The 57,671-nt window shown below is 55.2% G+C and carries 57 protein-coding genes, 3 pseudogenes and 1 other annotated feature (2 of these 61 running past the window's edge); of the genes and pseudogenes, 52 read left to right on the forward strand and 8 right to left on the reverse strand.

The features are described 5' to 3' along the window. Positions 1 to 1,369, forward strand: the final stretch of a protein-coding gene (locus CD000_RS02110; protein ID WP_096224772.1) for a VWA domain-containing protein. It extends 1,856 nt beyond the left edge of the window; only the last 1,369 of its 3,225 coding nucleotides appear in the window; its start codon lies beyond the left edge, outside the window; its stop codon occupies positions 1,367 to 1,369. A 94-nt stretch (positions 1,370 to 1,463) separates the two neighbouring features. On the opposite strand, the gene CD000_RS02115 is transcribed toward CD000_RS02110, so the two are convergent. Genes CD000_RS02115 through CD000_RS02125 form a run of 3 tightly spaced genes read right to left on the reverse strand, consistent with a single transcriptional unit; the run spans position 1,464 to position 4,410 of the window. Further along, complete coding sequence (locus CD000_RS02115) at positions 1,464 to 3,185, reverse strand: hypothetical protein (protein ID WP_096224773.1); 1,722 nt, start codon at positions 3,183 to 3,185, stop codon at positions 1,464 to 1,466. Between the two features lie 42 nt (positions 3,186 to 3,227). Beyond that, positions 3,228 to 3,806: a PilW family protein gene (locus CD000_RS02120; protein WP_096224774.1), complete on the reverse strand. Its 579-nt coding sequence runs from the start codon at positions 3,804 to 3,806 to the stop codon at positions 3,228 to 3,230. Continuing rightward, entirely contained in the window at positions 3,790 to 4,410 is a 621-nt protein-coding gene (locus CD000_RS02125) for a type IV pilus modification PilV family protein (RefSeq protein WP_014196440.1), read from the reverse strand. The genes CD000_RS02120 and CD000_RS02125 overlap by 17 nt, the downstream gene beginning before the upstream one ends. 143 nt (positions 4,411 to 4,553) lie before the next feature. Here CD000_RS02125 and CD000_RS02130 point away from each other — a divergent pair, with 143 nt between their 5' ends. From CD000_RS02130 to CD000_RS02155, 6 genes are read left to right on the forward strand one after another with little or no spacing between them, the layout of a single operon-like run. Then, on the forward strand, positions 4,554 to 6,170 hold the full coding sequence (locus tag CD000_RS02130) for a hypothetical protein (RefSeq protein ID WP_096224775.1): 1,617 nt from the start codon (positions 4,554 to 4,556) through the stop codon (positions 6,168 to 6,170). After that, complete coding sequence (locus CD000_RS02135; protein WP_015375514.1) at positions 6,160 to 6,939, forward strand: PRC-barrel domain-containing protein; 780 nt, start codon at positions 6,160 to 6,162, stop codon at positions 6,937 to 6,939. Before CD000_RS02130 ends, CD000_RS02135 begins: the two co-directional genes overlap by 11 nt. Positions 6,940 to 6,955: 16 nt before the next feature. After that, positions 6,956 to 8,326 (forward strand): G5 domain-containing protein, encoded by a 1,371-nt coding sequence (locus tag CD000_RS02140; RefSeq protein WP_096224776.1) that lies wholly within the window; start codon positions 6,956 to 6,958, stop codon positions 8,324 to 8,326. Next, positions 8,323 to 9,987, forward strand: a complete 1,665-nt coding sequence (locus CD000_RS02145) for a GspE/PulE family protein (protein WP_096224777.1) — start codon at positions 8,323 to 8,325, stop codon at positions 9,985 to 9,987. The genes CD000_RS02140 and CD000_RS02145 overlap by 4 nt, the downstream gene beginning before the upstream one ends. Positions 9,988 to 9,999: 12 nt before the next feature. Continuing rightward, positions 10,000 to 11,055, forward strand: coding sequence for a type IV pilus twitching motility protein PilT (locus tag CD000_RS02150; RefSeq protein ID WP_096224778.1), 1,056 nt, complete (start codon positions 10,000 to 10,002; stop codon positions 11,053 to 11,055). Next, entirely contained in the window at positions 11,042 to 12,253 is a 1,212-nt protein-coding gene (locus tag CD000_RS02155) for a type II secretion system F family protein (protein WP_096224779.1), read from the forward strand. The genes CD000_RS02150 and CD000_RS02155 overlap by 14 nt, the downstream gene beginning before the upstream one ends. Before the next feature lie 223 nt (positions 12,254 to 12,476). Here the strand turns inward: CD000_RS02155 and CD000_RS02160 are convergent. Then, positions 12,477 to 13,840 (reverse strand): annotated as a pseudogene (locus CD000_RS02160) (ISLre2 family transposase). Between the two features lie 477 nt (positions 13,841 to 14,317). Here CD000_RS02160 and CD000_RS19520 point away from each other — a divergent pair. The 25 genes and pseudogenes from CD000_RS19520 to pheA all read left to right on the forward strand — a co-directional run. Further along, positions 14,318 to 14,485, forward strand: a pseudogene (locus CD000_RS19520) (IS21 family transposase); the annotation flags it as partial. Next, positions 14,448 to 15,071 (forward strand): annotated as a pseudogene (gene istB, locus CD000_RS02170) (IS21-like element helper ATPase IstB); the annotation flags it as partial. The pseudogenes CD000_RS19520 and istB, both read left to right, overlap by 38 nt. Positions 15,072 to 15,166: 95 nt before the next feature. Then, complete coding sequence (locus CD000_RS02175; RefSeq protein ID WP_096224781.1) at positions 15,167 to 15,577, forward strand: type II secretion system protein; 411 nt, start codon at positions 15,167 to 15,169, stop codon at positions 15,575 to 15,577. Between the two features lie 37 nt (positions 15,578 to 15,614). Then, complete coding sequence (locus CD000_RS02180) at positions 15,615 to 16,361, forward strand: prepilin peptidase (RefSeq protein ID WP_096224782.1); 747 nt, start codon at positions 15,615 to 15,617, stop codon at positions 16,359 to 16,361. Between the two features lie 21 nt (positions 16,362 to 16,382). After that, positions 16,383 to 17,321 (forward strand): type IV pilus biogenesis protein PilM, encoded by a 939-nt coding sequence (pilM, locus tag CD000_RS02185; RefSeq protein WP_014196431.1) that lies wholly within the window; start codon positions 16,383 to 16,385, stop codon positions 17,319 to 17,321. Next, a complete protein-coding gene (locus CD000_RS02190; RefSeq protein WP_013144607.1) occupies positions 17,311 to 17,886 on the forward strand; it encodes a fimbrial protein in 576 nt (191 codons plus the stop codon). Before pilM ends, CD000_RS02190 begins: the two co-directional genes overlap by 11 nt. Next, positions 17,883 to 18,602: a hypothetical protein gene (locus CD000_RS02195; protein ID WP_014196429.1), complete on the forward strand. Its 720-nt coding sequence runs from the start codon at positions 17,883 to 17,885 to the stop codon at positions 18,600 to 18,602. The genes CD000_RS02190 and CD000_RS02195 overlap by 4 nt, the downstream gene beginning before the upstream one ends. 21 nt (positions 18,603 to 18,623) lie before the next feature. Further along, the gene (locus CD000_RS02200) at positions 18,624 to 19,085 is read left to right on the forward strand and encodes a type II secretion system protein (RefSeq protein WP_096224783.1); all 462 of its coding nucleotides are present in this window, start codon (positions 18,624 to 18,626) and stop codon (positions 19,083 to 19,085) included. A gap of 116 nt (positions 19,086 to 19,201) precedes the next feature. Beyond that, entirely contained in the window at positions 19,202 to 20,317 is a 1,116-nt protein-coding gene (locus CD000_RS02205; protein ID WP_096224784.1) for a stage II sporulation protein D, read from the forward strand. A gap of 334 nt (positions 20,318 to 20,651) precedes the next feature. Continuing rightward, entirely contained in the window at positions 20,652 to 21,227 is a 576-nt protein-coding gene (locus CD000_RS02210) for a Maf family protein (RefSeq protein WP_096224785.1), read from the forward strand. A 134-nt stretch (positions 21,228 to 21,361) separates the two neighbouring features. After that, positions 21,362 to 22,042: a RadC family protein gene (radC, locus tag CD000_RS02215; RefSeq protein ID WP_015375501.1), complete on the forward strand. Its 681-nt coding sequence runs from the start codon at positions 21,362 to 21,364 to the stop codon at positions 22,040 to 22,042. A 157-nt stretch (positions 22,043 to 22,199) separates the two neighbouring features. Further along, on the forward strand, positions 22,200 to 23,222 hold the full coding sequence (locus tag CD000_RS02220; protein ID WP_096224786.1) for a rod shape-determining protein: 1,023 nt from the start codon (positions 22,200 to 22,202) through the stop codon (positions 23,220 to 23,222). A 19-nt stretch (positions 23,223 to 23,241) separates the two neighbouring features. After that, positions 23,242 to 24,108, forward strand: a complete 867-nt coding sequence (gene mreC / locus CD000_RS02225) for a rod shape-determining protein MreC (protein ID WP_096224787.1) — start codon at positions 23,242 to 23,244, stop codon at positions 24,106 to 24,108. Beyond that, positions 24,105 to 24,623, forward strand: a complete 519-nt coding sequence (gene mreD, locus CD000_RS02230; protein WP_096224788.1) for a rod shape-determining protein MreD — start codon at positions 24,105 to 24,107, stop codon at positions 24,621 to 24,623. Before mreC ends, mreD begins: the two co-directional genes overlap by 4 nt. Before the next feature lie 40 nt (positions 24,624 to 24,663). Then, a complete protein-coding gene (gene minC / locus CD000_RS02235; protein WP_096224789.1) occupies positions 24,664 to 25,356 on the forward strand; it encodes a septum site-determining protein MinC in 693 nt (230 codons plus the stop codon). Between the two features lie 2 nt (positions 25,357 to 25,358). After that, positions 25,359 to 26,162 (forward strand): septum site-determining protein MinD, encoded by an 804-nt coding sequence (minD, locus tag CD000_RS02240; RefSeq protein WP_011232089.1) that lies wholly within the window; start codon positions 25,359 to 25,361, stop codon positions 26,160 to 26,162. A gap of 266 nt (positions 26,163 to 26,428) precedes the next feature. Further along, positions 26,429 to 27,196, forward strand: coding sequence for a M23 family metallopeptidase (locus tag CD000_RS02250; RefSeq protein ID WP_096224790.1), 768 nt, complete (start codon positions 26,429 to 26,431; stop codon positions 27,194 to 27,196). Continuing rightward, positions 27,189 to 28,049 (forward strand): site-2 protease family protein, encoded by an 861-nt coding sequence (locus CD000_RS02255; protein WP_096224791.1) that lies wholly within the window; start codon positions 27,189 to 27,191, stop codon positions 28,047 to 28,049. The genes CD000_RS02250 and CD000_RS02255 overlap by 8 nt, the downstream gene beginning before the upstream one ends. A 383-nt stretch (positions 28,050 to 28,432) precedes the next feature. After that, positions 28,433 to 28,512 (forward strand) — a sequence feature (ribosomal protein L21 leader region). A gap of 14 nt (positions 28,513 to 28,526) precedes the next feature. Beyond that, the gene (gene rplU / locus CD000_RS02260; RefSeq protein WP_011232086.1) at positions 28,527 to 28,835 is read left to right on the forward strand and encodes a 50S ribosomal protein L21; all 309 of its coding nucleotides are present in this window, start codon (positions 28,527 to 28,529) and stop codon (positions 28,833 to 28,835) included. 2 nt (positions 28,836 to 28,837) lie between these two features. Then, the gene (locus CD000_RS02265; RefSeq protein WP_011232085.1) at positions 28,838 to 29,167 is read left to right on the forward strand and encodes a ribosomal-processing cysteine protease Prp; all 330 of its coding nucleotides are present in this window, start codon (positions 28,838 to 28,840) and stop codon (positions 29,165 to 29,167) included. Between the two features lie 15 nt (positions 29,168 to 29,182). Further along, a complete protein-coding gene (gene rpmA / locus CD000_RS02270) occupies positions 29,183 to 29,473 on the forward strand; it encodes a 50S ribosomal protein L27 (protein ID WP_011232084.1) in 291 nt (96 codons plus the stop codon). Between the two features lie 171 nt (positions 29,474 to 29,644). After that, positions 29,645 to 30,193 carry a sporulation initiation phosphotransferase B gene (locus CD000_RS02275; protein WP_096224792.1) on the forward strand — a complete coding sequence of 183 codons (549 nt, stop codon included), beginning with the start codon at positions 29,645 to 29,647 and terminating at the stop codon, positions 30,191 to 30,193. A gap of 223 nt (positions 30,194 to 30,416) precedes the next feature. Beyond that, positions 30,417 to 31,715, forward strand: coding sequence for a GTPase ObgE (gene obgE / locus CD000_RS02280; protein ID WP_011232082.1), 1,299 nt, complete (start codon positions 30,417 to 30,419; stop codon positions 31,713 to 31,715). 16 nt (positions 31,716 to 31,731) lie between these two features. Continuing rightward, entirely contained in the window at positions 31,732 to 32,175 is a 444-nt protein-coding gene (locus CD000_RS02285) for an ACT domain-containing protein (protein ID WP_011232081.1), read from the forward strand. A gap of 21 nt (positions 32,176 to 32,196) precedes the next feature. Next, on the forward strand, positions 32,197 to 33,045 hold the full coding sequence (pheA, locus tag CD000_RS02290) for a prephenate dehydratase (protein ID WP_011232080.1): 849 nt from the start codon (positions 32,197 to 32,199) through the stop codon (positions 33,043 to 33,045). A 113-nt stretch (positions 33,046 to 33,158) separates the two neighbouring features. Here pheA and CD000_RS02295 read toward each other — a convergent pair whose 3' ends face one another. After that, positions 33,159 to 33,698 (reverse strand): transcription repressor NadR, encoded by a 540-nt coding sequence (locus CD000_RS02295; RefSeq protein WP_014196418.1) that lies wholly within the window; start codon positions 33,696 to 33,698, stop codon positions 33,159 to 33,161. 15 nt (positions 33,699 to 33,713) lie between these two features. Further along, complete coding sequence (locus CD000_RS02300; protein ID WP_096226217.1) at positions 33,714 to 34,838, reverse strand: IscS subfamily cysteine desulfurase; 1,125 nt, start codon at positions 34,836 to 34,838, stop codon at positions 33,714 to 33,716. A 69-nt stretch (positions 34,839 to 34,907) separates the two neighbouring features. Between CD000_RS02300 and nadB the strand changes: the two genes are divergently transcribed. The 15 genes from nadB (at position 34,908) to yajC (ending at position 49,150) form a co-directional block, all read left to right on the forward strand. Then, positions 34,908 to 36,500, forward strand: coding sequence for an L-aspartate oxidase (gene nadB, locus CD000_RS02305; RefSeq protein WP_198962475.1), 1,593 nt, complete (start codon positions 34,908 to 34,910; stop codon positions 36,498 to 36,500). Between the two features lie 28 nt (positions 36,501 to 36,528). Continuing rightward, positions 36,529 to 37,359 (forward strand): carboxylating nicotinate-nucleotide diphosphorylase, encoded by an 831-nt coding sequence (gene nadC, locus CD000_RS02310; RefSeq protein ID WP_096224794.1) that lies wholly within the window; start codon positions 36,529 to 36,531, stop codon positions 37,357 to 37,359. Positions 37,360 to 37,373: 14 nt separating this feature from the next. Further along, on the forward strand, positions 37,374 to 38,477 hold the full coding sequence (gene nadA / locus CD000_RS02315; RefSeq protein WP_011232075.1) for a quinolinate synthase NadA: 1,104 nt from the start codon (positions 37,374 to 37,376) through the stop codon (positions 38,475 to 38,477). A gap of 158 nt (positions 38,478 to 38,635) precedes the next feature. Beyond that, the gene (safA, locus tag CD000_RS02320) at positions 38,636 to 40,192 is read left to right on the forward strand and encodes a SafA/ExsA family spore coat assembly protein (protein ID WP_011232074.1); all 1,557 of its coding nucleotides are present in this window, start codon (positions 38,636 to 38,638) and stop codon (positions 40,190 to 40,192) included. Continuing rightward, complete coding sequence (locus CD000_RS02325; RefSeq protein ID WP_055357867.1) at positions 40,176 to 41,120, forward strand: phosphotransferase; 945 nt, start codon at positions 40,176 to 40,178, stop codon at positions 41,118 to 41,120. Before safA ends, CD000_RS02325 begins: the two co-directional genes overlap by 17 nt. A 34-nt stretch (positions 41,121 to 41,154) precedes the next feature. Next, the gene (gene nadE, locus CD000_RS02330) at positions 41,155 to 41,895 is read left to right on the forward strand and encodes an NAD(+) synthase (RefSeq protein WP_033014805.1); all 741 of its coding nucleotides are present in this window, start codon (positions 41,155 to 41,157) and stop codon (positions 41,893 to 41,895) included. 115 nt (positions 41,896 to 42,010) lie between these two features. Beyond that, positions 42,011 to 42,745 carry a YhcN/YlaJ family sporulation lipoprotein gene (locus tag CD000_RS02335; RefSeq protein WP_096224795.1) on the forward strand — a complete coding sequence of 245 codons (735 nt, stop codon included), beginning with the start codon at positions 42,011 to 42,013 and terminating at the stop codon, positions 42,743 to 42,745. Between the two features lie 138 nt (positions 42,746 to 42,883). After that, positions 42,884 to 43,624: a YebC/PmpR family DNA-binding transcriptional regulator gene (locus CD000_RS02340; RefSeq protein WP_096224796.1), complete on the forward strand. Its 741-nt coding sequence runs from the start codon at positions 42,884 to 42,886 to the stop codon at positions 43,622 to 43,624. Between the two features lie 227 nt (positions 43,625 to 43,851). Beyond that, positions 43,852 to 44,328, forward strand: a complete 477-nt coding sequence (locus tag CD000_RS02345; protein ID WP_011232069.1) for an intercompartmental signaling factor BofC — start codon at positions 43,852 to 43,854, stop codon at positions 44,326 to 44,328. Positions 44,329 to 44,431: 103 nt separating this feature from the next. After that, on the forward strand, positions 44,432 to 45,016 hold the full coding sequence (gene ruvA / locus CD000_RS02350; protein ID WP_011232068.1) for a Holliday junction branch migration protein RuvA: 585 nt from the start codon (positions 44,432 to 44,434) through the stop codon (positions 45,014 to 45,016). 25 nt (positions 45,017 to 45,041) lie between these two features. Further along, positions 45,042 to 46,043: a Holliday junction branch migration DNA helicase RuvB gene (gene ruvB / locus CD000_RS02355; protein ID WP_096224797.1), complete on the forward strand. Its 1,002-nt coding sequence runs from the start codon at positions 45,042 to 45,044 to the stop codon at positions 46,041 to 46,043. Continuing rightward, a complete protein-coding gene (locus CD000_RS02360) occupies positions 46,040 to 46,246 on the forward strand; it encodes a DUF2905 domain-containing protein (RefSeq protein WP_013524224.1) in 207 nt (68 codons plus the stop codon). The genes ruvB and CD000_RS02360 overlap by 4 nt, the downstream gene beginning before the upstream one ends. 419 nt (positions 46,247 to 46,665) lie before the next feature. Next, entirely contained in the window at positions 46,666 to 47,694 is a 1,029-nt protein-coding gene (gene queA / locus CD000_RS02370) for a tRNA preQ1(34) S-adenosylmethionine ribosyltransferase-isomerase QueA (RefSeq protein WP_023633730.1), read from the forward strand. 17 nt (positions 47,695 to 47,711) lie between these two features. Further along, positions 47,712 to 48,854, forward strand: coding sequence for a tRNA guanosine(34) transglycosylase Tgt (gene tgt / locus CD000_RS02375; protein ID WP_096224798.1), 1,143 nt, complete (start codon positions 47,712 to 47,714; stop codon positions 48,852 to 48,854). A gap of 23 nt (positions 48,855 to 48,877) precedes the next feature. Continuing rightward, entirely contained in the window at positions 48,878 to 49,150 is a 273-nt protein-coding gene (gene yajC, locus CD000_RS02380) for a preprotein translocase subunit YajC (protein ID WP_011232063.1), read from the forward strand. Between the two features lie 163 nt (positions 49,151 to 49,313). On the opposite strand, the gene CD000_RS02385 is transcribed toward yajC, so the two are convergent. Both CD000_RS02385 and spoVB read right to left on the reverse strand, forming a co-directional pair. Continuing rightward, entirely contained in the window at positions 49,314 to 49,697 is a 384-nt protein-coding gene (locus CD000_RS02385; RefSeq protein WP_011232062.1) for a TIGR04086 family membrane protein, read from the reverse strand. 66 nt (positions 49,698 to 49,763) lie between these two features. After that, the gene (spoVB, locus tag CD000_RS02390) at positions 49,764 to 51,326 is read right to left on the reverse strand and encodes a stage V sporulation protein B (RefSeq protein WP_096224799.1); all 1,563 of its coding nucleotides are present in this window, start codon (positions 51,324 to 51,326) and stop codon (positions 49,764 to 49,766) included. 111 nt (positions 51,327 to 51,437) lie between these two features. On the opposite strand from spoVB, the gene CD000_RS02395 reads away from it, so the two are divergent. The 5 genes from CD000_RS02395 to CD000_RS02415 form a co-directional block, all read left to right on the forward strand. Further along, positions 51,438 to 51,725, forward strand: a complete 288-nt coding sequence (locus tag CD000_RS02395) for a post-transcriptional regulator (protein WP_013524218.1) — start codon at positions 51,438 to 51,440, stop codon at positions 51,723 to 51,725. 112 nt (positions 51,726 to 51,837) lie between these two features. Then, positions 51,838 to 54,090: a protein translocase subunit SecDF gene (secDF, locus tag CD000_RS02400; RefSeq protein WP_011232059.1), complete on the forward strand. Its 2,253-nt coding sequence runs from the start codon at positions 51,838 to 51,840 to the stop codon at positions 54,088 to 54,090. A gap of 136 nt (positions 54,091 to 54,226) precedes the next feature. Then, positions 54,227 to 55,135, forward strand: coding sequence for a cation diffusion facilitator family transporter (locus CD000_RS02405; RefSeq protein ID WP_014196411.1), 909 nt, complete (start codon positions 54,227 to 54,229; stop codon positions 55,133 to 55,135). Positions 55,136 to 55,192: 57 nt separating this feature from the next. Then, positions 55,193 to 57,559: a single-stranded-DNA-specific exonuclease RecJ gene (gene recJ / locus CD000_RS02410; protein ID WP_031205949.1), complete on the forward strand. Its 2,367-nt coding sequence runs from the start codon at positions 55,193 to 55,195 to the stop codon at positions 57,557 to 57,559. After that, a protein-coding gene (locus CD000_RS02415) for an adenine phosphoribosyltransferase (RefSeq protein ID WP_013144641.1) crosses the window boundary here: on the forward strand, positions 57,550 to 57,671 show its 5' portion. The gene runs 391 nt beyond the window's last position; the window shows 122 of its 513 coding nt (coding positions 1–122); the start codon lies at positions 57,550 to 57,552; the stop codon falls past the right edge of the window. The genes recJ and CD000_RS02415 overlap by 10 nt, the downstream gene beginning before the upstream one ends.

Raw genomic sequence — 57,671 nt, forward strand, 5'->3', positions numbered from 1 at the left:
CATTATCCAAGAACTGCCCGACGGCATTTCTGTCGTTCCTGATGGGAAAGTCACAGTCTACACAGATCAGGGCAGGCGTTATGCCAAATGGACATTTGCCAATCAAACGTTCGACTACAGCCAGCTCAACAAACTGACGCTTTCGGAGCAATGGGTGATGCAGGCCGATTTTGCGATGAACAATGTCTCGCTGCCGCCAGCGGTTGTGACGTTTACGGACAGCCGCTATGGCGCGCAAACCTCGACGCTTGCGCCGCCGAGGGAACGAATCGGCATGACGGTTCGTCTCCATGATTTTCCGAATTTTTACTATGAAGGAAACGCGAACGGCGCGATCCGCAAATATCAAGTTTCCGCCGCTTCGCAAGACGAGGTCGGAAGCGCGGAGCCGAATTCATACGGGCTGCTGCCGCTGGCGGTCAAAGCGCTGCAATACGACCCGAACGATGACGGCGTGCTGCTTGTCACCTATCGCAATGATGAAACGGTGCGCATATATTTGAAGCCGCGTTTGTCGATCACTGCATCAAATGGCGAAGTAGAAAGCGGCGCGACGGTGACGGAAGCGCCGACGGTTCGCGTGACCGGGCTTGTCGCCGGTGAACGGGTGACGTATGAATACGAAATCGCGCGCAACGGCTCATCGTCCGATTGGCAGCTGCTTGGTCCGCCGTATGCCATTTCGGTTTCCGATGACGGCGAGTATACGGTTGCCGTGCGCTCGAGCGGCGGGTTGACGCGGGGCGATGGAACGACGATCGTGTCATTCCGGTATATGAAGCTCATTCGCAATTTGACGCTCGGCGATTACAGACGGGAAATGAACGTTGGCGAAACGCAAACGATTCCGGTGATCATTGAACCGATTGATGCGACAAACAAAACGCTTATGTGGGAATCGAGCGACCCGGATATCGCTTCTGTCGGCCATAACGGCGTTGTAACAGCAAACAAACCGGGAACGGCCGCGATCATCGTCCGCGCAACTGACGGAAGCGGGGCAACAGCTAGAGCGGTGATTACGGTCATCGACCCGTATGTGCCGCTTGAAGGGATGGCGTTTTCCAGCCCGGTGCTGTACATGAAAGTCGGCGAACGGCTCGAGGTGGCGCCAGAGCTCCGCTTTATTCCGGAAAATGCAAGCGCCCCAACGCTCCACTCTGTGACATCGTCTGACCCGCGCTTTGTCAATGTTGTCCAAGAAAATGGCCGATGGTATTTGGAAGCAGTGGATGTCGGCTACGCGGTTGTGACGGCGACCGCCAATGCGAGAACGCCGGATGGCAGGCCAATTCAAGCCTCAGTGTGGGTCTTTGTCCAACCGCGTGAAGATGAGGGGGGAAGCGGCAGCAGTGGTGGGCGTTGGTGATGATGGAAAAAGCGGCCTCCTGAATTGGAGAGCCGCTTTTTTTCGTTTGTCCAGGGGATCGAGAGGATGAGAGAGGGAATTTAGCCGTCTTCGTTCACTCAACTTCAAGCCGGTCGGCGACGAGCGAGATTTGATTGACAAACGGCAATCCTGTTCCTTGTTCGACTAACACCCGCGGATTGTATTTGACGATCAGACGAGATTGTTGCATGTCAGAGCTTGGAATGAAGTTCCCCGGCTCACCGTCTTTCGGCTCGATCCGGCCGCGAAAGGCGTTGATGACGAGCCCGTTGATGTCTGTATCCGGAGCAGCCGCTCCGTTCCCGCGGGCGAACAGTCCGCCTTCAATATATAAATAAGAACCAACAGCGTAAATGGTGGCGCTGCTGTCCGTATAAAAGTAGCCTTTCAAGTTTGGCGTCGGGGACGGGTTGTCAAACTCGTTGATGCGGGAAAGATCGAGCGTTCCTTTTGACAACAACACGACTCCTTTGCTGCTTTCAGCTCGCTCAACTCGGCTTTGATAAATTTTCGTTTTTCCCATGACGTAAATGCTGGCATCGAGTTTGACATTTCCAGTGATCGTCATATTGCCGAAAACGATGAAATTTCCGTATACGTTGATAAAATGGTTCGAATTCGTCGGGCCATTGAGCGTTAGATCCCCGTTGACGATGAGCCATTGGTTGACCTTGTTGGCGGCGTCCGTGCGAATGTCGACATCTCCAGTGAGCACGCCGCTTCCGTCTAAGTAAAGCGGTTTTTCTTTAGAACTTTGCTTGATGGCTTTTTCAATCGGCACGGTTGAATCGATGACAATCGGAGTCCATCGGTTGGACAACTCTACAGCCAAATAGCGTAACGCATTGGCTTTGTCGGTTGCTTCTTGAACGCGTTGTATGTCTTCCAGATACGAATCACTCGTTCGGGAAATATCTGACGCCTGCAATAGCTTGTCGGCAACTGTCAAATCGAAATCCACATCGATGAAGTCTTCGTTCTCCTGCTTGGTAGAAGGCGCCGGTTCGACAACATCTGTCGGCCAAAGGGGCGTCCAACTGCCTGACATAGAAAAACGGGTTTGACTCGCTGTCCAACAACTGGTTGTTTGACCGCATGCCATCAGTTGACCATCGCTTGTATACCAGACGGATGAAGAAGAAAGGCGCGGCATGCCGGCGTTGGGTGAAGCGACGGTCAATTGACCATTCTGTTTGACATAGTTGGTCGCGTTGCTCGCATAAGCGTCTTGCCCGGCGTAAACGTTTCCTTTCTCAACATAGACTCCACCGTTTAATACAACATCTTTGTTTGACCCGAGCGCGTATTTGAGAAAGCTGGGAGTATTTGTTAAAAAGACGAGCCGTTTGACTTTCCGCTCGCGATGGCCGTCCGTAAACGGTTTGGACAAATCGAGCGCGCGGAGGAACACTTTGTTCGTCGGAATGTTGTACAAGCGATAGGACACGTCTTCCACCTCCACGCCGTAGCGCGCTTTCAGCTTGCCGACGATCGTATCCGGGCTGGGGGTGTCCTCGTTAATGCCGAGAAATGCATCCCATTGACTGGGGGTGAAAATGTCATGACGAACAAAAAAATCGTCGTCTGAAAGCTCAGCTTTAAGCTCAGCAATTGCTTCATTAAGGGCTGTTTTGGCTTCATGAAACGATTCGATGTTCTCAACGCGCACCGCGGTAAATCGCGCTTGCTGGACGGCGACTGTTAAAATCGTCAAGCCGAGCAAAAAAAAGAGGGTGATCATGAGCATCGTCGTCACCAAACTGTAGCCAGCGGCGTTCAAGCGCAGTCGGTTCATCGCAGCCCCTCCCTTCGCAGACAAAGTTTTGGAATGTAATACTTAAAAACCAAATTCCGTTGTCAATGTAAACGGCGGCACATACAGCCAACCACTCGGGTCGGCGTGTCGACGGTCGGAGACAATGAGACGGATCGTCATGACGCCGCTGCGGCACAGGTTGCCTTCTTTTCGTGCGCAACGGAATGAAAACGATGAAGAGTCGCCCAGCAAAAAGCGGGAAGAGGTGATCGTTTCGCCATTGATCGCGAGCGCGCCGTCTTGGATGGACAGCGTCATCCGCTCGATGCTTTCCGGCTTTTTCTCTTCACGGGAGACAAGCCCGGTGTCCGCATCGGCTTTGAATTCTTGGTCTTTCACAAAGGTGACGGCCGTTAACGGCGTGTTTTCCTCTTGACTTTCCATTCCATCTGGAGAGAGCGTGTACAGCTCGTTCATTATTCGGGCCATGGTGTAGTCCGCTTCGCTGCGCAAGTCGTTTTCGATGCCGATGCGCTCGTAGGCGCGAATGCCGGTTAAAAACACCGTGTAGATAGCGCCGATGATGAGCAAAGAAATGGAAACGGCGGCCAACAGCTCGATCATCGTCATGCCGGCTTCGCTTCTAGCGGATCGTTTCATCGGTGATCACCCCTTCGACCCACGCCGTTTCGTTCGTGCGCTCGCCCCAACGGACGGTGGTGTATAATTTGGTCATGTAGCCGCCGGCGTTTGATTCGGCTGCTTTTTCCGTTTCAGCGCGGATGCGCGCCTGCAGCGGCGCAGGCAAGGAAGCGAATTCCGACGATGAAGTGAATGCATCCCATGCCTCCTTGTCGTATCGGACAAGGTAAACGGAAGCTTCGTAACGGACATTGTTGATTTTCGGGGCGAACTGCGCTTCACATACCGTATGCAGTTGGCTAGATTCACCGGGAAAAAACAGCGCCGCCAACGATTCGTTGCCGCAATCGTCTTTTGTTAGCTCAAGAAACGGTGTTTGATGGTCTTCCATATACTCTTTTAGCCGGGAGAAATCTGCGTTTTTTTCAAAATAGACAGCGACGCCGCGGGCGACGTTGACGGCCACCGTCCGACCTTGGTTGTAAGACGTATGCATCATCGCATTCGTGAAAAAGTAAAACAAACCGATCGCGACGCCCGATAAAAGAGTGATGGCCAGCAACGTTTCGATCAACGTAAATCCTGCTTGACGACTAGGAAGAGGAAAATTGCTTCCCGCCATTTGTCATAACCTTCTTTCAAAATATGTAACTTTATTATACAATATTTTCGAGTTGAACCATGTAGAATTTTAGGATAAGAGAACGAGCAATGGCATATTTGTCGCGTTATTGCCAATGATACGCCGGGAAGGAACGGGTGGGCATGTGGAAAGAGGCGGTTGTTTACGTTGTTGCATTCATAGTGGCGCTGTTGGCCGTTTGGCTGCTGCCGCTTGGCTTCAGCAGGGCCGGGGGCGCGGCGGTGGTGGCGGCTGCCTTTTTGGCTGCGGGGCTGGCGCAGTTGGCCGAATCGGTGATTCCGTTATGGCAAATCGTCCTGCTCGTCGGGCTTTTGCTGTTGGCGGGCTCGTATTTGCTTGATCGTTGGTTCGGTCCGCTTCTTTACCGGTCGGTGGAGACGGAGGAAGCTGGGGAACGGAGAAAGGGAGGATGGAAAGGGAGTGGCGACCGGACGGCAGCAGGCGATAGGTACGGGACGATGGTCCAGAATGCAACGGAAAATCTAGTCGATTCGGCCTGGCCGGCAGCTTTTGGACAAAACGGCGCTTCTAGGGAATTTCAAGGCGCTGACTCGGGTGGGGAGGCGTTGCGATCGCACGTGCAGGAAACCGGTAACACCGCTTCAGGAGCGTCGCCTGCAGAGTCGGAAGCAGCTTCGGGAGAGACGGAGCGGGCGCCGAAATCCAGCGAGGAGCCCTGGGAAGAACAGACTGCTTTCTTGCTTCGATCGATGGATGGCATAGAGGAAGCCGCTTCCGATCCCGGAGCGGATCAAACCGAGCCGGAGGAGCTGCTTTCGTTGGATTCGGCCGATGCGGAGCAAAAAATGCGCTCCGTGGACCGAGACGATGCCGAGCAAGAGGAGTTTTTCCCGTTGGATTCGGATCGTGTGGGGCTGGAGAAGTTGTCCGCCTTGGATTTGGATGCAGTAGAGCCGACCGCCATGACGGGTGACGGTGGCGGGCTGAATGTTGAGCCGGCGCGCCGTCTGCGCGATTGGCTCGATGAGCTGCCGGTCTCGATGACGCCAGACATCGAAGCGGCGGTGCTGCAGGCGGGAGCGGCCGCCGACGGCCGCGGCCTGTTGCAGGCGCTTGATCTCAGCCATGAAGAAGAGGAGGGGCAACTTTCCGCGTTCATGTCTTCTAGCTCGGCGGGCGTTTCTGCTGTAGAAAACGGGCTGCCTTCCGGCCAGGCAATGCCGCGTGAAGGGGCGCTTTTGGAAGAAGCAATGCCGGGTATTGTCGACTGTTCGCTGCCGGAAACGGACGAGGCTGCCGAACCGCCCCGTCAGGAGGACGCGATGAAAGCAGAGCCTGACAGGCAGGAAGGGCAACGAGCGGAGCATGGCCGGTCGGAAGGCGAACAATCAACCGAGCGCCGCGAGCCGGAAGAAGATGGGCAAACGGAAAGCCGGCGGGAGGAAGAGAGCGAACGGCCAGCGCGAATGATCGGTCCGGAAGTCGTGCAGGCGATCGTTCTTGAATTGCGCCTCAACCGCCGTCGTTTGGGCGCCGCCGATTACGAGCGCTGCCTCCGCCGCTGTTTGGACGCTCCGCTTTCTGACCGCGACTATTACGTATTGGCCCGTTTGTTAATGGAACATTATGTAGTAGAACAACAGTACGGCAAGCTCGCAGCGTGGCTCGAGGAGCTCGCTGACCGTTTTCGCGCCTATCCGGCTGTGGCCGAAGAGTTGGCGCTTTGGCGGCAGTTTGCCGCAACACTAAACAGTTGGGGTGAACAAGATGAAAGCTAGCGCGCAAATCATTGGGCTGCCGATCATCAGCATTGCTGACGGTGCACAAATCGGCACGGTGAAAAGTTTGGTGATCAACCCGGACAAAGGATCGATCGATTTTTTGACTGTGGAACAAGACGATGTGCAGCTCAGTTTAAAGGCCATTCCGTTTAAAAAAGTCGTCGGCATCGGCGAGTTTGCCGTGACGGTAGAGCAAGGGCACGATGTAATTGACCTCTCGGAAATTCCGATCGCCAATCAGCTCGTCAATAAGCAAATCCGGATTAAAAATACGAAAGCCATCACGCGAAAAGGGCAGCTGCTCGGCGAAGCCCGCGAGTTTTTCGTCGATGAAGAGTCAGGGGATATTGTCGGCATCGCTCTTCAGCTCGAGAAAGGGGAAGCGGTGCTGCCGGCCTCGGAAGTGTTGACGTACGGCAAAGATATTTTGATCATCAACGACGGAGCGAACGAGTCGCTTCTTGATGACCCGGCGCAGTTGTTGAAGGCAGAGAGCATCGAGCCAACCGGCGGCATGGCGGAAGAGGACGTTTCCGCGCAAATGGAGGCGATGGCCGAAAGCGTGGAAAATGTTGAAGCGCTGCAGTCGCTGAGGGAAAAACAAGTTGCGCTGTTAGCTGGAAAGCGGCTGACAAAAGATATTTACGATGCAGACGGCCGCCTGCTGTTTAAAGCGGGCACTCTGCTTGGCGAAGAGGATGTGCGCAGGGCGCAAGAGGCGGGGCCAAGCGTCATCGTCGATGTCTCGATGAATGTGGAGGCGTAATGGAGGAGGGTCGGCGGTGAAAAAGGCTGCCGCTTGGAAATTGTTTGTTGTCATGGCTGTTTGCACCGTTTATTTTATCGCTTTTTCGCATCTGGGCACCTTCGCCCATGATGTTTTGGCCCCGGATGACGGCCGCCTTGGCCCGGGCACGGCGGTCGGTCCGGTGTCACTCTCCGGCATGACGCCCGAAAGAGCCCGACAGGCGGTTGTCGAGCGGGTGAATGAGTGGCGGGCGACCGCTTCCATTTCTTTGCAGTACCAAGAAAAGCGCATTGACCTGCCGGCGGACGCGTTTGCGTTCCGTCTTGCCGAGAGCACGAAGCGGTTTGTCGACGGGAGGCGCACGCCGCTGTTTGTGATCGCTGATTTAGAAAAATGCCTCCAAGCGGCGGCAGCCATCGTTCCGCCGGCGGCGTTATCGGCGCTTGACATCAAGAAGCTTGGGGCGGATTTAGAGGGACAGGCGGCTCAGCTGCAAAAGCCATCATCTCCGATCGACTTGGCTCGCTACATATCGTTTGCAAACGGCCGGCAACCGGTCGTCAGCGAAGCGGCCGCATCGGCGCCTGACTCTTCGGCCGTCCGCTGGCTGTCTGGCGAGCGGCGCGCGGTGATCAAAGCGAAACAGCTGTTTTCGTTTGGCGATTATATGAAAAAGGTGAAGGCCGATTTGTCCGATGAAGCGGCCGATGCGATCGCTTCAGCGGTGTACCGGGCGGTGCTGGCGACCAATTTCACTGTCGTGGAGCGCTATACGAGCCGTATGTTGCCGGATGGAGTGACGCCCGGTTTTGAGGCGGCCATTAGCGGCGGCCGCGATTTGGAATGGTTCAACCCCAACACGACCGACTACACGCTTCTTCTCCGGCATGATGGACGAAAGGTGCGTGTTGCCATTATCGGATTGCCGTTTGCCTATCAATATATCATTCGCCTAGGCGAGGCGGAGTCTATCGAACCGCGTGTCATCGTCCGCTATGACGCGCGCCTGGCGCCGGACGAGAAGAGGACGGAACAGATCGGGCGGCCGGGGCTGGTTGTGACGGTGGAACGCGAAGTGCGCGACGGCGCTCGGCTCGTGCGCAAAGAAACGGTGAGCGAAGATTTTTATCCGCCAACGTATACGATTCACGTGCGCGGCCTTGAAGTGCCGGAAAGCAATGTTGGGCAAAGCGGCGACGGAGAAGGCGGAACGATGGAGCCGGCGAATGGGGTGACGGAAAACAACGGAGCGGCGAACCAACCGAATTCGACTGCGAAAAACAGCGGCGGGAATATAGAGAGCGGGACCGCGTCAAAGAAAGGCGATGAGGCGAGCAACGGGGAATCGGCCCCCGCCGCTGGCAGTGAAGAGAAGACGGATGCGGGCGGAGGGGAGGAAAAATGAGCAAAAAGCAGGAACGGAAACGGCTTGGTGATTTGCTTGTCGAAGCTGGATTGATCACCGAAAGCCAGCTGGCCGAGGCGCTGCGCGAGAAGGCGCCCGGGCAAAAGCTCGGCGACGCCTTGTTGCAGCGCGGCTACATCACGGAACAGCAGCTGATTGAGGCGCTCGAGTTTCAGCTCGGCATTCCGCACGTCAGTTTGTACCGGTACCCGATCGATCCGAAAGCGACAAACCTCGTGCCGAAAGAGTTTGCCCGCCGCCATATGGTCATGCCGCTCAAGGTGGAAGGCGATCGGCTGCTCGTTGCCATGGCCGATCCAATGGACTTTTTTGCCATCGACGATTTGCGCCTGTCGACCGGGTTTCAAATTGAAACGGCGATCGCTTCAAAAGACGATATTTTGCGGGCGATCAATAAATATTACGACATCGACGAAGCATTTGAGGATTTTTTACAAACGCCGCCGCCTGAGGTGCGCGACGACGAGCGGGCTGCTGAGGACGATTCTCCCATCGTTCGTTTGGTGAACCAAATTTTGCAACTTGCTGTTGAACAGCGGGCGAGCGACATTCATATCGATCCACAGGAGACGAAAGTGCTCATCCGCTATCGGATCGACGGCCTGCTTCGCACCGAACGCGCGCTGCCGAAACATATGCAAAGCATGTTGACGGCGAGAATTAAAATTTTGGCCAATATGGACATCACCGAACACCGCGTGCCGCAAGACGGGCGGATCAAAATGGACATCGATTTTCATCCGGTCGATTTGCGCGTTTCAACGCTGCCGACCGTATACGGTGAGAAAATCGTCATGCGCGTCCTCGATTTGGGCGCAGCGTTAAACGATATTCATAAACTTGGTTTCAACCCGGTCAATTTAGATCGGTTCATCCGCTTGATCGAGCGGCCGAACGGCATCGTCTTGATCACCGGACCGACCGGTTCGGGGAAATCGTCGACGCTCTATGCGGCGCTCAACCATTTAAACAGCGAGCACGTGAACATTATTACGATTGAAGATCCAGTCGAATATCAGATCGAGGGCGTCAACCAAATTCAAGTCAACCCGAATGTCGGCTTGACGTTCGCCCAAGGGCTCCGCTCGATTTTGCGTCAAGACCCGAACATCATCATGGTTGGGGAGATTCGCGACCGCGAGACGGCGGAAGTGGCGATCCGCGCTTCGCTCACCGGTCATTTAGTGTTGAGCACGCTCCATACGAACGATGCATTAAGCACGATCACCCGCCTGATCGATATGGGGATTGAGCCGTTTTTAGTGGCCACATCGCTCGCCGGCGTTGTCTCGCAGCGGCTTGTGCGCCGCGTCTGCCGCGACTGCCAAGAGGTGTATGAGCCGACGAAGCGGGAGCGGGACATTTTCGCCCGCCGCGGCATTGAGGTTCATCAACTTGTCCGCGGCCGCGGCTGCCCGATGTGCAACATGACCGGTTACCGCGGACGGCTGGCGATTCACGAGCTGCTTGTTGTCACCGATGAGATGCGGCGCGTCATTTTAAACAACGAGCCGTTTTCGAAATTGCGCGAGCTTGCCCTGCAAAACAAAATGATTTTTTTGCAGGATGATGGGCTGTTGAAAGTGAAGCAAGGGTTGACCACGCTTGAAGAAGTGCTGAAAGTGGCCATTTTGCATTGATGGGTGAGATGGATGAAGGAAAAGCTTGAGGCGTTATTGCGCGCGGCCTTTGAATGCCGCGCTTCCGACGTGCATTTAACCGTCGGCGCGCCGCCGATTTTTCGCGTGAACGGGGAGTTGAGAGCTTACGGCCATGAGCGCCTGCACCCGGAGGAAACAGAGCAAATGGCGCGATCCATCATTCCGGCGCCGCTTTGGCAGCAGTTTCAGGAAACCGGAGAGCTTGATTTTTCGTATGGCATTGCCGGCGTTTCCCGCTTTCGCTTAAACGTGTTTAAACAGCGGTCATGCGTGTCGCTCGCCGTGCGCCTCATCCCGGTGCGCATCCCGACGCTGGAGGAGCTTGGCCTGCCGGATGTCTTAAAGCGCATCGCCGAAAAGCCGCACGGACTTGTGCTTGTCACCGGACCGACCGGCAGCGGCAAATCGACGACATTGGCGGCGATGATCGACTATATGAACAAAACGATGTCGAAACATATCATCACGCTGGAAGATCCAATCGAGTATTTGCATAAACACGGGAAATCGATCATCGACCAACGAGAGGTGGGATTCGACACTGGCAGTTTTGCCGCCGGATTGCGCGCTGCGCTTCGTCAAGATCCAGACGTCATTTTAGTCGGGGAAATGCGCGATTTGGAAACAATCCAAACGGCAATCACCGCCGCGGAAACGGGCCATTTAGTGCTTGGCACGCTTCATACGGCGAGCGCGCCGGCGGCGATTGAGCGGATGATTGACGTCTTTCCGCCGGCCCAGCAGGCGCAAATCCGGCTGCAGCTTGCTTCCGTGCTCGTTGCCATCATCGCTCAGCGCTTGTTTCCAAACAGACACAAAACCGGGCGGACGGCAGCGCTGGAAATTTTAGTGAACAATGCGGCCGTCGCCAACTTAATCCGAAACGAAAAAGAACATCAAATCATCAACATTATGCAAACGAGCCGCAACATCGGCATGCAGACGATGGAAATGAGCGTTAAGGAGCTTGCAGCCGATGGGCGCATCGATCCGCTGGCGGCTGAAGTGTATTTGGCGGGGGAGCGTGGGGACGATGGCGCAGTTTAAGTACGAGGGGCGCGACCGAAGCGGACGGAAAAAAGCGGGGGTGATCACTGCCGTTTCGCGGCGCGAGGCGGCGGCAAAGCTTCGGGAAAAAGGAATTCGCCCGCTGGCGCTTGCCGAAGTGCCGCCGTCCATATGGAACAAAGAAATTTCGTTTGGCCGCGCCGTCAAACTGCAGCACTTTGTCATCTTTTTGCGCCAGTTCGCAACGCTTGTGCGCGCCGGGGTGACGATCGTCGATTCGATCCGCATTTTGGCGGAGCAAACGGAAAGCAAGCCGCTCGCTAAGACGCTTCTTGACATCGAACAGTCATTGCGCGGCGGGAACCCGCTCTCAGCGGCAGCGGCGAATCATCCGCGCATCTTTCCGCCGCTGTTTGTCAACATGGTGCGCGCCGGTGAAGCGAGCGGGACGCTTGACGAGACGCTTGACCGCTTGGCCGATCATTTTGAAAAAATGCATCGGACGCGGCAAAAAATCGCCTCGGCGCTCGCCTATCCGATTGCTGTTGCCATCATTGCCACTGCGGTCGTTATTTTTTTGCTTGTCGCCGTTGTGCCAACGTTCGTCGAGATGTTCGCCGAGTTTCACGCCGAACTGCCGGCGATTACGAAGTTTGTGCTCAAGGCAAGCAGTGTGATGCAGCGGTATTGGTGGGCCGTCGTCCTGCTTTTTGCCGGCGTGTACGCATCGTTTGTGGTTCTTCGGCGGCAAAAGACAACGAAGTACTATTTGGATTATGCCGCCCTGCGGATGCCGATGTTCGGCACGCTCGTGCAAAAAGCGGCGCTTGCCCGCCTGACGCGGACGCTCAGCTCGCTTGTTGCAAGCTCGGTGCCGATTTTAGAGGCGCTTTCCATCGCTGGGCGCGTCGTTGAAAATGAAGTGATCGCATCTGTGCTGGCTGAAGCGCGGACCTCCCTCGAGCGCGGGCAATCGCTCTCGGAGCCGCTCCGCCGCCATTGGGCGTTTCCGCCGCTTGTTGCGCAAATGATCACGATCGGCGAACAGACCGGTGCGCTTGACGCCATGCTCGGCAAAGTTGCTGATTTTTACGAAGCGGAAGTCGATGCGGCCACCGACCGATTGAAATCGCTCATCGAACCGCTCATGATCGTGCTTCTCGCCGGCGTCGTCGGGACGATCGTCACTTCGATCATCGTGCCGATGTATGATATTTTCAACCATATTCAACAGTGAACTACCCCCACTTAATTTTCTAGCGAAAATTTGAAGTGGGGGCTTCCAAAGAAGTTTGACTGCTTCAAGCAAGAGTCAGTCAAGACTTTGTGGAGAACATTTTTTCGGTTCACTACGGGTGTTGTCAATCACTAGTTAGCGAACCATTTTCAGGAATTGATATCGTAAGCGCTTTCGGACTCTCATCCCTCATCTTGAAGTGATGATATTGTATTCCATTTTTTTACACCCAACCAAAATCCCGAAGCGCCGACAACGCTTGATGGATCGGCGTCCCGGATGGCCGCTGCAGACACGGTAGATTCTGACGCACCACATCTGCCCATAACCGTCCTGCCTTCCGTTTGGCCTGTTCAACCCGCTTGGACTTCGTCGAGGCCGAGGCTGCCGTTCGGGTCTCTTCTTCCTCCACCAACTGCCCATTTCTCCGCCAAATCCCGTCGATTCGGGCTGCCATCGCCCTCAGAAACGCCCGAAGCCCTTGGTCTTTCCAGCTGCGGCGGGATTTCACCCGATGCGCAAACCGGCTCATCACGCTCTCGGCGTGGCCCCTCGGACGCATGCCGGTCGTCTCCACCCCTTGCTCCGACAGCCACTCCCGATAGTCCCGGATGCATCCCGGCATCGACTCGATCCGGCGGATCATGGCAGCCCTGCTTCTCTTTCGCTTCGTCCTCCAACGTGCCGACCGCGCTGTTCAGCTCCACGAGAAGCCCCTCTTCGTCTTGTTTCGCCAGCTTCTTCCGCACCTCCCGCCAACGCGGATGGCCGGACAGACACTGACGCAGCTCCCGCGCCACATGAAATCGATCCAGCTGAAAGCACGCCCGCTTCCCAAAATACTCCCGGCAGGCCGTGATCCACGACGCCGCGTCGCCGTTGATGATCAAAAGGTCCCGGCACGGGTCATAGGCATATTCGTTCATCAGCCACTCTTCAAACCGTTCCCACACGTCTCCCGCCCCTTCATGGAGGCAGCAGCGCCGGTTCACGAGCTCAAGCTGCGAGCCGTTTCGTCTCCATCCCTCGTGAATCGCCAGGATTTTCTCTTCTTTCGCCCGTTTCCCTTTCCCCTGGCGGGAAACAGAGTCCTTCCGCCTCCACAAACAGCACTCGGCCGTGCCGTTTGGAAACAGGGTGGTGCAGCGAGACAGGGGCCTCCAGCACCAGTTGGCGAATCGCCTCGTGGCTTAGGACCGCATACCCCACGATCGACTCCAACGTACGGGCCGCTTTGCGGTAGGAAGAGCACTCTACGGCCAACTCGACCGCCGTTTCCTCGAGGCAAGGGCTGATCGACTGCGCTCCATCAAAGCCCAGTTCGGCATCCAGCAAGAAGGTATAGTTCCCCGTTTGCCGATCATAGTAGTCGTTCCGTCGAAACGTCACTTCTCCAAACAGCGTTTGGATCGTGGTCGGCCGTTTGTCTTTCAGCTGATACCGGCGCTTGTCCCGCGCTTCCGCCAGTTGTCGATCAATCTCCTCCAAAAGGGCCGCCAACAAGACAGCGAACACCTTTTGAAGAGTTCTGACGAATTGTTCCTCCAGCTCTTTTAATAAAGGCCATTCTGTGGTAAGATGTTTCATGGACTCTCTCCCTCCTGTTTTATGGATGTTGGTCATCACCATCATAGCAGGGAGAGAGTCCTTTTTGCATGACATTTGCTTTTTTCTACCGCGCTTCGCTTGGTGGCCCCGACGAGCGTCGCGAACAAAAGTTCGCAATCCTCGTCGGGGAATCATTCCTGAATGTCACCCACAAATATTTTACTCACACGCAAAATATAGTTAAGGCGATTCATCTCCCACTTACTCCACTTCGCTTCGTTGAAGTGGGAGTCTTCTCGCCTAATTAAGATAAAATAAGAATATATTCCTATTTTTCTTCCTATGTTGTAGAATAATAGGGAAAACAGGCTAAAAATTGTTTAGTGCAAAATGAAAGTACAGAGTTCTGCAACAAAAAAGTGCAGAGCTTCATGGCATAAAAAAAGGCTTGCCAGCTCCTAAAATTCCCTCTACTGTTAAGGTTGTGAAGAACAAAACAGGGGAGGTAAAGAAAGGATGCTAGCAATGCCTGAAATTCATCATATCAAACCTTTGCGTGAAAAGAAAGGGTTATCGCTTTCCGAAATTGTCCGCAGGACGGGATTTAACTGGAGAACAGTCAAGAAATATGCGGATGGAGACATTTCGGTCAGACAAAAAACAGGCTCGATTGATCAAGAAGGCGAAGTTCCGGGAGTTGAAATGGCTCAAAGATTACGAATGGTCGGATCAGATTCATTGGCCGACCACGACCTCGAAGGAAGAACTTTGCGACCTTCGCTTTTTGGAGCAAAAACAGAACGTCCTGCTTTTAGGTTCGCCGGGAACAGGAAAAACCCATCTCGCCACCGCATTAGGATTAAAAGCGTGTGAACGGGGCCATGAAGTTCGGTTTTTCCGTGTCGCCGATCTTGTCGCGCAGCTCGAAGAGGCGTTAAAAGACGGCACCCTCGGACGGCTCAAACGGCAAATCGACACATGCGAGCTGTTGATTTTGGACGAACTCGGCTATGTACCTTTTCAAAAGCAGGGATCGGAACTGCTGTTTCACATCATTGCCGATTGTTATGAACGAAAAAGTGTCATCGTGACATCGAATTTAGAGTTTGGACAGTGGAATCGAGTGTTTGGGGACAACCGCCTGACGGCAGCGCTGGTGGATCGTTTGGTCCATCACGCCCACATTCTCGCGTTTACGGGAGAGAGCTACCGCTTGCGGCACGCGCTTTCTGCCGTTCAGTCGCTCCCTTCTCGCTCGGTTGAAAGGTAAATTCATTGAGCCGGCAAGCCTATGTATTTTTTCTTGCAATTCTCTGCACTTTTTGCTTGCAAAAAACACAAAAATGAAAAAAGGGAGAGTGAACCATGTTCAAACGGGTGTTGAAAAACGAGCGCGGCTTGACGCTCATCGAACTGCTCGCCGTCATCGTCATTTTAGGGATCGTCGCGGCGATTGCGATTCCGAGCATTGGGGGAATTATTAATAAGTCAAAAAATGATGCAAAGATTGCTGAGGGAATTCAAATTATCAATGCAGCTAAGATGTATATGACAGCTAATAGTTTTACACCAGATAGTGCCAACAGTTCAATTCAAACGCTAGACGAAACAGATTTAAATGACTATTTAGATAGCGTAGATGATAGCCAATATAAAGTAGAAGTACGTCAGGGGAATTCAGGTAAGTATACGTATTATTTAAAAGAACACGATTCAGTAGGTCTTGTAGATACAAATAACGACGGCCTTGCATCTGAAGAAGAACTAAGCAAATAATATCACACCTAAAAATTGGGTTTATTGGTGTCTCATTATGATTGCTATGGTTATTTTTCTCTTCTCCCTCCTCCTCGCCTCGTTCTTTAACGTTGTCGGGCTGCGGGTGCCGGTCGGGGAGTCAATCATCAGGCCGCGGTCGCATTGTCCGGCGTGCGGACGGACGCTATCGGCGGGGGAGCTCATTCCGGTTGTGTCGTATGTCGTGCAGCGCGGGCGGTGCAAAGGGTGCGGGGGGCGCATCTCCCCCCTTTACCCGGCGATGGAATTGGCCACCGCTGCCTTGTTTACGGCCGCGCCGATGTGGGTCGGCTGGAGCGGGCGGCTCGTTGTGGCGTGGACGTTGATCAGCTTGTTTGCCATCATTGTCGTCTCCGATCTTCGCTACATGCTCATCCCCGACCGGGTGCTTTTGGTGTTTGCCGGTTTGTTTTTGGTTGAACGGCTTGTGATTCCGTTTTTGCCGTGGGCCGATATGCTCCTTGGGGCGGCGGTCGGATTTTCGCTTTTATGGCTGATCGCCGTTTTGTCCAAAGGCGGGATGGGGGGCGGCGATGTGAAGCTGTTTGCCGTGCTTGGGTTTGTGCTCGGTTGGAAAATGGTGTTGCTCGCGTTTTTCTTGGCGACGTTGTACGGAACGGTGATCGGGCTTGTCGGCATGGCGTTGGGCCGTGTGCGGCGCGGCAAGCCGATGCCGTTTGCGCCGGCGATCGCACTCGGGGCGTTGACCGCGTTTTTCTTCGGAGAAGCGATCGTGCGCGCGTATATTTCACTCATTATGTAAAGACGGCAGAAAGGAAGCGGAATGAAGATGGCGTTATGGCGGCGAAAGGCGAAACAGGCGAATATCATCATCAAAGATCATGTCCTCCGCTATGTGGAAGCAAAGCCGGGGCAGCCGCCCGAGGCGAGGCGATGGGGCGAGCGAGCCTTGCCGCCCGGCATCATTCGCGATGGAAAAATCGCCGATCGGGAAACGTTGGCGATGATTTTGGATGAATGTGTTGACGAATGGAAACTTGACGGGCGGCGTGTCCGCTTTGTCGTTCCCGATCCGTTTGTGATGATCCGCCATTTGCCGCTTCCCGCTCATTTGTCGGACGAGGACATACGCGGCTATTTGTTTATGGAGCTTGGTGAATCGATTCCGCTTCCGTTCGCCGATCCGGTGTTTGACTACGTCGTGGCCGAGAGAACAAACGAGGTGCTGAACGTGCTGTTGTTTGCCGCGCCGGAAGAGGCGGTGGCCGAATATGCGGCGCTCTTGGAAGACGCAGGCCTGCGCCCGGTGGCGGCCGATGTGTCCCCGCTTTGCGCCTATCGCCCGTTTTTTGTTGCCGGACAAGCCGCGGCGGACGACCACATTTTGCTTGTCCAGTTTGACGAATCGGCTGTCAATTTGAGCGTCTTCCACCGCCATTTGCCGCAGTTTATGCGCCATGTGCCGCTTGAGGCGCCCGGGGAGCGAACGATGCCGATCGTTGACCCGTTTGCGGAGGTGTATAAGGAAATCGAGCGGATGATGAGCTTTTATTCGTTTTCCATCCAGCAAGGAAAACAGCAAATTACGCGCCTCTTCCTCACCGGCGACCATCCGCGGCTTGACGATGTGTTTGCCGTTATGTCAGAGCGGCTTGATGTGCCGCCGGAGCGGCTTTCTCGCTCGATTGATCCGTTGCCGGATCGTTATCATCTCGCCTGGGGATTGGCGTTGAAAGAAGGAATGGCTGACCATGATCGTTGACATCAACTTGCTGCCGCGCAAAGAGCCGCGCCGTGCGGCGGGCGCCGTGCTGGCGGCCTTCGCCGTTTTGCTTCTGCTGCTTGGCGCTGGGGGAGGCTACTGGCTGATGGAGCGTGCGAATCAACGGCTCGCGGCGCTTGAAGGGGAGCTTCGGCAAGTGCGCGCCGAGCAGGCGGCGATGGAGGCGAAGGGAAAAACGACGGAGCAGCAGCAAGCTGAGCAAGAGCTTGCTAAAGCGGTCGAATGGGCGAACCGTTATCCGCTCAAAACGGTGCCGCTGTTGCGTGCGTTGGCCAAACAACTGCCGGAGCGCGGCTTTATCATGAACTTTTCGTATGCTGGTCAAAAGACGGTGACGATGACAGTGCAGTTTGATGCGGCGGAAGAAGCGGCCTATTATTTAGATCGGCTTGAGGAAGTTCATTTGGTCAAAGCCGTCAAATTGACCGGCATCTCGGCCAGCGGCGAAAGCGGCGGGGCAGAGGGGGAAACGATCGTGCCGCGGTATATCGCGCAATATGAGCTGGAACTTCAGCCGACAGGAAAAGAGGGGGACAACGAATGATGGGCCGTTTTGGAAAATGGCCGCTCGTGTTTACCGGGGTGTTTCTTCTTGCCGCTCTTTTGTTTGCCGCTTTCTATGTTTTTGTGCTCATGCCGCGCTACGAACAAATGGATCGGCTCGAGGCGGTCGTACAAAGCGAGAAAAACGTGTTGGCTGCAATGAAAAAGCAGGCGGCGGGGAATCGAGAAGAAACGGCAGAGAGCCTGGCGGCTTTGCAGAGGAAAGTGCCGGTGCGCCCGTTCGCCGACCAACTGTTGCTGACGTTTCAAAAAGCGGAATATATTTCTGACAGCCGGCTATTGAGCGTCAGCTTCGCTGAAGGGCAAGGAACCGGAGAATCTCCTTCGCAAGGGAACGCGAATGGAGCGGAAAGCAAGGCGTCCGGAGACAAGGCGTTGATTCCTCCAAGCGGCATCCAGTCTATTACCGCCCAATTGACGGTGGAATCTCCCTCCTATTATCAGCTTGAACGGTTTTTAGAGGTGCTTGAGCACTCCGAGCGCATTTTGGCGGTGGAAGGATTGACGTTTACCGGCCCGCCGGAGTTGACGTCCACCGCTGTCGACGTGCAACCGCTCGCCTATTCCATCAATGTCCGCGCCTTTTACGCGCCGCAGCTTGAGAAATGGAAGCAGCTCATTCCCATCCGCGATGTCCCTCCGCCAAGCGGCAAAGACAATCCGCTCGTGGAAATGGCGCCGTCTTCGGGCCGGTAGCGGGGATGGTGGAAGTCCGATATGCTCATTCGCATGAAGCGGGGGATGACCCTCATTGAGCTTTTGGCTGTGTTGGTGATCATCGGCATTGTGGCGATGATCGTCGGTCTTGCCATGTGGACGGTGATTGATCGGGCGCGCGAGCGGGCGTTTGTTTCGGATGCTTATGGCTTGTATGAAGCGGCGCGGCTGTATGTCGGCGCCGAGAAAGTGGAATTTTTGCCAGCCCGTTCTTCTGCCATATTGTCGTATGGAGAATTGGTGGGCAACGGTTTGCTGGATCCAATCGAAGATCCGTTTACCGGAAATGTATTGCCGCCGGAAACAAATCCATCGTACGTGCTTGCCACGAAGCGGGAAGACGGCGGGATCGATTACGCCGTTTGCTTGAAAGGCGAGACAAAGCAGCTTTGCGCCTATGAGGGGCGCGAGCAGCCGATTCCTGTCGAAGCGCTGGGGACGGAGATGATTCGTGACCGATAATGTCGGAAAATGAAGAACAGAAGCGGGGACAAGACGACAAATGTCTTGTTCTTTTTTTTTTCGTTTGTGGTAAGATAGGCGAAAGAAATCGAAGCAGGAAGAAGGACGGTGGCCAAATGGACAAGCAGCGCATGCGCATTATGGTGAATATCAACGGCAAGCCCCGCCCATTTACCGTGGAGCGTTCGTCGGAAGGACGGCCGTCCGAGGAGTCGGATGGATATCCGGTGGACAGCCATCTAGGGAAAGGACAGCGAGCAGAAAACGAGGCGGATGACAGCCGCCAAGTGAGCGCGTTTCAAGAAGGCGGGCCATCCGCAGGCAAGCCATCAACAGGCCTGTGGTTTACGGAGGATGGGCAAGTTCGAGAAGATGTTGAAACGACGGGTTGGGAAGAGGCGGCCGCCCTTGAGGCGGATGAACGGGTCATTTCCGTTTCCGAGGCGATGCAACAAAAGAAAAGCGCCAGACGTCGGACATGGCGGCTGCCGGCTCAAGCCAAGTCGCTGCTCGCCGCCGCGTTGGTCGCTGCGTTGGTCGGCATGGCGTTTGGCATGACGGTGCTGCGCATCATTCCAAAGGAAAAATCTGCTTCGTCGCCGGCATCTGAAGCGATGACGGAATTGACAAAGCCTGAAACAGCGGCGGGCGAAGAAGGAAGAGAAAGCGTCGTACGAGCGCCGTTTTCCATTGCGGTCATTCAAGCGGGCGTCTATTCGAATGCGGCGGCGGCCAAGCAGGCGTCCGAATCGATCAAAACAGCAGGCGTGCCGGTCGTCGTCGCGGGGCAAAAACCGGCAGCGCTCTATATCGCCGTCGGCGCGGATAAGGAAACGTTGCGGACGGTCAACGACCAATACCGCCAAAGGGTGCCAAGCACGTATGTCAAAGAGCTGTCGTTTGCCGCCGAAGCGGCGGCGCGCCGGTCGGAGGCCATCCAAAAAGGGGAGGTTTTGTATGAAAACATGGCAGCGGTCTCCGCGGCTTTGCTTGGCGGCAGGAAAGCAGGAGAAGATGACTGGCAGGCGCTCCAAAAGGCGTATGACGGGTTAGAAAAAAGCAATGCTTCAAGCGACAAAACAGTCGGTCGGTATGTTGAAGCGCTGAAGCAGGCGTATGTCGCCCTTGCCGCATACAAAGAGCGACGGGATGAAGCGCTGTTGGCCAAAGCCCAGCAACAGCTGCTCGAGGCGCTCGCCGCTTATATCGAATTGGTGCCGCTAGGGAGCTAGAAGCCCCGTTTTTTTTTGCCTATTGCATATGTAAAGAATTTCCGATTTTTCGTTTCTATATTTATATATCCTTGACGGAAAAGCCGTTTGTCCATTTTTCGACTGTCGAAGGCAAGCCTGTGGCTTGGAAGACCGAACAACCACCCGCTTCACAGACCCATACGGGTCTGAAAGCGGCGTTGTTCGGTCGCCCGACAGTCGATCAAATGCCTAGTAAAATTTGCAAATGTTCATGCTTCAAATTGCATCTATACAGAAAATTGCCTTTCACCGCAAAATTTGCTACGATACAAGTGAATCTTCCGAACCGAAACGAGCGAAAGGAGAATGAGCGATGCCTCCACGGTTCGTGCTTGCATCCCGCTCCCCTCGACGAAGGCAGATCCTCGAGCTGGCCGGCTGGCCGTTTGATGTGCAGGAAAGCCATGCCGATGAGACGATTCCCCCCGGAACGCCCCCTGATGAAGCGGTTCAACTTCTTGCCCGCCGGAAAGTGGAGGTGGTGATGTCCTCTTTTCCCGACGCGTATGTTCTTGGCGCTGATACGATCGTTGTGTGCGATGGCCGCTTGTTAGGGAAGCCGCGCACGGAAGAAGAAGCATTCGCCATGCTGCGTCAGTTGTCCGGGCGGACGCATGACGTATGGACCGGTGTCGCCATCGCACTCCCTCAAGGGTCCGTCACCTCGTTTGCGGAAAAAACAGCGGTGACGTTTTGGGAGCTCGATGACGAGGAAATCGCCGCCTATATTGCGACCGGGGAGCCGATGGACAAGGCGGGAGCGTATGGCATCCAAGGCCGCGCTGCCCTGTTTGTCAAACGGATCGAAGGCGACTATTTGACGGTCGTCGGCCTGCCGCTGTCGCGGACGGTGAGGGAATTGCGCCGGCTCGGGTGGCCGCCGGCATAGATCAAAGCAAAAGCGGCCGCCGTCTGGCGCTTTTTGGCAAAAGAACGCCCCGCAAACGGATTCTGCTGTCGTACCGAGGGGCGGTTCAAGCCTCTCCATCTTTCGATGAAGCAAAACAAAAAAGGGGGAGTATGATGGCGTGGATGATCCGCGATGTTCCGAAAGACAGCCGGCCGCGTGAACGGCTGCTGTCATCAGGGCCGGAAAGTTTATCCGACCATGAACTGATCGCCATTTTGTTGCGCACGGGCACGAAGGAGGAGTCGGTCGTGCAGCTCGCCCAGCGTCTCCTTCGCCATTTTGAGGGGCTGAGACCGCTCAAAGACGCAACGGTCGAAGAAATGACAAACATCAAAGGGATCGGGCCGACGAAAGCCGTGCAAATTTTGGCGGCGTTGGAGCTCGGCCGACGCATCCACCAGTCCGGCTGCGCCGACCGCTATGTGATTCGCTGCCCGGAAGACGGAGCGAAATACGTCATGGAAGATATGCGCTTTTTATCGCAAGAACATTTTGTCGCCATTTATTTAAATACGAAAAATCAAGTCATCTACCGCAAAACGGTGTTCATCGGCAGTTTAAACGCCTCGATTGTCCATCCGCGCGAAGTGTTTAAAGAGGCGATCAAACGTTCCGCCGCCTCCGTCATTTGTGTGCATAACCACCCTTCTGGCGATCCGACTCCAAGCCGCGAAGACATCGATGTGACGAAACGGCTCGCGGAATGCGGCCGCATCATCGGCATCGAGCTCTTGGATCACCTCATCATCGGCGATCAAAAATTCGTCAGTTTGAAAGAAAAAGGCTACGTCTAGCGGTTCTCATTTTTTGTCGAATCAGTTATAATATCAACTATGGGTTTTTCCGAATCCGTTCGGGCGGTGTTGTACAATTTATAAATGACTTGACATCCGATCCATGTTGTCAATAGAAAATCATATGCATTTCGTTTCGGAAAGGAAGATCGATCATATGTTTGGAATTGGGACGAAAGATCTCGGGATTGATTTAGGAACAGCGAATACGCTCGTTTATGTGAAGGGAAAAGGGATCGTTTTGCGCGAGCCGTCGGTTGTCGCCATTCAGCGCGACACGAAGCAAATCGTCGCCGTCGGCAATGAAGCGAAAAACATGATCGGGCGCACGCCGGGCAACATCGTGGCGCTTCGTCCGATGAAAGACGGCGTCATCGCTGATTATGAAACGACGGCGACGATGATGAAATATTTCATTCGCAAGGCCGTCAAAACGAAAGGGTTGTTTGCCAGCAAGCCGTATGTGATGGTATGCGTGCCGTACGGCATCACGGCCGTAGAGGAGCGCGCGGTCATCGATGCGACGCGCCAGGCTGGAGCACGCGATGCCTATACGATTGAAGAACCATTTGCGGCCGCGATCGGCGCCAATTTGCCGGTGTGGGAGCCGACCGGGAGCATGGTCGTCGACATCGGCGGCGGTACGACTGAAGTGGCCGTGATTTCGCTCGGCGGCATCGTGACGAGCCAGTCGATCCGCATCGCCGGCGATGAAATGGATGAGGCGATCATTCAATACATCCGAAAAACGTACAATTTGATGATCGGAGAACGGACGGCGGAGGCGATTAAAGTCGAGATCGGCTCAGCCGGAAATCCGGAAGGAATCGGAAACATGGAAATTCGCGGCCGCGACTTGCTCACTGGGCTGCCAAAAACGATCGAAATCAGCGCCGAGGAAGTGGCTGAGGCGCTTCGCGACACGGTTTATGCCATTGTGGAATCCGTGAAAAACACGCTTGAAAAAACGCCGCCGGAGCTAGCGGCCGACATTATGGACCGCGGCATCGTGCTGACAGGCGGCGGCGCTTTGTTGCGCAACTTGGACAAGGTCATCAGCAAAGAGACGGACATGCCGGTCATCGTCGCGGAAAATCCGCTTGATTGCGTGGCCATTGGCACCGGGAAAGCGCTCGACCACATCGACTTGTTTAAAAACAAGGCGAGAGACCATCGCTGACGGTAAGAAGGTGTGACGCATGCCACAGCTTTTTGGGAATAAGCGTCTCATTTTTTTGCTCGTCAGCATCGTCATTCTCGTCATGTTGATCGGGTTTTCGCTGCGCAGCCGCGAGCAACTGACGTGGCCGGAGCAGTTTGTGAAAGACACGGTTGGCTTTGTCCAGCTTCTGTTCGGGAAGCCTGCGCAAGTGGTCGCGGGCTTCCTTGAAAATGTGAGCGACCTTCGCCATACATATGAGGAAAATCAATTGCTGAAGGCAAGACTTGAGGAATATGCGGCGCTTGAGACCGAGGTCGAGGCGCTGCGGCAAGAAAACGAACGGCTGCGCGCGTTGCTCGATAAAAAAGAGAGCTTGCGTGATTTTGTTTCGATTCAGGCGACGGTGATCGGGCGGAACCCGGATCGTTGGCGGGAAACGATCATCATCAACAAAGGCGAGCAACACGGCGTGAAAAAAGATATGGCCGTCATCACCCCAGCGGGGCTTGTCGGCAAGGTGCAGCACGCTTCCCAATTTACGTCCACTGTGCAGCTGTTAAGCGCGCTTGACCAAAACAACCGCATTTCCGCTTATATCCAAGGAAAGGAAAACGTGTTTGGGTTGATCGAAGGCTACGATGAGAAGCGGCGCGAGTTGCTGCTCGGAGAAATTCCGATTGACTCCAAAGTGGAAAAAAGGCAAAAAGTGTTGACTTCCGGCCTTGGCGGCGTGTTTCCGAAAGGGCTGCCGATCGGTGAGGTGACTGAAGTCAAGCCGGACCAATACGGATTGACGAAAGTCGTCTATGTCAAGCCGTTTGCCAACTTGTATGATATTGACGACGTCATGATTGTGAAACGAACCATCGATGCAGCACTGCAGGAAAAGGAGGAGGCAAAGTGAACAAGTGGCGTCTCCCTTTCCTTGCGGTGTTATGTTTTGTGAGTGAGAGCCTTTTTGTTGATATATGGCCAAAAGGCGACTTGTATGTCCACTATTTTTTTGTTCCCCGGTTTTTTCTTGTTTTTCTCGTGTTCACAGCGATGCATTTCGGCGGGACGCGGGCGATGGGGTACGGGTTTATCTTCGGGTTTCTGTATGACGTCGTCTACACAGAGCTGCTCGGTGTTTATGCGTTTGCCTATACGCTTATTGCCTACTTGGCGGGCAAAGCGATGAAATGGTTCCACCAAAACTGGTTCGTTGCATCGTTCTTGTCGCTGCTTTCCATTATGCTGCTTGACAGTTATGTCTACGGCATCCAGCTGTTGATCGGGCGGACCGATTGGTCGTTTTCTGTTTTTTGGGACCGCCGTCTATGGCCGACGCTGCTTCTGAACGTCGCGTTTTTGCTCGTCTTTTCGTACCCGCTCGAACGGCGATTGGCAAAAATTCGCCGGTTTGAGCAGGAAGAATAAAAGAGGAAAAACGGCCCGTTTTGTAGAATTATTCGTTGGGGTGAACGTTGTGGCGAAACAAAAGCAGCAGTACGTGACGATTAAAGGGACGAAAGATGGGCTGACGCTGCATCTCGATGACCGCTGCTCGTATGACGATTTATTGAAAGAAATCGAGGAGCGGCTTGTCAAACAAGCTGGCGTCGCGCCAGACAGCTCCCTTGTCTCTGTTCATCTGAAAATTGGGAACCGCTATTTGACGCCTGCCCAAGAGGAAGAGGTGCGTGCGCTCATCCGCCGTTCAAAAAATTTGGTCGTCGATTCGATCGAAAGCAATGTCATGTCGAAAGCAGAAGCGATAGAATGGATGAGAAAAACGGAAATTGTGCCCGTTTCGCGCATTGTCCGTTCGGGACAAGTGCTTCATGTCGAAGGGGATTTGCTGCTGATCGGCGACGTGAACCCTGGCGGAACGGTCATTGCCGGAGGCAACATTTTCATTCTCGGCGCCCTGCGCGGCATCGCCCATGCCGGGTATGCCGGCAATAAACAGGCGATCATCGCTGCATCGGTCATGAAACCGATGCAGCTGCGCATCGGCGACATCATGAGCCGAGCGCCCGATTCGAAAACGGATGAAGGAAATGAAATGGAATGCGCCTATATTGATGAGCATAACCAAATTGTTGTCGACCGCCTTCAGCTGCTTATGCATTTGCGGCCGAATTTGACGCGCTTAGAAAGGAGAATGTGACCGTGGGAGAAGCGATCGTCATCACTTCCGGAAAAGGCGGCGTCGGCAAAACGACGACGACCGCGAACCTTGGGACGGCCCTCGCCATTCTAGGGAAGCGGGTGTGCCTTGTCGACACCGACATCGGGCTGCGCAACCTCGATGTCGTGCTTGGGCTTGAGAACCGAATTATTTATGATTTGGTCGATGTCGTGGAGGGGCGTTGCACGGTGCAGAAGGCGCTTGTGAAAGACAAGCGGTTCGATAACCATTTGTATTTGTTGCCGGCCGCGCAAACGAGCGATAAGTCGGCGGTCAACCCCGCGCAAATGAAACAGCTTATTGAGGAGCTGAAACAGGAATACGATTATGTGCTCATCGACTGTCCGGCTGGAATCGAACAAGGCTATCGCAACGCTGTCGCCGGCGCGGACGAAGCGATCGTCGTCACGACGCCGGAAGTGTCGGCGGTCCGCGACGCCGACCGCATCATCGGCTTGCTTGAAGCGGAGGAGCACGTCAAACCGCCGCGCCTCATCATCAACCGCATTCGCAGCCATATGGTGAAAAACGGCGATATGTTGGATGTCGACGAAATCATCTCGCATTTATCGATCGAGTTGCTCGGCATTATCGCCGACGATGAAAACGTGATCAAAGCGTCGAACCGCGGCGAGCCGATTGTGCTGGACCCAAACAGCAAAGCGTCGATCGCCTTCCGCAACATTGCCCGCCGCATCCTCGGCGAGTCGGTGCCGCTGCCGCCGCTTGAGGAAGAGGAGAAGGGGCTGTTTTCAAAGATTCGGAAAATATTTAGTTTGAAATAATAGAGTTGGCGCAAGAAGGCCGTTGAATGGGCCTTCTTTTTTTATTCATAATTGTTGTGCTGTTTGGAATTCCTGATCCGTAACAACGGAAGCAGATGGTATCGATCGGTTGCGGCGCTCAGCCGAAACGTTGGTGTGAAACCGTTTGAGGGATTTGTTCGCGGACGTGTTCGGCGAGGCGCGGCGAAAAACGCTCGTTCATATTCCATGAGGTTGTCTCATAAATTATTAGTACAAACGTTGTTGGAAAGGTGGAGGGGGGACGTATGGATCGACGCGTCCGTGAGATGAAAAAACGCATTGAAAAACGAAGAAGGGAACGTCAATATAAGGGGCAGGATCCAAAAGAATCTAGATGGAACGCCGCTGATGAGGAGCGGTACGGGCTGCCGGTCGTCACGTATGACCGCTATTCGTTTGAATCCGCTCCCCATCCGTTGTTCCGCAAAGAATGGTTTTTATTCAAAACACTCATCGCTGCCTGTCTCGTGCTCGTGACGGCCATTTTGTTCCGGCATCCGTCCGCTTCCCTCGAGCCGGCGCGGCAGTTTATTGCCCGGACGATGGAAACCGAGTTTCAGTTTGCGGCCGTCTCAGCCTGGTATGAAAAAACGTTCGGTGAGCCGCTCGCTTTTTTTGCCCCGAAAAAGGAAGAAAAGGTGAAAACGGCTTCATCCTATGCAGTGCCGGCTTCTGGACGGATTCTCGAAAGTTTTGAAAAAAACGGGGAGGGTGTGACGATCGAAACTGAGAATGGAGCCAAAGTGGAAGCGATGAAAGAAGGGATTGCCACCTTTGCCGGTACGAAAGACCGTCTCGGCAAAACGGTCATCATCCAACATGCGGACGGCACGGAGACGTGGTATGGACGTTTGGGGGCCATTTCGGTGAAATTGTATGATTTTGTAGAAATGGGGCAGGAAGTTGGCACGGCCGGGGCGAGCGAGGCAAATAAACAGAAAGGGCTGTTTTATTTTGCGATTAAACAAGGAGATGAATTTATCGATCCGATTCAGGTGATTTCCTTTGAATAAGTATATGGCGCTGCTCGGGAAGCTGCACGTCCACCCACTGTTATGGTTGATCGGCGGCATCGCGGTGCTTACCGCCCATTTCAAGCAGCTTTGCCTGTTGTTTTTCATCGTCCTCGTTCATGAGCTTGGCCATGCGGCGGCAGCCGCGTTTTTCTCTTGGCGGGTGAAGCGGATTTTGCTGCTGCCGTTCGGCGGAGTGGCGGAAGTCGAAGAGCACGGCAACCGGCCGTTCCGCGAGGAGTGGATCGTGACGCTCGCCGGGCCGGCCCAGCATCTGTGGCTCGTAGCGGCGGCGTTTTTTTTGTGGAAGGCCGGCATGATGGATGGCGGGAGCTGGGAGCTCTTTTTTCGCTACAATGCGGCCATTTTCGCTTTGAACTTGCTGCCGATCTGGCCGCTGGATGGAGGCAAGTTATTGTTTTTGCTGCTGTCCTACCGCCGCCCGTTCAGCGAAGCGCACCGGAACACGGTTGCCATATCGGCCGCCGCGCTTGCTGTCGGCGTCGTTCTTTTGTTTGTGTTGGCGCCGCGCCAGCTTGATTTATGGGCGATCGCCGCCTTTTTGGCGCATGCTCTTTGGCAGGAGCAAAAGCAGCATCCGTATGTCGTCATGCGCTTTTTGCTTGAGCGGTATTATGGAAACAAAGGCGGCTATACAAAGCTGCGGACGATTACGGCGCCGGCGGACGAACGCATCTCGGCCGTGCTGCAGCGATTTTACCGCGGACAAAAGCATGCGATCATCGTCGTTCGCGACGGGCGCGAACGGGCGACGCTCGATGAAAACGAGCTGCTGCATGCGTTTTTTGCCGAAAAACAAGCCGATGCGCCGCTTGGCGCTCTCATCTATTGATCGTGGCTATATATAAAAGTTTCACATATCCTTGATGGAAAAGTCGCTTATCTATTTTTCGACTGAGGCAAGCCACAGGCTTGCCCTCGTCACACCTTGGCGTGACGGGAGGCCGAACAGCCGCTCGCTTCACAGACTCATACATGGGTCTGAAAGCGGCGTTGTTCGGTCGATCAACAGTCGATCAAATACTCGGTAAAGTTGCAAATGGCAAAGCTTCAAATGGCCTCTCTATATAGTCGTTTGCACCGTTTCATCATCGCTCGCCGGGGGACGAAGATGACGGTTGACGGCCGGCCGTTTCTATGTTACGATAGATGACGTTGTAGACTTTTTGTCCTGCCAACAAGGGCAAAAGAGGGCGGCTGTCGCAAAAAGACGCACCCGCACTACAACCGCTCAGCGCGGGCGATGAAGCGCTCCGTCTTGGGCCGCCTTGGCGCTGGCGAGTCTGAGTCCATGAAGGAGGTGCGATGCATGTACGCAATTATCGAAACTGGCGGCAAACAATTGAAAGTCGAAGAAGGCCAAGAAATTTACATCGAAAAATTGGATGCGAATGAAGGCGATACGGTCACGTTTGACAAAGTGCTGTTCGTCGGCGGGGAAACGGTGAAAATCGGCAACCCGACAGTCGAAGGCGCAACCGTGACGGCGAGAGTGCAAAAACACGGCCGACAAAAGAAAATCATCGTCTTCAAATATAAAGCGAAAAAGAACTATCGCCGCAAACAAGGCCACCGTCAGCCGTACACGAAAGTCGTCATCGAAAAAATCAACGCGTAAAGATGATCCGCGTCACGATTGAACGGGAAGCGGACGGCCGCATCCGTGCGTTTACGATGGAAGGGCACGCCCATTTTGCGAAACGCGGGCAGGATATTGTATGCGCCGGCGCTTCGGCGGTCTCGTTCGGCACGATCAACGCCATCGAGACACTTATTGGCGTAAGCCCGCATGTTTCGCTCGGCAAAGACGGCGGCTACCTCCGCTGCGAGCTTCCGGAGCTGGAAGAAGCGGCGGCAGAGAAAGTACAGTTGTTGTTGGAAGCGATGGTCGTTTCGCTAAAGACGATCGAACGCGATTACGGAACATTTATCCGCGTGACATCCATCTAGCGGGAGGTGACTGCCATGCTGAGACTTGACCTGCAATTTTTTGCTTCGAAAAAAGGGGTCGGTTCGACGAAAAACGGCCGCGACTCGATCGCGAAACGTCTTGGCGCAAAACGGGCTGACGGTCAATTCGTCACCAGCGGTTCGATTTTGTACCGTCAACGCGGAACGAAAGTCCATCCGGGCTTGAACGTCGGCCGCGGCGGCGACGATACGCTGTATGCGAAAATCGACGGCATCGTACGCTTCGAGCGGCTCGGCCGCGACCGCAAACGCGTCAGCGTCTACCCGGTCAGCCAAGAAGCGTAATCGATGTGGAAAAAACTCTAACCGTTCGGTTAGAGTTTTTTCTTTTTGGCGTAGAAAAATCGTTCCTGTTCAATGTCAAAAAATGTTATAGTAAAAGTACATGCCTCCCCCATGGAGGCGGAAGTCCAAGCGAGGCAGGGAGCCTACGCTTAGTGGATAGGGGAGCGTCGGATGGAGAAGCGATGGACTGTCGTTGAGGTGATGCGCCATGCCCGCCATGACTGGCTGAACAAAATCCAGCTCATCAAAGGGCATTTGGCGCTTAATAAAATCGAACGGGTGCAGGAAATCATTGAAGACATGATCGGCGAGATGCATCAGGAAACACGGTTGACGAATTTGAAGGCCGAGCGGTTCGCCGAGCTTATCATGACCTATAACTGGGAGCCGCGTCCGCTCGTTCTTGAGTATGAAATCATGGACGGCAAAGCGGATTGGTCGCAGTACGATGAACAGCTGGCTGAATGGTGCCGCAAATTTTTTCGCCTGCTCGAAGCGCAATCCGATGAGCGGACAGAAAACCATTTATGTTTGTCCATTGAGCTGTCCGACCGACGGGCGGCGCTGTTTTTGGATTACCGCGGCACGTTTAGGGACGGCGAAACCATTCGCGCTTGGCTTGAGTGCTGCGAACCATCACCGCCGCTTCGGCTCGCGTCGTTTGCCGCTGGCGAGGGCGAATTGACGGTGGAGCTTGAGCTTTTGTCGGCGGAATCTTGATCGTTGATTGGATGAAGGAGCATGGAAGAGTCCATGGAGTGCGGACGGATCGATCCAATCGGACCGGAAAGCGGCGGATGGGCTTGAACCGCCCGCCAGCCCGCAGACGGCCGATGCTTGCGTACATATTGACATCATGGAATCGACTCTGTATACAATAATAAGTATTAGTCATACTCATTTCGCCATGATACCATGATGGAAGTGAATCGGAGGAACAGCCATGTTTGTTGATCAGGTGAAAATTTATGTGAAAGGCGGGGACGGCGGCAACGGCATGGTCGCGTTCCGCCGGGAAAAATACGTCCCAAAAGGCGGGCCGGCCGGCGGAGACGGCGGCAAAGGCGGCGATGTCGTCTTTGTCGTTGATGAAGGGCTGCGGACGTTGATGGATTTCCGCTACCAGCGCCATTTTAAAGCGCCGCGCGGCGAAAACGGCATGTCGAAAAACCAGCATGGCAAAAATGCGGAAGACTTGATTGTCAAAGTGCCGCCAGGCACCGTTGTCATCGATGCGGATACGAACGAAGTGCTTGCCGATTTGACCGAGGCGGGGCAGCGGTTTGTCGTCGCCAAAGGCGGGCGCGGCGGGCGCGGCAACACCCGATTTGCGACGGCGTCCAACCCAGCGCCGGAAATTGCGGAAAACGGCGAACCGGGCGAAGAGCGCAACATCATTTTAGAGCTGAAGCTTCTCGCTGACGTCGGGCTGGTCGGGTTTCCAAGCGTCGGCAAATCGACGCTGCTGTCGGTTGTCTCCGCAGCCCGTCCGAAAATCGCCGAGTACCATTTTACGACGCTCGTTCCGAACTTGGGCGTTGTCGAAACGGAAGACGGGCGCAGTTTTGTGATGGCCGACTTGCCGGGATTGATTGAAGGGGCCCATCAAGGGGTCGGGCTCGGGCATCAGTTTTTGCGCCATATTGAACGGACGCGTGTCATCGTCCATGTCATCGACATGGCGGCGGTCGAAGGGCGCGATCCGTACAACGATTATCTCGTCATCAACGAAGAGCTGAAACAGTACAATTTGCGCTTGACCGAGCGGCCGCAAATTGTTGCCGCCAATAAAATGGACATGCCGAACGCCGAAGAAAATTTGCGCCGCTTCAAAGAGAAAGTCGGCGATGCGGTGCCGGTCTTTCCGATTTCTGCAGCGACAAGACAAGGAGTGCGCGAGCTGTTGTTTGCCATCGCCGACCTGTTGGAAACGACGCCGGAATTCCCGCTTCATGAACGGGAAGATCCGGCCGTGCAGCGCGTCGTGTACAAATATGAAAAAGAGGAGCCGCCGTTTACGATCACCCGCGCCAGCGACGGAGCATTCATTTTGGCGGGCGACAAAATTGAAAAGTTGTTTAAGATGACGGATTTCTCGCGCGAAGAATCGGTGCGCCGCTTCGCCCGCCAGCTTAAGGCGATGGGGGTGGATGATGCGCTGCGCGAGCGCGGCGCGAAAGACGGAGACACGATCCGGTTGCTTGATTACGAGTTCGAGTTTGTCGACGACTGGGATGAATAGAGCGGGGGAAGGTGCGGTGGAGAAAAAATTTTATTTGGTGCGCGAAGACGTCCTGCCGGAAGCGATGAAGAAAGTCGTGCTCGCTAAACAGCTGCTTGAGCGGAAAAAAGCCGCCTCGGTCGCCGAGGCGGCGCAGCTCGCCAACATCAGCCGCGGTGTGTTTTACAAATACCGCGATGCCATTTTTCCGTTCCAAGCGGTGACGAAAGAAAACATCGTCACGCTCTTTTTCCATTTAGAAGACCGCTCCGGAACGTTGTCACAGCTGCTTGGCGTTGTGGCGGCGGCCGGCTGCAACGTGCTGACCATCCATCAAACGATTCCGCTTCAAGGGAGGGCGAACGTGACGCTGTCGGTCAGCACAAACGATATGAACGAGGAGATTGATGAGCTCCTCGCTAAGCTCAAACAGCTCGAATTTGTCGAAAAAGTGGAAATTGTCGGTTCGGGAGTGTATTAAAGCAAGGGAGAGGCAAACGAGATGAAAATCGGTTATTTAGGACCGAAGGCAACGTTCACCGAAGCGGCGGCTGCTCTTCTTTTTCCGTCGCAGCCGCGGGAGCCGTATGACACGATTCCCGATTGCATTGACGCCGCGGCGGCCGGAGAGATTGAAGCGGCCGTGGTGCCGCTCGAGAACGCCTTGGAAGGATCGGTCAATTTGACACTCGACTATTTAATTCACGAACAGCCGTTGCCGATCATCGGCGAAATCGTTGTGCCGATCGAGCAACATTTGATGGTGCACCCATATTTCACCCCTCATTGGCGCGAAGTGAAAGAAGTGTATTCCCACTCGCACGCCATTGCCCAATGCCGGAAGTTTTTGCATACGGTGCTGAAAGGGGCGAAGCAAGTGCCGATGACGTCAACGAGCGCCGCCGCGAAATTTGTGAGCGAGCATCCGCACTTGCCGGCGGCGGCGATCGCCAACCGGCTGGCGGCGGAAAAATACGGGCTAGTGATCGTGCAGGAAAACGTCCACGATTACGATTACAACCATACGCGCTTTATTGTCGTCAGCCGGCGCAAAGAGCCGCTTTCGCCTGCTTCGCCTCTTTATGCTGGCGACAAGACGACCGTGGTCGTCATGCTGCCGCAAGACCGTCCGGGCGCACTCCATCAAGTGTTATCAGCGTTTGCCTGGCGGCGGCTCAACTTGACGAAAATCGAATCGCGCCCAGCGAAAACGGGCCTTGGAAATTATTTCTTTATTATTGACATCGACGCGCCGATGGATGACGTCCTCATCCCGGGGGCGATCGCGGAAATTGAGGCGCTCGGCTGCACAGTGCAGCTGTTGGGCAGCTATCCATATTATTTTGCTTGACGAAGACGAAAAAATGCGGATGGGTCATAGCCGTCCGCATTTTCTCTTTATCCAGCGTCCTGACGTACGGCATTTGCGAAGAGGGAATGACGGACGAGCGCAAGGCGATCCGTTCACGCTTCGATCAGAAATCCAGCCTGTTTCAAGGCGCGGCAGGCGGCGTCAAGCTTCACTGGTGAATCGGCTTCCAGCGTATGCAAATGGGTTCCGTCCGTCAGCTGCAACAAATACGACGATTTTGTCGCCTCGATTTTGGCGATGAATTGGTCGACTTCCAGGCGGTTGCTCACCATGATCGAGGCGGTTAAATCGCCGTAGACCGGATGCTCGATTTTGACGTCCTTGACCGTCACGCCGCAATCCACGAGCAAATACAACTCTTCTTTCGTCTGTTCTGGCGTATGGAAGCAGGCGATCGTCCTCGTGTACGTTTTGGCCGGTTCAGCCGGCTTTAAATACAAATAGCCTTGGCTTGTGGCGATGATTGGTTCGTTGCGCGCCTTTAACAGTGAAATGTCTTGGACGATCACTTGGCGGCTGACGTTCGTTTTCGCTGCCAGCTCAGCCCCCGTGAGCGGCGCTTCGCTTTCTTTCAACCATTGCAAAATGAGCTGGCGCCGCCTTTCCCCTAAAATTTTCTTTTCCTCTTTCACCTGCCATTCCTCCTTTCATGCCGATGTAAGTCGCTCCAATGTGGAAACGAACTGGTCGATCTCCGCTTCGGTCGTGGCCGCGCCCAATGAGACGCGGATGAATTGCTTCGCTTCTTCAGGCGTTTTCCCGACGGCGAGCATCGTCCGCGACGGCGCTTGCAGCCCGACTTGGCAGGCGCTGCCGGTGGAAATGGCGATGCCGGCGCGGTTGCATTCAAGCATCACAAGCTGCCCTTCGTACCCAGCGATGGACAAACCGATAATATGGGCAAGACGGAAATCGGGATGGCCTTCCACCGTCACCGGCAGCTGTTTGGCGGCGATGGCGTGAAGCAACCGATTCCGCAGTCGTTCCAAACGCGACTGTTCGTCCGCCATTCGTCGATGGAGCTGCTGCGCGGCCGTAATGAAGGCGGCAATACCCGGTACGTTGACCGTTCCCGGCCGAAAGCCTGATTCGTGCGTCGCTCCCGGGAATACCGGCTTCCAATGCCGGCGCGGGTTGATGTACACAGCGCCGACCCCTTTGGGACCGTACACTTTATGGGCGGAAACGGATAGGCTGTCTAGTCCTATCTCTTGAACATCTAGCTGTATTTTAGCAAAAGTTTGCACGCAGTCGCTATGAAAAAGGACGCCGTGCGCCCGCAGGAGGCGGCCGATGTCGGCAAGCGGCTGAATCGTGCCGATTTCCGAGTTGGCGTGCTGGATGGAAGCAAGGATCGTCTTCGGCGTGATCGCCCGCTCCAAATCGGCAAGTCGAATGCGCCCGAATCGGTCGACGGGCAAATACGTGACCGTATATCCTTCTGTTTCCAGCTGTTTGAACAGGTGATGGAGCGAGGCATGCTCGATTTCGGTCGTGATCAGGTGGTTTCCCTTATGCCGGTAGGCGGCAGCTAGCGAACGGATCGCGAGCACGTTCGCTTCCGTTCCGCCGCTTGTGAAATAGATCCCTTCCGCTTCTCCGTTAATCATGGCGGCGAGTTCGCGCCGGCATAAGGCAAGCAGTTGTTTCGCTTTCGTTCCGATGTCATGCAAGCTGCTTTCGTTGCCAAAGTAAACGGACGCCGCTTCAGCGTAAGCGGCGATCGCCTCTTGGCACATTGGCGTCGTTGCCGCGTAATCCAAATAAATCATATTCTCCCGCCTTTGCATCATTTTTTTCGCCAAACCTCTTGCCATTAGTTTAAATATGTGTAAATATAGATGTCAAGACATGTGAAAAGAAAGGGGCGTCCGAGAGTGAAGGAAGGTGGCGTGATTATCGTCGGAAGCGGGCTGGCGGCGTTAACGGTCGCATATCATTTATCTGAGCTCGACCATGTGATGATATTCACGAAAAAACGTTGCACCGACAGCAATTCATGGCGGGCGCAAGGAGGGGTGGCCGCGGCGCTGGCAGAGAGCGACGATTGGCGCGCTCATTTCCGCGATACGATGGTCGCCGGCTGCTTTCATAACGATGAACGAATGGTCGAACGGCTCGTCCGCGAAGGGCCGAGGCGGCTGCAAGAATGGATCAACGCCGGCATGGCGTTTGATCGGGACGAACGCGGCCGGTTTTGTTTCGGCCTTGAAGGCGGGCATAGCCACCGCCGGATTTTGCACGCCGGCGGCGATCAAACGGGCAAAGCACTCGTTTCGTTTTTGCTTGAGCGGCTCGAGGGACGCGTATGGATGGAAGAAGGCGAGCAGGTGATTGATTTGCTTGTGGAAGAGGGGCGTTGCGTCGGGGTGAAAACGAAGCGGGAAGACGGTTCGGTGTCCATTTGGCCGGCGTCGGCCGTCGTGTTGGCGACCGGTGGATGCGCCGGATTGTATACGTTCACTTCCAATGCGCCGACGGCGACTGGCGACGGCATTGCCATGGCGTACCGCGCCGGTGCGGCGGTGGCGGATATGGAGTTTATCCAATTTCATCCGACGATGCTCGTTGCCGGCGGAAAAGCGGTCGGGCTCGTCTCGGAAGCGGTGCGCGGCGAAGGGGCGGTGCTTGAGGCGGAAGATGGAAGACCGCTGATGGACGACGTCCATCCGCTTCGCGATCTCGCTCCGCGCGACATCGTCGCCCGAGCGATCGCGGCGGAACTCGATCGCGGCGGCCGCGTCTATTTGAATATTTCCCGCGTGTCCCACTTCCGCCGCCGCTTTCCGACGATCGCCGCGCTATGTGAGGCCTATGGCGTCGACCTTGAAGCCGGCCGCCTTCCTGTCGCGCCGGGCGCCCATTTTTTAATGGGCGGCGTTGTCGTCAACGAGTGGGGGCAGACGACGGTTCCGGGCTTGTACGCCGTCGGGGAAGCGGCGTGCACCGGCGTGCACGGCGCCAACCGGCTCGCGAGCAACTCGTTGCTTGAAGCGATCGTCTTTGGATTCCGTGCGGCCTGCGCCATCCGCCGTCAAGCGGCGTGGCCGGAAACGGTGCACCGAGCGGATTCATCCAGCCCGCGTCGTTTGATTGTACCACGGCTGCCAGAGCGGGCGTTGCTCCGCGAACAGCTGTCAACGTTTGTCGGCATCGTCCGCAACGGCGATCGGCTTCGCGAAGCGGTCGACTGGTTGGAACAGTTTTCGTTGCCGGATTGGCTGGATGGCGACCTTGAACGATTGTCGGCAGAGGAGATTGAAACAGGATATATGTTGCTAGTGGGCTGGCTTGTCGCTTCATCAGCGCTTTGGCGCACGGAAAGCCGCGGCGGCCATTACCGGAGCGATTTTCCGCGTGAACGCCCGGAGTGGCGGGGGCGGCGCCTCGTGCGGACGAAAGAAGAGTGGGCCCGCCTTGGGGCTGGGAGGTAAAGCGGCAAAGAAAACGGAGGGATGAAAGATGAACCGGTTGAAGCTCGAACAACTGTTGCGACAGTTTTTTCTTGAAGATATTGGCGACGGCGATGTGACGAGCGAGACGATTTTTCCGGCTCATGAACGGGCATCAGGCATGTTTATGGCCAAAGCGGACGGGGTGGTGGCCGGCGTCGGCATTATTGCGGCGGGCTATCAGCTGCTGGATCCGCGCGTCGAAGTAACCATCATGAAACAGGACGGCGAACGAGTCCAAGCCGGCGAAACGATCGTCGTCGCATCCGGACCGGTCGGGCCGCTGTTGTCCGGTGAGCGCGTCATTTTAAACTTGCTGCAGCGGTTAAGCGGCATTGCCACCGTGACGCGACAGGCCGTTGACTTGCTTGGCAATAGCTCCACACGCATTTGCGACACGCGGAAAACGACGCCGGGGCTGCGCATGCTTGAAAAATATGCCGTCACATGCGGCGGCGGCTACAATCACCGCTTTGGCTTGTACGACGGTGTCATGATTAAAGACAACCATATCGCCTTTTGCGGATCGATCGCCCGCGCCGTCAAAACGGTGCGGGAGCGGCTTGGGCATATGGTGAAAATCGAAGTAGAGACCGAAACGGAAGACGAAGTGCTCGAGGCGGTCGAGGCCGGGGTGGATGTCATTATGTTTGACAACCGGACGCCGGATGAGGTGCGGGCGTTCGTCCGGCTTGTGCCAAAGCCGATCATCACGGAAGCGTCGGGGGGAATTACGCTCGCCAATGTGGCGGCGTACGGCGCGACCGGAGTCGACTACATTTCGCTCGGATGTTTAACCCATTCCGCCCCGGCGCTCGATATGAGTTTCAATTTGCGATAATGGAGGGGAGAACCGTGAACGTCCTTGAACAGTTGAAACGGCTGGATGAGATGCCCAAACGGTATAAAACGATGGAACGAAGCGAGCTCGAAGCACGCGCCCGCGCGGTGAAAGAACGGTTCGGCCGGCGCCTTTTCATCCCGGGTCATCACTACCAAAAGGATGAGGTCATTCAGTTCGCCGATGCGACCGGCGATTCGCTTCAGCTTGCCCAGCTCGCGGCAAAGAACAGCGAAGCCGAATATATTGTGTTTTGCGGCGTCCATTTTATGGCGGAAACCGCCGATATTTTAACGAGCGACGACCAAACGGTCATTTTGCCGGACTTGCGCGCCGGCTGTTCAATGGCCGATATGGCCGATATTTTTCAAGTCGAGCGGGCATGGGCGGCGCTTATTGAGCGGTTTGGCGAGACGATCGTGCCGCTTGTGTACGTCAATTCGACCGCGGCGATTAAAGCGTTTGTCGGCCGCCATGGCGGAGCGACCGTCACCTCGTCGAACGCGAAAAAGATGATGGCTTGGGCGTTTTCACGGAATGAACGGATTTTCTTTTTGCCGGATCAGCATTTAGGGAGAAATACGGCCTATGCGCTCGGCATCCGTCTTGACGAGATGGCGGTGTGGGATCCGCATGAGGAGACGCTCCAAGGGGCGGACGATCTCGACAAGGTGAAAGTCATTCTTTGGAAAGGACATTGCTCCGTGCATGAAAACTTCACCGTGCGACAAATCGAGCATATTCGACGGATGAAGCCGGGAATCCATGTCATCGTCCATCCGGAATGCAGCTGGGAGGTCGTCCAGCAAGCAGACTACGCCGGTTCGACAAAATACATTATTGAAACGATCCGCAATGCTCCACCCGGCACCCAGTGGGCGATTGGAACGGAAATGAATTTGGTGAACCGGCTGAAGCATGAACATCCAGACAAAGAAATTGTTTCTCTCAATCCATATATGTGCCCGTGTTTAACGATGAATCGAATTGATTTGCCGCATTTCGTCTGGGCGCTCGAATCGCTTGAGCAAGGAGCGATCGTCAATCGCATCACCGTTCCGAAAGACATCGCCGCAGAGGCAAAAGAGGCGCTCGACCGCATGCTTTCGCTTGCCTAGCTTTTTCCCTGGCTTGACGAGGAGGAATCCTCGTTCGGTCAGGGATTTTTTTATCATAAATCAACGATCATCGTCATACATTGTGTTGAAAGACGATAACGGGAAACAAGCATCGGTTCGATCGAGCGTAAACAGTCTCGGTTTAGGAGGGGAATGGAGTGAAAATCCATATTGTCCAAAAGGGCGACACCCTTTGGAAAATCGCCCAAAAATATGGAGTGGATTTTGAACAATTGAAAAAAATAAATGGGCATTTGAGCGACCCGAATATGATTATGCCTGGAATGAAAATCAAAGTGCCGACAGCAGGGGTGCCGGTCAAAAAAGAGACGAAGGCGCCTGTGTCACCCAAAAAAATGCACGTAAAAGAGCACCCGTACGCGGAGGCGAAACCGTTCGTCTCATTCCACATTGATACCGAGCTTGACACTGCTGTCGCCCCTGCTCCGGAAGGCGAGGCAGCGGTAAACGAACCGGCGGGTGAGGCGCCGAAAGCAGTGGTAAAGAAAACGCCCAAAGCAGTCGTAAAGGAAACACCGAAAGCGCCGGAGAAGAAGGCGGAGAATGTGCCAGTGAATGAAGCGCCAAACGTGCCGGTGAACGAAATGCCAAATGTATCAGTGAATGAAACGCCAAATGTGCCCATCAATGAAGCGCCAAAGGCCGTCGAGAAGGAAGCGCCAAAAGCGGCACCAAAAGCAGTGGTGAATGAAGCGCCGAACGTACTGGTGAACGAAACGCCGAATGCGCCCATCAATGAAGCGCCAAAGGCACCGGCGGGTGAGGCGCCGAAAGCGGCGATGAACGAAACGCCAAAGGCTGTCGAGAAAAAAGCGCCAAAAGCAACGGCACAAGAAGCACCAAAAACGCCGAAAGCGGAGGCAAAAGAAGGGGCAAAAGCGAAAGGCGCCTCTGTGCCGCCGCTTGTGCATACGATTCCGCCGGTGGCCCCGCCTCCTCAACTTTCGTTCGCTCAATCGCTGGCCAACGTGCCGCCGATTCCGCCGAAGCCGAGCAATATTTTGCCCAACATGATGAAAGAGGAGGACAATGAAAGCCCAGCTGAATGGAAAGGGGAACCGGCGGCTGAGAGCGAAGACGCGCCGCCGCTGCCGAACATTCCATACGTTCCTGTCGCCCCGCCGACGATCCCAATATTTGGCACTGACCAAGGATGTACGCCAGTGCCGCCAGTTTGGCCGGGGAGCGGTTTTTACGCGCCGCCGCTGCCGATCATGCCGACGTCCTATCCGCCATCGTCTGCGCCGTCGGCCGTTGGGAAAAGCGGTGAAAGTCCGGAAAACGGTTCGGCGCCGTTTCCCGGCATTCACGAAAGCAGCAGTGAATCATTAGAGCCGCCGTTTTCTGGGCCTGGGGTTGCCGCCCCGTTTGTCCCGTCCGCAGGGGGCGTTCTCCCGCCGCCCGGCGCTGCAACGCCAGTTTATGCGCCGCCTGCGGCGCACCCCTCGCCTTTTGGGTATGCACCGGCCTATGCGCCGCCCCCGTACTATTATGGAGGGTACGCCCTGCCGGCTCCATACGGATATGCGCCGCAGTCAGCGCCGCCGCTTCCGTGGCCAGGCGTCGTTTATCCGACAAGTCCAGCGGGATACTCGCCGCCATCCTACCCGCCATCATCCGCCCCGCCGGTCGCCGGCCCCCGTTTGTTTAGCGAACCGCCGGATGAGGAGAGCGGGCATGGCGAGGAACAATAACCAAGTGAAAAGAGACGCCGCCGGCCGTCTCTTTTTTCTTCTTGACCGCCAATATCGGCTTGTTATTCAACAAGTTGTGGCATTGAAACCGCATGTCTTCGCCATTGCCGCCCGGCAAGGAATGTTTGTCGCCAAAGCGTATCGCTTTCCTGTTGCGGCCGCGCGGCACGCCTGGCTTCTTGCCGCATTAAGGAAGACCGGTTTTTCCGCCGCGCCGGCCCCTATGCCGATCGGGCGCGGAGGAGTGGTTGAAGCCGGCGGATGCTATTGGCTGCTGACGGAATATGTAGCCGGAGCGCGTCCAATCTCGTTTGCCGCTTGGGCTGACGCCGCTGACGGACTTCATTTGCTCGAACGTTACCATACCATAACGGCAAACATCGCCAGCAGCAAGCAGGAGGCGATGGGGCTGCCGCGTGCGCAGCTGTATGACAAATGGCGGCGCCGCTATGAGGAGTTTTGCCGACATTTGCCTGTTGTTGAAACGATCATGGACAAAGAAGACATTTTATTTACGCTGCGCTGGGCGGATTACTGTCTATCAACGTGTCGCGAGCATGCTCCAGAGTTGACGGCGGATTCTGCTGCCATCATTCATGGTGATGTCGCCTCCCATAATTTTTTGCGCACCACAACCGGCCAGATGTACCTCATCGACTATGACGCGGCCGCTCTTGCCTCGCCCGGGCTTGACTATTGCCAATACGCCAATCGCCTCTTGCCGTATATCGGTTGGTCATATTCAACACTCGCCCGTTTCGCTCCGCTTCGCCGTTGGTTGGAAAAACGCTGGTTTTTGCATGCGCTCTTATTTCCGGCTGATGTGTTTCGTGAATGGCGGTCAGCCGCCGCGCGCCGCCGCCCTCTTGTGTTTGACCGCAAGCGGAGAGAACGGTTTGTCCGCAGCCTTTATGCTATGCTACAATGAGAAATGGAATCTTTGGAAAAGGAGTCGAGGGCGGATGCAAGAAAAAATTGACAAACTCGTGCAATGGTTGCGTGACCAAGTCTCATCAGCCGGTTTAAACGGGGCGGTCGTCGGCATCAGCGGCGGCATCGACTCGGCGGTTGTCGCCCATTTGATTAAGCGTGCCTTTCCGGACGATTCGCTGGGGCTGATCATGCCTTGCAAAAGCAATCCGAAAGATATGGAAGATGCGCTGAAAGTGGTGAAAAGCTGCGGCATCCGGCATTTGGTCATCGATTTGACCGAGGCGCACCGGACGTTGTTTGGCGCGGTCGAGGCCGAGCTGAAAGCCATCGGGGAATGGAGCGAAGAGCGCGCGCGCCTCGGAGATGCGAATACAAGGGCGCGTTTGCGCATGACGACGTTGTATGCGGTCGCCAACAATTACGGCTATCTCGTCGTCGGTACGGACAACGCCGCCGAATGGCATACGGGCTACTTTACGAAATACGGTGACGGTGGAGTCGATTTAGTGCCGCTCATTCACTTTACAAAAGGCGAAGTGCGCGAAATGGGCCGTCTGCTCGGCGTCCCGGAAGAAATTATCAAGAAAGCTCCAAGCGCCGGACTGTGGGAAGGGCAGACGGATGAAAGCGAAATGGGCACGACGTATGAAATGATCGATAAATATTTAAAAGGGGAAGAGATTCCAGAACGCGATCGGAAAATTATTGAACGGCTTCATGAACGTTCGCATCATAAACGGCAGTTGGCGATTGCGCCGCCGAAGTTTTAGCTGTCATCTCGTTGGGTTGAACTGACAGCGATAAACCCCCCGCGTTTGCCGCAAGCTAAACGTAAGGCTGGCTTCATGCCAGCCTTGGGCGAAGGAAACCAAGGGGGGTTTTCCATTGAGATACGCGGTCAGATGGATCGGCGTGTTGTCGGTCGCCGGATTGCTCGCCTCATGCACCAACTACCGGGCGAATGAGGAAGGGGCGCAGCGTTATCATGATGCGGCGAGACCGATCGGTTTTTACTCGACGGAGCGAGGCGACGATTTCCGCTATGGCCGATATGGGACGAATGCGCTCAATTATGACAACCGTTATATATGGGCGCGCCGCGGTCCGGTCACCGATTATTTGACGGACGACGGCCGCCTCGGAGGACCAGCAGCGACCCGGTTTGACACGGACGTTCCGGCTCTTCCGCCCGACGTCGATTTCGGTGACAGTGATTACAACTACCATGGGCATTTGCACTCGCTAAACGTCGATCCGCACCCGTCGTACTACCGAAGCTATGCCGGCGGTTTGGCTGAGAAGCTCTCCCGCCGCGCCGCAGCGGTGAACGGAGTCGACGATGCCCGCGCGGTTGTGTATGGCGATCAGGCGCTCATCGCGATTGCCACAGACGCCCGCCATCCCAAGCGGCTTGAGAAGCGTGTCGAGCAAGCGGTCGCTCCGTACGCGGACGGCAAGCGGGTGCGCGTCACCTCGAATCCGAGCATGTACCACCGCATTCGCACGATTGACAACGCGCTTCGACGCGGGACTCCAATCAATATGGAAGAAATCCGCCGTGATTTGCGCACCATTTTTATCGATGGCACGATTCAAGAACGGCCGGAAAACACTCGGTGACAAACGAAAAAGGCGTCCCAAAAAAGCGGGGCGCCTTTTTTCATGGCTGCTCCTTCGCTGGAGCTTGGCTGACAATTTCCGCGTTTTTTGCTATAGTAATAGTCGGAACATTCCGTTGCGATGAGAGGAGAACTGTCGATGGCTGGACATTCGAAGTGGAAAAATATCCAACGGCGGAAAAATGCTCAAGATGCCAAACGCGGCAAACTGTTCATGAAACTGGCGAAGGAACTTTATGTGGCCGCCAAAAGCGGCGGAGGCGATCCAACGTCCAATCCGAGCCTGCGCCTTGTCATTGAGAAGGCGAAAGCGGCCAATATGCCGAGCGAAAACATTGAACGGGCGATTAAAAAAGCAACTGGAACCCAAGAACATACCAACTATGAGGAAATTCGCTACGAAGGATATGGACCAGGCGGCGTTGCCGTCATGGTCGTTTGCCTGACGGATAATAAAAACCGCACCGCCGCCAACGTGCGTGCGGCGTTTTCGAAAAACGGCGGCAATTTAGGGGAAACGGGCTGCGTCTCCTATTTGTTCGAGCGCAAAGGGCTGCTCGTGATTGACCGCGAACAGCACAACGTTGATGAGGATGAATTGCTGCTGTTGGCCATTGAAGCGGGCGCCGAGGAGATGGAAACAACGGACGAATCGTTCGAAATTTATACAGCGCCCGAATCGTTTGAAACGGTGAAAGACGAGCTGGAACAGCAAGGATTCACGTTTGCCAGCGCGGAAATTACGATGATTCCGCAAACGTATACGACGCTTGAGGGCGACGATTTGAAAAAAATGCTGAAGTTGATCGATACGCTTGAAGATGATGATGACGTCCAAGAAGTGTACCATAATTTGGACGAATCGGTGCTTGAGGAGTAGCGACGTCCGTCGGTGAAGCCGGCGGATTTTTTTGTACATACGTTCGAAGGTCGTGGAACATAATGGAATATGATGATCGAGCGCCGTTGGCTCGAATCCCCGCCCCACTTTTTGGATCGGCGGCAGCTTGCTTGGCAAAAAAGCTGATGGATCAAGGAATAAAATGGCGTCCGCTGGTGAAACTAGTGGCGTAAAGGAACCATCATCCGAGAAGAGAGGAACAAACGATGCGAATTCTTTCCCTCATACTGTGGATCGCCGCCATCGTGTTGCCGGTTCATTCGGCCTCCGCCGCACCGGTTAAGATGACGATTGTGCTCGAGCGGCAATACTTGGACGGAGAGATGAGCGAAGAGAAAGTCACCGAAACCGTCGATTCGATGACAGAAATATGGAAAAAATATCGCGGTTGGCAACTCGTGACGCTCGATGATCAGACGATCGTGTTTCGCAAAACAATCAACGACATTTCGCCGTTGTTAAAAACAAACGGCTACTTCGGAATTACGGACGATGGCACGTTGTCTATCTTCAACGGCAAACCGGGCCGGTCGAGCGAAATCATCCAGTCGTTTTTCCAAATCGACGTGCAAAAGCTCGAAAGCCGTCAGCAAGAAAAGCTGAAGAAAGGAATTCGCGTCCTCTCGAAAGAGCGGTATGAACAAGTGATCGAAATGTACCGCCATTTTGCGGTCGTCCAATAAACCAAGCGAAAGCCCGTGGTGCAAAGCACATCGCGGGATTTCTTTTTGCTATAATGAAATCATATGATACAATGAAAGGACGAAAAAAGGAGAGGAGCATCCATTGATCGAGTTTATCCGTGGGTATGTCGATTACGTCTGCCCGGAATATATCGTCATCGACCATAACGGCATCGGCTACGAGATCTTTACGCCGAACCCGTTTGCGTTTCAGGAAAGCCGCGAGGCGGCGGTGACCGTCTATACATACGAATATGTACGCGAAGGTGTGCACGCCTTGTACGGGTTCCCAACGCGCGAGGAGCGCAACTTGTTCGCCAAGCTGCTGCAAGTGTCGGGCATCGGGCCGAAAGGCGGCCTCGCCATTTTGGCGGCCGGGCGTCCGGATGAACTGGCGCGGGCCATCGAGGAAGAAAACGAGGCGTTTTTATGCAAGTTTCCAGGCGTGGGCAAAAAGACGGCCCGGCAAATGATTTTGGATTTAAAAGGGAAGCTCGGGGCGCTTGCGGCGCCGGCGGCTGCACGTTCGGCCGCACCGCTTTCCGGTGCGCTCGCCGAGGCGGTGGCGGCGCTCAAGGCGCTCGGCTACGCTGAACGGGAGATCGAGAAAATCATTCCGGCGCTCCGCGAAGAAGCGATGTCGACGGAACAGTATGTGAAGCGGGCGCTGGCGCTGCTTTTGGGATAAACAGCGGCCAAAGGGAGGAATGACGGTGGAGGAACGGCTTGTATCCGGGGAGGTCTTAGGGGGAGAAACTGCGCTTGAACCGAGTTTGCGCCCGCAATATTTGCATGAATATATCGGGCAAGATAAGATCAAAGAAAACTTAAAAGTGTTCATTGAAGCGGCCAAGCTCCGCGAAGAGACGCTCGACCATGTGCTGCTGTACGGACCGCCGGGGCTTGGGAAAACGACGCTCGCCGTGATCATCGCCAATGAAATGGGCGTCAAGCTGCGAGCGACATCTGGACCGGCGCTCGAGCGGCCGGGAGATTTGGCGGCGCTTCTCACTTCGCTTGAGCCGGGGGATGTGCTCTTTATTGATGAGATCCACCGGCTGCCGCGGGCGGTGGAAGAGGTGCTCTATCCGGCGATGGAAGATTATTGCTTAGATATCACGATTGGCAAAGGGCCGGATGCGCGCACGCTTCGCCTCGACTTGCCGCCATTTACGCTCGTCGGGGCGACGACGAGAGCCGGGGCGCTGTCGGCGCCGCTTCGCGACCGGTTTGGTGTCATCAGCCGGCTCGAATACTATCACGTCGACCAACTCGCCCAAATCATTGAGCGGGCGGCGGCCATCTTGCAAATCGGCATCGAGCGCGAAGCGGCGCTTGAGCTTGCCCGTCGGGCGCGCGGCACGCCGCGCATCGCCAACCGTTTGCTGCGGCGCGTCCGCGATTTTGCGCAAGTGCGCGGAGAGAGGGGAATTACGCTGCCGCTTGCTGTCGAGGCGCTCGAGCGGTTGCAAGTCGACCGGCTCGGGCTCGACCAAATCGACCATAAGCTGCTTTCAGCGATGATTGAAAAATTCGCCGGCGGCCCGGTCGGGCTCGAAACGCTGGCGGCCGTCATCGGCGAAGAAGCACAAACGATTGAAGAAGTGTATGAGCCGTACTTGATGCAGATCGGTCTCTTGCAGCGTACGCCGCGCGGGCGCGTCGTCACGCCGGCTGCGTACACCCATTTAGGAATGGAGGTTCCGAAGCGGTGAACAGCTTGCCAAAGTTGATCATGACGATCGGCGTTGTGCTCATCATTGTCGGGTTTGTCATGCAGTTTGTCAAACTCGGCCGCTTGCCGGGGGATATCGTCATCCGCAAAGGGAATATGACGTTTTATTTTCCCGTTGTGACATCCATCTTGCTGAGCGTTGTGTTATCGTTGATTTTTTACGTGCTCGGACGATTTCGCTGAAGGAAGGAGAACTGCGTCAACTACCCCCACTTAGCTAACGCTTGAAGTGGGGGCTTGCAACTCCCCAGAAGTGCAAACGGACTTCGTCCTCCTTCCTTGACTTGGGGTTGCATCAGGGGGCAGGTTGACGACTACCCAACGACGCAGGTCATGCCTGCATCGTTACCGATTCTCTCGGTGTGTCTGTTGGCAGTACTTGGCTTCCACACACAACAGACGGACCTACGCTCGATGTTTTACGGTTACAACGTTTCCTGTAACCAACTCCATACATCGAGTAGCCGTGATTGGAGTGCCTTTATTGAACGGTTTTCTCCACGCCTTTATTATATCATACACAAAAGAAAGGGGGGAACGCGCATTCCTCTCCCACTTACTCCCTTTGGTCGTTGAAGTGGGAGTCTCCTGCGCGAAATAGGATGAAAGTCGATTTGTTTGATTTTCATTTGCCGGAAGAGTTGATTGCGCAAACGCCGCTTCCAGACCGGGCGGCATCAAGGCTCATGGTGCTCGATAAACGAACGGGCGCCATTCGCCATGAAACGTTTCGCAACATTATTTCGTACTTGAATCCGGGCGACTGCCTCGTTTTAAACGATACGCGCGTCATGCCGGCGCGGCTTTACGGCGAAAAAGAGGAAACGGGCGGAACGGTCGAAGTGCTGCTGTTAAAGCAATTGGACGGCGACCGTTGGGAGACGCTCGTCAAGCCGGGAAAACGAGTCAAGCCAGGAACGAAACTCACCTTTGGCGAGGGGAAGCTTGAAGCCGTCTGCCTCGATACGCTGGAACACGGCGGGCGAGTGCTTGAGTTTTCGTATGACGGCCTGTTTTATGAAGTATTGGCCGAACTTGGGGAGATGCCGCTGCCCCCGTACATTAAAGAAAAGCTTGACGACCCGGAACGGTATCAGACGGTGTACGCCCGTGAAATTGGTTCGGCAGCGGCGCCAACCGCCGGTTTGCATTTCACCGAAGAGCTGCTTGACGCCATTCGCGAAAAAGGGGTGCATATCGTCTTCATCACCCTTCATGTCGGGCTTGGCACGTTTCGGCCAGTGCAAGTGGACGAAGTCGAGAAGCACGATATGCACGCCGAATTTTATCAAATGAGCGAGGAAACGGCTGAGACGTTAAACCGCGTCCGGGAGCAGGGCGGCCGCATCATCGCCGTCGGCACGACGTCGACACGGACGCTCGAGACGATCGCCGGCAAACATAACGGCCGATTTGTTGCAGAAAGCGGCTGGACCGACATTTTCATCTATCCGGGCTATGAGTTCAAAGGGATTGATGGGCTGGTGACGAACTTCCACCTGCCGAAATCGACGCTCATCATGCTCGTGAGTGCGCTCGCCGGGCGCGAAAATATTTTGCACGCGTATCAAGTAGCGGTCAAAGAGCGATACCGCTTTTTCAGCTTCGGTGATGCGATGCTCATCATTTGAGAAAGGAGACGAGCACGTTGACGACACCGATTCGCTTTGAACTGATCAAAACGTGCCGGCAGACGGGCGCGCGCCTTGGCATCCTCCATACGCCGCACGGCTCGTTTGAAACGCCGATGTTTATGCCGGTTGGGACGCTCGCCACGGTCAAGACGCTGTCGCCGGAAGAGCTGAAGACAATGGGGGCCGGCGTCATTTTAAGCAACACCTATCATCTTTGGCTGCGCCCGGGGCATGACATTGTCGCGGAAGCGGGCGGATTGCATGCGTTTATGAATTGGGATCGCGGCATTTTGACGGATTCCGGCGGCTTCCAAGTGTTCAGCCTCAGTGAATTCCGCCGCATCGAGGAAGAAGGCGTCTATTTCCGCAACCATTTAAACGGCGATAAGCTGTTTTTATCGCCGGAAAAAGCAGTCGAGATTCAAAATGCGCTTGGCGCCGACATCATCATGGCGTTTGATGAGTGCCCGCCGTATCCAGCGACGTATGAATACATGAAACAGTCCATCGAGCGGACGAGCCGTTGGGCGGAGCGCTGCTTGAAGGCGCACCGCCGCCCGAATGAGCAAGGGCTGTTTGGCATCGTCCAAGGCGGTGAATATGAAGATTTGCGCCGGCAAAGCGCCCGCGATTTAGTGTCGCTCGATTTCCCGGGCTATGCGGTCGGCGGGTTGTCGGTCGGCGAGCCGAAGGAGGTCATGAATCGGGTGCTTGAGTTTACGACGCCGCTTCTGCCGGCGGACAAGCCCCGCTATTTAATGGGCGTCGGTTCGCCGGATTCGCTCATCGACGGGGCGATCCGCGGCATCGACATGTTCGACTGCGTATTGCCGACGCGCATCGGCCGCAACGGGACGGTGATGACGAGCGAAGGACGGGTGGTGATCAAAAATGCCCAGTACGCTCGCGACTTCTCGCCGCTCGATCCGAACTGCGACTGCTACACGTGCCGGAACTATACGCGTGCGTACATCCGCCATCTCATCAAATGTGATGAAACATTTGGCATCCGCCTCACGTCTTACCATAACGTCTATTTTTTGATAAAATTGATGGAGCAGGTGAGACAAGCGATCCGCGAAGATCGACTCGCCGATTTCCGTGAGGAATTTTTCGAATGCTACGGCTTCAACAAGCCGAATGCAAAAAACTTTTGACGACCGGAAAGGAGGGGGATTGCATGAACGCAGCGATCGCCAATTTGTTGCCGATTGTGCTGTTTTTTGTGCTTTTCTACTTTTTGCTCATTCGCCCGCAACAAAAACGGCAACGCGCCATCCAGCAAATGCAGGCGAATTTGAAAAAAGGCGATAAAATCATCACGATCGGTGGATTGCACGGCATCATCGACTCGGTCGATGAGGACAAAATCATCGTTCGCGCCGGCGACGGCACGCGACTGACGTTCGACCGCTCCGCGGTGAGAGAAGTGGTGGCGGAAAGCAAGGCGTAGCGAAAGCGCGGCCATCGGCGTCTAAGCTTGAGCGCCGATTTGAACGGCGGTGTGAAAAGCGCGAGCGAGACGCAATCTCGTTTCTTACCATCGCGCTCTCCATCACAAAAGGTGTCCCGTTTGCTTTGAGGACACCTTTTGCTTTTGCGCTGGTTTGTCGTTTTTACGTCCGTTCATAGCGCGACGATGACAAATTGACCCCGACGATGCCGCCTAAGGAAGCAGCGGCGAAAAAGGCAAGGTGGTACAGCCATTGTTCGACGGTAAACGATTTTTCCATGCCAAGAAATTGAAACAAAAAGATGATCGCCGTAAATAAGAGGCCGGTCAGCCCGCCGGCGAGCCATCCTTTTTCTTGGCTTTTTCCGCCGGCGACAACGCCGCCGATAAACAGCGAGACAACCGAGGCGGCAAACACGATCCAGGTGAGCAACGATTCGTGAATGTCCGTCCATTTGAGCAACAACGAAAAAATGAAGCTGACGAGCGCCGCCAACACAAAAACTGTGGCGATTCCATACACCAGTGCGCTGCCAAGCCGTGACACCGCGATCCCTCCTTGGCCCAAACGCTTTTTACCACAATATATTCACCGCCGGACAGGTTTAGACGTTTATTTTCGCTTGTTTTTGCCGGCCAGCCAGTGCAGCCCCGGAAGGTAGACGAGCTCTTCGCGCCGGATGAGCCGGAACAGAACGAGGCAGGCGGCATATAGGGCGGCTGTCGCGGCCATGGCAAGCAGCGTCCAAAGCGGTGCGGGCACCGCCAAAAGCGGATGGCGGGAGAGCGCATAGCCGATTGCGCCCGCAGCGATGATGGCGCCAAGCGCTTTGATGTACTCGCGCGCATCGATGGAAAAAGACACCACCTTGACGACCGTGGCAAAGTGAAGCAACGTCACAAGAACGGTGCTGACTGCAGTCGCCAGCGCCGCGCCCATAATGCCCAAACTTGGATGGGAAGCAAGGACGAAGATGCACACGAGCTTCACCACTGCTCCGATCAAGCTGTTCGTCATGGCGGCTTTCGCCAAGTCCAGTCCTTGCAAGACCGCCTGCAGCGGGCCTTGGAAATAATACAATAAGAAAAACGGCGCCATCACTTGAATAAAGATCGCGGCTTCACTTGTGCCGTACATCCAGCGCATGAGCGGCTCGGCGAACAAGTAAAGAATGACGGTGGAAAGGCCGCCGGTGATAAGCGACAAGCGCATCGCCTGGGTGATCCGGTATTCGACCAAAAGCAGCTTGCGTTGCGCCATGGCTTCGCTGATGGCCGGCACCAGGGCGGTCGAAAGCGCGTACGTAATAAACGACGGCAACGTCAACAACGGCAGCGCGTAGCCGACAAGCTGTCCGTATTGCCTTGTGGCAGTGGAGGCGGCGATGCCGGCCAATGCCAAGCTGTTGGCGACGACGATTGGCTCAAAAAACCAAGAAAGCGAGCCGATCAAACGGCCGCCGGTCGTTGGCAAGGCAATGCGCATGAGGCGGACGAACGTCTCTTTGCCGGCTTGGACGTAGTGAAAAAACTTTGTCCGCAGGCGAATCGATTTTTTAACCTTAAATAAAAACAGCAAATACAATAATGCTGCCAGCTCGCCGAGAACGGAAGACGCCATGGCGCCGGCGGCGGCATACTCGACGCCATACGGCAAAAGCGGCTGTGTGCATAAGGCGATCAAGCTGATGCGGACGATTTGTTCCATCAAGAGCGAGTAGGCGTACGGTTTCATTTGCTGGCGTCCTTGAAAGTAGCCGCGCAGCACCGAAGAGATGGCGACGATCGGCACAATTGGAGCGATGGCAAGAAGCGGATAGTACGTGCGCGGGTCGGTGAACATCGTCCGGGAGAGCCATGGCGCAGCAGCGATCAACGCCGGCAGAAGCACGATGCTTAGCGCGCCGGTGGTGGCCAGCGACACGACGAGAATTTGTTTCACCCGCTGCCGGTCGCCGGCCGCCTCTGCTTCGGCGACGAGTTTGGAAATGGCGACCGGCAGCCCGATCTGCGTCGCGGTAATCGCTAAAACGAGCGTCGGCACGGCCATCATGTACAGCCCGACTCCTTCATCGCCGATCATGCGGGCGACGACAATTCGGTTGATGAAGCCGAGAATTTTCGTAATAAAGCCAGCGGCGATTAAAATGACCGTACCTTGTAAAAATTTAGACATTTTCTCCCCCTGCCTTCTCAAATGCCTCCGTCTTTTATACAATATATGCAAGGCCCATGGCCAAGCATGACAAGATTGGCAGGCGGCAATGGATACAAGGGGGTATGGGGGATGGATGAAAACCGGAAGCTGCGCGAACAGCTCATGCCGGCGCTCGAGTCGAAGTGCGATGAGTTTCGTCTTCTCGGCTATACGCAAGTGACGATGGACGGGCTGTGGGAATGTTTATGTTCCCGCAAGTGGAAGCATCGGCCGGCGGAAAAAAAACTGCATGAGTTGGTCAGCGACATTTTCTCTCTTTCGCCGAGCGAGTATATGATGTTTTTGACGATGCGTTCGTATAAGCAGCAGGCGGCCGGCGATGATGAGTTGGAGCGGGTTTTAAAGGAATTGTTATAGTGGAAAATTGACACTTGCCGGCTGCTGTTTCATAATGGAAGGCGAGGCCAATGTTTTGCTTGGCGCTGTGGCGGACGGCGCCGAGGCAAGTTGAAGGAGGATCTTAAGGAGAATGGTAAAACGAAGCCGCATCGTCGCCTTTTTTCTGCTCCTGCTTTTGTTCGCCGGAGTGATGGGGCCGACGATTCAAGGAATTGTACATAACATCAAACTGGGCCTTGACTTGCAAGGCGGTTTTGAAGTGCTGTATGAAGTGAAGCCAGCCAAAAAAGGCGATAAGATTGACCAAGAGACGCTGCAAAGCACCGTCAGCGCGCTGAATAAACGGATCAACGTCCTTGGCGTCAGCGAGCCGCGCGTTGACATCGAGGGAGGAAACCGCATCCGCGTCCAGCTCGCCGGGGTGAAAGACCAAAATGAGGCGCGCGAAATTTTGTCCACGCAGGCGAAATTGACGTTCCGCGATGTCAATGACAACGTGCTTATGGACGGAAGCGACCTCGTCCAAGGCGGAGCGAAGCTGTCGTTTGATGAAAACGGCCGGCCGAGCGTCGCTCTGAAATTGAAAGACGCCGACAAGTTCCGCCAGGTGACGGAAAAAGTATATAAAATGGGGCCGCCAAACAACATTTTAGTCATTTGGCTCGATTTTAAAGAAGGGGTGGACTCCTACCGGAAAGAAGCGGGCAAAGCTGATCCGAAATTTATTTCCGCCGCTTCAGTCAACCAAGTGTTCAATCAGACGGATGTGTCGATCGTCGGCAATTTTACGGTCAAAGAAGCGCAACAGCTGGCCGATTTGCTCAATGCCGGCGCGCTGCCGGTCGAGCTGCATGAAATTTACTCCACGTCCGTCGGCGCTCAGTTTGGGAAAAACGCCCTGCAAAAAACGGTGTTGGCCGGCATCATCGGTGTGGCGGCGATCTTCTTGTTCATGATTTGGTTTTACCGGCTTCCCGGGATCATCGCCGTCATTACGCTGTCGGTATACATTTATTTGATTTTGCTTTTGTTTGATTGGATGAACGTCGTTATGACGCTGCCAGGCATTGCCGCCCTGATTTTGGGGGTTGGGATGGCGGTCGATGCCAACATTATTACGTACGAACGGATCAAAGAGGAGCTGAAGCTCGGCAAGTCGATGCTGTCGGCGTTCCGTGCTGGCAACCGCGGGTCGTTTGCGACGATTTTTGACGCCAACCTTACGACGATTATCGCCGGCGCTGTTCTTTTTATTTACGGGACAAGCTCGGTGAAAGGGTTTGCGACGACGCTCATCATCAGCATCGTCGTCAGCTTTCTCACCGCCGTTTACGGCACGCGGCTGTTGCTCGGACTGCTTGTGTCAAGCCGCTGGCTCGATAAAAAGCCGGAGTGGTTTGGCGTCAAAAAGTCGGAAATCTTAAACATTGCCGAAACGACCGAGGAAACGGAAGTGCCGACGAAGTTTGACCGCTGGGATTTTGTCAAACATAGCAAAAAGTTTTTCATTTTCTCTGGCGCATTGACGATCGCCGGCGTCATCTCGTTGTTTGCCCTGGGGCTGAATCTTGGCATTGACTTCACGAGCGGAACGCGCGTTGAGGTGACGAGCAGCCAGCCGATCGATGCGAAAGAGTTGAGCCGCTATTTCGAGCGGCTCGGCTACAAGCCGGAAGATGTCGTCCTGTCCGGCACGGATGGGAAAACAGGCGTCGTCCGCTTGATTGGCGTGCTCGATAAGCAAGAAATTGCCAAGCTGAAAAATGAATTGAAGCAAGCGTATGGCAACGAACCAAACATCAGCACCGTCTCTCCGGTCGTCGGCAAGCAGCTGGCTCGCAACGCGCTCATTGCTGTGCTTATTTCATCCATCGGCATCATTCTTTACGTGACGATCCGCTTTGAGTGGCGAATGGCGCTCGCAGCCATTGTCGCCTTATTGCACGATGCGTTTTTTATCATTACCGTGTTCAGCTTGACGCGTCTTGAAGTCGATTTGACATTCATCGCCGCGGTGCTGACGATCATCGGGTACTCGATCAACGATACGATGGTCACGTTTGACCGCATCCGGGATTTGATGAAAAAGCGGAAAGTGAAAACGGTCGACGACTTGAAGCATATCGTCAACCGGGCGTTGCAGCAAACATTTACGCGCTCGGTCAATACCGTCTTGACCGTCTTGTTTACGGTCATCGCGTTGCTCATCTTTGGCAGCGAAGCGATCCGCAATTTCAACCTCGCCTTGCTCGTTGGACTTGTGTGCGGCGTCTATTCGTCGCTTTGCATCGCTTCTCAGCTTTGGGTCGTTTGGAAAGGACAGGAGCTCAAAAAAGGGAAAGGAGCCAAAAAAGCGGCGGCCGAGGCCGAACCGCAAGTGTAACAGCGCGCCGGAAAAGCGAATGTGCTTTTCCGGCGCCTTTTTGTTCGGTGCAATGCTTAGGACGGAAAATGGATACACTAACCGTCAGATGCAACATAGGCAGCGCGTGAGGCTGCTGAATGCAAAGGTGGGGGAGATGGCCATGGAACACGAACAGCGGTTCAGGCAGGCGAAAACGGCAGCGATCGTCGGGATCGCTGGAAATATGGCGCTTGCTGCTGTCAAGGCGGCGGTCGGCGTGTGGAGCCAAAGCCAAGCGTTGATCGCTGATGCCGCCCATTCAGCGTCCGATGTTGCCGGCTCGTTCGCCGTTTGGGTCGGACTGCGGGCCGCTGCGCGCCCGCCGGATGAGGATCATCCGTACGGGCATGGGAAAGCGGAATCAATCGCCGCCATTATTGTGGCGGTTCTTCTATTTCTCGTTGGGATCGAGATCGGGCGCTCGGCGTTTCTGTCATTTTTCGCCCCACTGTCGCCGCCCGGGGCGGCCGCCATTTACGTCTTGTTGTTGTCGATTGCTGTCAAAGAAGCGATGTTTCGCTATAAATACCGGCTCGGGAAAAAGCTAAACAGCGATGCGCTGATCATCAACGCCTATGAGCACCGATCGGATGTGTTTTCGTCGTTTGCTGCGCTCATCGGCGTCGGCGCCGCCATTGTCGGTGGAAAATGGGAGATTGACTGGCTTGTATACGCCGACCCGCTCGCCGGATTGTTCGTCTCGCTGCTTGTTCTGAAAATGGCATGGGACCTCGGCCGACAGTCGGTCCATACGGCGATCGACCATGTGCTTCACGAGGAAGAGGCCGGCTATTTGCGCGAGGCGGTCTTGTCCATTCCCGATGTGCGGCAAATCAATGAGCTGCATGCGCGCGAGCACGGCCATTACGTCATCGTCGATTTGAAAATCGCCGTCGATCCGCAATTGACGGTCGAAGAGGGGCACCGGATCGGAAAGAAAGTGAAAGAAAAACTGCTGACGCTGCCGCGCGTCCGCAATGTCATGGTTCACATCAACCCGTACAACCCGGAAAAAAAACCGTAATGTCGTTGCCTGCCCTTTTCTCCTTTTTGTATAATAAGGAGAGTTGAGGTGGGAGACATGTTGAAAGCGAAAACGCGTTGGGAGGTGGAGCGCCTCGATGAGCAGGCGGTGAGGCGGCTGGCTGAGGAAGCCGGCGTCACGCCCTTATTGGCGAGGCTTCTCGTCCGCCGCGGGGTGCGGACGGCCTCGGAGGCGGCGGCGTTTCTCAATCCGCTTCGCCAACCGTTTCATGATCCGTTTTTGCTTGATGGGATGGAGCGAGCGATTCAGCGTCTAAAGCGGGCGATCGACGCGGGTGAACGCGTGTTGGTATACGGCGATTACGATGCCGATGGCGTTTGCAGCACGTCGGTGATGGTGAGTGCTCTCAAGGAGGCGGGGGCGTCGGTCGAGTTCTACATTCCGAACCGATTTACGGAAGGATACGGGCCGAACATGGCGGCGTTTCGCTCCGCAAAAGAGCGCGGCGTTTCCGTCATTGTGACCGTCGACAATGGGATTGCGGCGGTCAAGGAAATTGCGGCCGCCAACGAGTGGGGGATGGATGTCATCGTAACGGATCACCACGAGCCAGGTCCGGTGTTGCCGGAGGCGCATGCGATCATTCATCCGAAGCAGCCGGGAAGTACATATCCGTTTCGCGATTTAGCCGGCGTCGGCGTTGCGTTTAAGGTAGCCCATGCCTTGCTTGGGCGGGTGCCGCGCCATTTGCTTGATTTGGTCGCGATCGGCACGATCGCTGATTTGGTTCCGCTTGTTGGGGAAAACCGCCTCTTTGTTGCACACGGGCTTGAAGCGTTGCGAGCGACGGAGCGCATCGGGCTGCGCGCTCTTTTTCGGCAATGCCGCATTGATGCGGCGGCCATCAACGAACAGACGGTCGGATTTGTCATCGCTCCGCGCTTGAACGCGGCGGGGCGCCTCGGCGGCGCCGATCCGGCAGTGGCGCTCTTAATGACGGACGATGAGAACGAAGCGGTGCAGCTGGCGGCGGAGATGGACGAGTTAAACCGCGAACGTCAGCAGCTTGTGGCACAAATCGCTGAAGAAGCGGCGGACATGGTGCGCCGCCAATTTCCTCCTGAGGAACATCGCGTCTTGGTTGTGGCAGGCGAAGGATGGAATGCCGGAGTGGTGGGCATTGTTGCTTCTAAGCTTGTCGAGCAGTTTTACCGCCCGGCGGTCGTGCTTTCAATCGACCGGGAAAAAGGGATCGCCAAAGGGTCAGCCCGCAGCATTCATGGGTTTGACTTATTCGCCAGCCTGTCGCAATGCCGCGACCTGTTGCCGCACTTTGGCGGCCACCCGATGGCGGCGGGGATGACATTGTCGCTTGATGATGTCGAAGAATTACGGCAACGGCTGAACGACATCGCCGCCGAAACGTTGTCTGAGGACGATTTTACGCCGCCGACGTTCATTGATGCTTCCTGTTCGATTGCTGAGTTGACGCTGTCGGCCGCCCGCAGCCTTGAGCGGTTCGCTCCGTTTGGCGTCGGCAATCCGCGGCCGCTTGTTCTCATTGAAGGGGCGTCCGTTGAAACCATGCGGCGCGTCGGGGCGAACGGAGCCCATATGAAAGCCGTCTTTTCCCAAGACGGGGCCGCGATCGATGCCATCGGCTTCGGCCTTGGGCCGTTATGCGAAGAAATCGCTCCGGATGCGCGCATTTCGGCGGTCGGGGAGCTGTCGGTGAACGAATGGAACGGGTTCGCCAAGCCGCAGCTGTCGTTGTGTGATCTGGCGGTCAGCGACTGCCAGCTGTTTGACGTCCGCGGCTGCCGCGACGTCCGTCCACTTCTTGAGCGGCTGCCAAAAGAGAAGCGGCTAGTCGTCTCCTTTCGCTGTGAAACTGGGCAGCGCCCGGACGTGGCGCCATTTCGCGGGGAGCTTCATTGCGTGCCGACCGAAGAAGAGGCGGGCGCCTTATCGATTGACGACCGCTATGTCGTGCTGCTTGACGTGCCGCCGCGGCTGGCCTTGCTGTCGGCGCTTCTTGGCAGCGGGCGGCCGGCGCGCATTTACGCGGTGTTTGCCCAGCCCGAGGCGCAATTTTTCCGCACGTTTCCGACGCGCGACCATTTTAAATGGTTTTACGCCTTTTTGCATCAACACCGTTCGTTTCCGCTCGCCAAGCGCGGCGGTGAGCTGGCCCGCGCCCGCGGTTGGACGGAAGAGACGGTTCATTTTATGGCGAAAGTATTTTTAGAGCTTGACTTTATCAGCGAACAAAACGGCGTCATTTCGCTCGTTCATCAGCCGGCGAAGCGCGATTTGCACGAATCGCCGACGTACCGCCGGCGGCGGGATGAGCTCGAGGCGGAGCATCAGTTAGTCTATTCCACTTACGAGCAATTGAAACGCTGTTTGGCGGAAATGACACGTTCGCAAACGCACGAGGAGGCAAACGTATCATGGACTTAAAACAATACATTACGATTGTGCCCGATTTCCCGAAGCCGGGCATCATGTTTAAAGATATTACAACGCTGATGGACAACGGTCCGGCGTACAAATATGCGACCGACCAAATTGT

This window comes from Geobacillus sp. FJAT-46040, from assembly GCF_002335725.1.
GTDB classification, from domain to species: Bacteria; Bacillota; Bacilli; order Bacillales; family Anoxybacillaceae; genus Geobacillus; species Geobacillus thermoleovorans.

Bases quoted from the DNA above. Each gene is read 5' to 3' on its own strand.
- CD000_RS02115 (WP_096224773.1), bottom strand. From the start codon at position 3,185: ATGAACCGACTGCGCTTGAACGCCGCTGGCTACAGTTTGGTGACGACG.
- CD000_RS02120 (WP_096224774.1), bottom strand. From the start codon at position 3,806: ATGAAACGATCCGCTAGAAGCGAAGCCGGCATGACGATGATCGAGCTG.
- CD000_RS02125 (WP_014196440.1), bottom strand. From the start codon at position 4,410: ATGGCGGGAAGCAATTTTCCTCTTCCTAGTCGTCAAGCAGGATTTACG.
- CD000_RS02130 (WP_096224775.1), top strand. From the start codon at position 4,554: ATGTGGAAAGAGGCGGTTGTTTACGTTGTTGCATTCATAGTGGCGCTG.
- CD000_RS02135 (WP_015375514.1), top strand. From the start codon at position 6,160: ATGAAAGCTAGCGCGCAAATCATTGGGCTGCCGATCATCAGCATTGCT.
- CD000_RS02145 (WP_096224777.1), top strand. From the start codon at position 8,323: ATGAGCAAAAAGCAGGAACGGAAACGGCTTGGTGATTTGCTTGTCGAA.
- CD000_RS02150 (WP_096224778.1), top strand. From the start codon at position 10,000: ATGAAGGAAAAGCTTGAGGCGTTATTGCGCGCGGCCTTTGAATGCCGC.
- CD000_RS02155 (WP_096224779.1), top strand. From the start codon at position 11,042: ATGGCGCAGTTTAAGTACGAGGGGCGCGACCGAAGCGGACGGAAAAAA.
- CD000_RS02175 (WP_096224781.1), top strand. From the start codon at position 15,167: ATGTTCAAACGGGTGTTGAAAAACGAGCGCGGCTTGACGCTCATCGAA.
- CD000_RS02180 (WP_096224782.1), top strand. From the start codon at position 15,615: ATGATTGCTATGGTTATTTTTCTCTTCTCCCTCCTCCTCGCCTCGTTC.
- pilM (WP_014196431.1), top strand. From the start codon at position 16,383: ATGAAGATGGCGTTATGGCGGCGAAAGGCGAAACAGGCGAATATCATC.
- CD000_RS02190 (WP_013144607.1), top strand. From the start codon at position 17,311: ATGATCGTTGACATCAACTTGCTGCCGCGCAAAGAGCCGCGCCGTGCG.
- CD000_RS02195 (WP_014196429.1), top strand. From the start codon at position 17,883: ATGATGGGCCGTTTTGGAAAATGGCCGCTCGTGTTTACCGGGGTGTTT.
- CD000_RS02200 (WP_096224783.1), top strand. From the start codon at position 18,624: ATGCTCATTCGCATGAAGCGGGGGATGACCCTCATTGAGCTTTTGGCT.
- CD000_RS02205 (WP_096224784.1), top strand. From the start codon at position 19,202: ATGGACAAGCAGCGCATGCGCATTATGGTGAATATCAACGGCAAGCCC.
- CD000_RS02210 (WP_096224785.1), top strand. From the start codon at position 20,652: ATGCCTCCACGGTTCGTGCTTGCATCCCGCTCCCCTCGACGAAGGCAG.
- radC (WP_015375501.1), top strand. From the start codon at position 21,362: ATGGCGTGGATGATCCGCGATGTTCCGAAAGACAGCCGGCCGCGTGAA.
- CD000_RS02220 (WP_096224786.1), top strand. From the start codon at position 22,200: ATGTTTGGAATTGGGACGAAAGATCTCGGGATTGATTTAGGAACAGCG.
- mreC (WP_096224787.1), top strand. From the start codon at position 23,242: ATGCCACAGCTTTTTGGGAATAAGCGTCTCATTTTTTTGCTCGTCAGC.
- CD000_RS02250 (WP_096224790.1), top strand. From the start codon at position 26,429: ATGGATCGACGCGTCCGTGAGATGAAAAAACGCATTGAAAAACGAAGA.
- rplU (WP_011232086.1), top strand. From the start codon at position 28,527: ATGTACGCAATTATCGAAACTGGCGGCAAACAATTGAAAGTCGAAGAA.
- CD000_RS02265 (WP_011232085.1), top strand. From the start codon at position 28,838: ATGATCCGCGTCACGATTGAACGGGAAGCGGACGGCCGCATCCGTGCG.
- rpmA (WP_011232084.1), top strand. From the start codon at position 29,183: ATGCTGAGACTTGACCTGCAATTTTTTGCTTCGAAAAAAGGGGTCGGT.
- CD000_RS02275 (WP_096224792.1), top strand. From the start codon at position 29,645: ATGGAGAAGCGATGGACTGTCGTTGAGGTGATGCGCCATGCCCGCCAT.
- obgE (WP_011232082.1), top strand. From the start codon at position 30,417: ATGTTTGTTGATCAGGTGAAAATTTATGTGAAAGGCGGGGACGGCGGC.
- pheA (WP_011232080.1), top strand. From the start codon at position 32,197: ATGAAAATCGGTTATTTAGGACCGAAGGCAACGTTCACCGAAGCGGCG.
- CD000_RS02300 (WP_096226217.1), bottom strand. From the start codon at position 34,838: ATGATTTATTTGGATTACGCGGCAACGACGCCAATGTGCCAAGAGGCG.
- nadB (WP_198962475.1), top strand. From the start codon at position 34,908: ATGTCAAGACATGTGAAAAGAAAGGGGCGTCCGAGAGTGAAGGAAGGT.
- nadC (WP_096224794.1), top strand. From the start codon at position 36,529: ATGAACCGGTTGAAGCTCGAACAACTGTTGCGACAGTTTTTTCTTGAA.
- CD000_RS02325 (WP_055357867.1), top strand. From the start codon at position 40,176: ATGGCGAGGAACAATAACCAAGTGAAAAGAGACGCCGCCGGCCGTCTC.
- nadE (WP_033014805.1), top strand. From the start codon at position 41,155: ATGCAAGAAAAAATTGACAAACTCGTGCAATGGTTGCGTGACCAAGTC.
- CD000_RS02340 (WP_096224796.1), top strand. From the start codon at position 42,884: ATGGCTGGACATTCGAAGTGGAAAAATATCCAACGGCGGAAAAATGCT.
- CD000_RS02345 (WP_011232069.1), top strand. From the start codon at position 43,852: ATGCGAATTCTTTCCCTCATACTGTGGATCGCCGCCATCGTGTTGCCG.
- queA (WP_023633730.1), top strand. From the start codon at position 46,666: ATGAAAGTCGATTTGTTTGATTTTCATTTGCCGGAAGAGTTGATTGCG.
- yajC (WP_011232063.1), top strand. From the start codon at position 48,878: ATGAACGCAGCGATCGCCAATTTGTTGCCGATTGTGCTGTTTTTTGTG.
- spoVB (WP_096224799.1), bottom strand. From the start codon at position 51,326: ATGTCTAAATTTTTACAAGGTACGGTCATTTTAATCGCCGCTGGCTTT.
- CD000_RS02395 (WP_013524218.1), top strand. From the start codon at position 51,438: ATGGATGAAAACCGGAAGCTGCGCGAACAGCTCATGCCGGCGCTCGAG.
- secDF (WP_011232059.1), top strand. From the start codon at position 51,838: ATGGTAAAACGAAGCCGCATCGTCGCCTTTTTTCTGCTCCTGCTTTTG.
- CD000_RS02405 (WP_014196411.1), top strand. From the start codon at position 54,227: ATGGCCATGGAACACGAACAGCGGTTCAGGCAGGCGAAAACGGCAGCG.
- recJ (WP_031205949.1), top strand. From the start codon at position 55,193: ATGTTGAAAGCGAAAACGCGTTGGGAGGTGGAGCGCCTCGATGAGCAG.